52 protein-coding genes and 1 tRNA gene (1 of these 53 only partly in view) are annotated in these 55,594 nt (G+C 68.5%); 24 read left to right on the top strand and 29 right to left on the bottom strand.

Annotated elements, in window-relative coordinates:
* The 4 genes in view from FGL91_RS02005 to cydC are tightly spaced (at most 14 nt apart) and all read left to right on the top strand, a layout consistent with a single transcriptional unit that may run on beyond the window.
* Window positions 1-1,222, top strand: partial view of a cytochrome ubiquinol oxidase subunit I gene (locus FGL91_RS02005; protein WP_134352258.1) — the 3' portion only. The gene continues 194 nt to the left of window position 1, outside the view; only the last 1,222 of its 1,416 coding nucleotides appear in the window; its start codon lies off the left edge, out of view; its stop codon occupies window positions 1,220-1,222.
* A 14-nt stretch (window positions 1,223-1,236) separates the two neighbouring features.
* The gene (gene cydB / locus FGL91_RS02000; RefSeq protein ID WP_047520250.1) at window positions 1,237-2,265 is read left to right on the top strand and encodes a cytochrome d ubiquinol oxidase subunit II; all 1,029 of its coding nucleotides are present in this window, start codon (window positions 1,237-1,239) and stop codon (window positions 2,263-2,265) included.
* On the top strand, window positions 2,262-3,920 hold the full coding sequence (gene cydD, locus FGL91_RS01995) for a thiol reductant ABC exporter subunit CydD (RefSeq protein WP_153242923.1): 1,659 nt from the start codon (window positions 2,262-2,264) through the stop codon (window positions 3,918-3,920). Before cydB ends, cydD begins: the two co-directional genes overlap by 4 nt.
* Window positions 3,917-5,584: a thiol reductant ABC exporter subunit CydC gene (gene cydC, locus FGL91_RS01990; RefSeq protein ID WP_153242922.1), complete on the top strand. Its 1,668-nt coding sequence runs from the start codon at window positions 3,917-3,919 to the stop codon at window positions 5,582-5,584. Before cydD ends, cydC begins: the two co-directional genes overlap by 4 nt.
* A gap of 18 nt (window positions 5,585-5,602) precedes the next feature.
* Here the strand turns inward: cydC and FGL91_RS01985 are convergent, their stop codons facing one another.
* Window positions 5,603-6,379 carry a hypothetical protein gene (locus FGL91_RS01985; RefSeq protein WP_131492242.1) on the bottom strand — a complete coding sequence of 259 codons (777 nt, stop codon included), beginning with the start codon at window positions 6,377-6,379 and terminating at the stop codon, window positions 5,603-5,605.
* A gap of 132 nt (window positions 6,380-6,511) precedes the next feature.
* Between FGL91_RS01985 and FGL91_RS01980 the strand changes: the two genes are divergently transcribed.
* From FGL91_RS01980 to FGL91_RS01970, 3 genes are all read left to right on the top strand, one after another.
* The gene (locus FGL91_RS01980) at window positions 6,512-7,558 is read left to right on the top strand and encodes a hypothetical protein (RefSeq protein WP_153242921.1); all 1,047 of its coding nucleotides are present in this window, start codon (window positions 6,512-6,514) and stop codon (window positions 7,556-7,558) included.
* Window positions 7,559-7,612: 54 nt separating this feature from the next.
* Window positions 7,613-7,703: transfer RNA gene (locus tag FGL91_RS01975), tRNA-Ser, on the top strand.
* Window positions 7,704-8,104: 401 nt separating this feature from the next.
* The gene (locus FGL91_RS01970; RefSeq protein WP_227991807.1) at window positions 8,105-9,205 is read left to right on the top strand and encodes a Fic family protein; all 1,101 of its coding nucleotides are present in this window, start codon (window positions 8,105-8,107) and stop codon (window positions 9,203-9,205) included.
* A 143-nt stretch (window positions 9,206-9,348) separates the two neighbouring features.
* Here FGL91_RS01970 and FGL91_RS01960 read toward each other — a convergent pair whose 3' ends face one another.
* Window positions 9,349-10,437 carry a zinc-binding dehydrogenase gene (locus FGL91_RS01960; protein ID WP_153242919.1) on the bottom strand — a complete coding sequence of 363 codons (1,089 nt, stop codon included), beginning with the start codon at window positions 10,435-10,437 and terminating at the stop codon, window positions 9,349-9,351.
* Window positions 10,434-11,105, bottom strand: a complete 672-nt coding sequence (locus tag FGL91_RS01955) for a TetR/AcrR family transcriptional regulator (RefSeq protein ID WP_194239290.1) — start codon at window positions 11,103-11,105, stop codon at window positions 10,434-10,436. The genes FGL91_RS01960 and FGL91_RS01955 overlap by 4 nt, the downstream gene beginning before the upstream one ends.
* A gap of 338 nt (window positions 11,106-11,443) precedes the next feature.
* Between FGL91_RS01955 and FGL91_RS01950 the strand changes: the two genes are divergently transcribed.
* Window positions 11,444-11,908 carry a hypothetical protein gene (locus FGL91_RS01950; protein ID WP_153242917.1) on the top strand — a complete coding sequence of 155 codons (465 nt, stop codon included), beginning with the start codon at window positions 11,444-11,446 and terminating at the stop codon, window positions 11,906-11,908.
* A gap of 135 nt (window positions 11,909-12,043) precedes the next feature.
* On the opposite strand, the gene FGL91_RS01945 is transcribed toward FGL91_RS01950, so the two are convergent.
* Window positions 12,044-13,240: a 4-hydroxybenzoate 3-monooxygenase gene (locus FGL91_RS01945; protein ID WP_047520229.1), complete on the bottom strand. Its 1,197-nt coding sequence runs from the start codon at window positions 13,238-13,240 to the stop codon at window positions 12,044-12,046.
* A gap of 87 nt (window positions 13,241-13,327) precedes the next feature.
* The gene (locus FGL91_RS01940) at window positions 13,328-14,080 is read right to left on the bottom strand and encodes an IclR family transcriptional regulator (RefSeq protein WP_153242916.1); all 753 of its coding nucleotides are present in this window, start codon (window positions 14,078-14,080) and stop codon (window positions 13,328-13,330) included.
* A gap of 117 nt (window positions 14,081-14,197) precedes the next feature.
* On the opposite strand from FGL91_RS01940, the gene pcaH reads away from it, so the two are divergent.
* The 8 genes from pcaH to FGL91_RS01900 are packed head-to-tail and all read left to right on the top strand — an operon-like array spanning window position 14,198 to window position 20,635.
* A complete protein-coding gene (pcaH, locus tag FGL91_RS01935) occupies window positions 14,198-15,019 on the top strand; it encodes a protocatechuate 3,4-dioxygenase subunit beta (protein ID WP_194239289.1) in 822 nt (273 codons plus the stop codon).
* Window positions 15,016-15,576 (top strand): protocatechuate 3,4-dioxygenase subunit alpha, encoded by a 561-nt coding sequence (gene pcaG / locus FGL91_RS01930; RefSeq protein WP_153242915.1) that lies wholly within the window; start codon window positions 15,016-15,018, stop codon window positions 15,574-15,576. Before pcaH ends, pcaG begins: the two co-directional genes overlap by 4 nt.
* A 36-nt stretch (window positions 15,577-15,612) precedes the next feature.
* Window positions 15,613-16,896 carry a lyase family protein gene (locus FGL91_RS01925; protein ID WP_153242914.1) on the top strand — a complete coding sequence of 428 codons (1,284 nt, stop codon included), beginning with the start codon at window positions 15,613-15,615 and terminating at the stop codon, window positions 16,894-16,896.
* Window positions 16,893-17,681 (top strand): alpha/beta fold hydrolase, encoded by a 789-nt coding sequence (locus tag FGL91_RS01920; protein ID WP_153242913.1) that lies wholly within the window; start codon window positions 16,893-16,895, stop codon window positions 17,679-17,681. The genes FGL91_RS01925 and FGL91_RS01920 overlap by 4 nt, the downstream gene beginning before the upstream one ends.
* Window positions 17,678-18,091: a 4-carboxymuconolactone decarboxylase gene (pcaC, locus tag FGL91_RS01915; protein WP_153242912.1), complete on the top strand. Its 414-nt coding sequence runs from the start codon at window positions 17,678-17,680 to the stop codon at window positions 18,089-18,091. Before FGL91_RS01920 ends, pcaC begins: the two co-directional genes overlap by 4 nt.
* Window positions 18,088-18,837: a 3-oxoacid CoA-transferase subunit A gene (locus FGL91_RS01910; RefSeq protein ID WP_153242911.1), complete on the top strand. Its 750-nt coding sequence runs from the start codon at window positions 18,088-18,090 to the stop codon at window positions 18,835-18,837. The genes pcaC and FGL91_RS01910 overlap by 4 nt, the downstream gene beginning before the upstream one ends.
* Complete coding sequence (locus FGL91_RS01905) at window positions 18,834-19,469, top strand: 3-oxoacid CoA-transferase subunit B (RefSeq protein ID WP_047520218.1); 636 nt, start codon at window positions 18,834-18,836, stop codon at window positions 19,467-19,469. Before FGL91_RS01910 ends, FGL91_RS01905 begins: the two co-directional genes overlap by 4 nt.
* Entirely contained in the window at window positions 19,466-20,635 is a 1,170-nt protein-coding gene (locus FGL91_RS01900; protein ID WP_153242910.1) for a thiolase family protein, read from the top strand. Before FGL91_RS01905 ends, FGL91_RS01900 begins: the two co-directional genes overlap by 4 nt.
* 47 nt (window positions 20,636-20,682) lie before the next feature.
* Here the strand turns inward: FGL91_RS01900 and FGL91_RS01895 are convergent, their stop codons facing one another.
* Entirely contained in the window at window positions 20,683-21,327 is a 645-nt protein-coding gene (locus FGL91_RS01895) for a TetR family transcriptional regulator (RefSeq protein WP_134352212.1), read from the bottom strand.
* A 101-nt stretch (window positions 21,328-21,428) separates the two neighbouring features.
* Here FGL91_RS01895 and FGL91_RS01890 point away from each other — a divergent pair, with 101 nt between their 5' ends.
* Window positions 21,429-22,247 (top strand): SDR family oxidoreductase, encoded by an 819-nt coding sequence (locus FGL91_RS01890; protein ID WP_153242909.1) that lies wholly within the window; start codon window positions 21,429-21,431, stop codon window positions 22,245-22,247.
* Window positions 22,248-22,313: 66 nt separating this feature from the next.
* Here the strand turns inward: FGL91_RS01890 and FGL91_RS01885 are convergent, their stop codons facing one another.
* From FGL91_RS01885 to aztB, 8 genes are all read right to left on the bottom strand, one after another.
* Window positions 22,314-22,766, bottom strand: a complete 453-nt coding sequence (locus FGL91_RS01885) for a DUF805 domain-containing protein (protein WP_153242908.1) — start codon at window positions 22,764-22,766, stop codon at window positions 22,314-22,316.
* A 10-nt stretch (window positions 22,767-22,776) separates the two neighbouring features.
* Window positions 22,777-23,604, bottom strand: coding sequence for a CPBP family intramembrane glutamic endopeptidase (locus tag FGL91_RS01880; RefSeq protein ID WP_153242907.1), 828 nt, complete (start codon window positions 23,602-23,604; stop codon window positions 22,777-22,779).
* A 4-nt stretch (window positions 23,605-23,608) separates the two neighbouring features.
* Window positions 23,609-24,385: a CPBP family intramembrane glutamic endopeptidase gene (locus tag FGL91_RS01875; RefSeq protein ID WP_153242906.1), complete on the bottom strand. Its 777-nt coding sequence runs from the start codon at window positions 24,383-24,385 to the stop codon at window positions 23,609-23,611.
* A 123-nt stretch (window positions 24,386-24,508) separates the two neighbouring features.
* Window positions 24,509-25,414 carry an N-acetyltransferase gene (locus tag FGL91_RS01870; protein WP_153242905.1) on the bottom strand — a complete coding sequence of 302 codons (906 nt, stop codon included), beginning with the start codon at window positions 25,412-25,414 and terminating at the stop codon, window positions 24,509-24,511.
* Window positions 25,415-25,554: 140 nt separating this feature from the next.
* Window positions 25,555-26,751 (bottom strand): zinc metallochaperone AztD, encoded by a 1,197-nt coding sequence (gene aztD, locus FGL91_RS01865; RefSeq protein WP_131492273.1) that lies wholly within the window; start codon window positions 26,749-26,751, stop codon window positions 25,555-25,557.
* A gap of 50 nt (window positions 26,752-26,801) precedes the next feature.
* Window positions 26,802-27,722, bottom strand: coding sequence for a zinc ABC transporter substrate-binding protein AztC (gene aztC, locus FGL91_RS01860; RefSeq protein ID WP_131492274.1), 921 nt, complete (start codon window positions 27,720-27,722; stop codon window positions 26,802-26,804).
* Window positions 27,719-28,918: an ABC transporter gene (locus tag FGL91_RS01855; protein ID WP_131492275.1), complete on the bottom strand. Its 1,200-nt coding sequence runs from the start codon at window positions 28,916-28,918 to the stop codon at window positions 27,719-27,721. The genes aztC and FGL91_RS01855 overlap by 4 nt, the downstream gene beginning before the upstream one ends.
* Window positions 28,915-29,829, bottom strand: coding sequence for a zinc ABC transporter permease AztB (gene aztB / locus FGL91_RS01850; protein ID WP_131492276.1), 915 nt, complete (start codon window positions 29,827-29,829; stop codon window positions 28,915-28,917). Before aztB ends, FGL91_RS01855 begins: the two co-directional genes overlap by 4 nt.
* Before the next feature lie 54 nt (window positions 29,830-29,883).
* Between aztB and FGL91_RS01845 the strand changes: the two genes are divergently transcribed.
* Window positions 29,884-30,507, top strand: coding sequence for a metal ABC transporter ATP-binding protein (locus tag FGL91_RS01845; protein WP_131492277.1), 624 nt, complete (start codon window positions 29,884-29,886; stop codon window positions 30,505-30,507).
* A 5-nt stretch (window positions 30,508-30,512) separates the two neighbouring features.
* Here the strand turns inward: FGL91_RS01845 and FGL91_RS01840 are convergent, their stop codons facing one another.
* Window positions 30,513-31,220, bottom strand: coding sequence for an HAD-IA family hydrolase (locus tag FGL91_RS01840; protein ID WP_131492278.1), 708 nt, complete (start codon window positions 31,218-31,220; stop codon window positions 30,513-30,515).
* On the opposite strand from FGL91_RS01840, the gene FGL91_RS01835 reads away from it, so the two are divergent.
* Window positions 31,219-31,512, top strand: coding sequence for a hypothetical protein (locus FGL91_RS01835; protein ID WP_131492279.1), 294 nt, complete (start codon window positions 31,219-31,221; stop codon window positions 31,510-31,512). The genes FGL91_RS01840 and FGL91_RS01835 overlap by 2 nt on opposite strands.
* Window positions 31,513-31,596: 84 nt before the next feature.
* On the opposite strand, the gene FGL91_RS01830 is transcribed toward FGL91_RS01835, so the two are convergent.
* The 3 genes from FGL91_RS01830 to FGL91_RS01820 all read right to left on the bottom strand — a co-directional run bounded on the left by FGL91_RS01830 (window position 31,597) and on the right by FGL91_RS01820 (window position 36,314).
* Window positions 31,597-33,720, bottom strand: coding sequence for a heavy metal translocating P-type ATPase (locus FGL91_RS01830; protein WP_153242904.1), 2,124 nt, complete (start codon window positions 33,718-33,720; stop codon window positions 31,597-31,599).
* Complete coding sequence (locus tag FGL91_RS01825) at window positions 33,717-36,035, bottom strand: heavy metal translocating P-type ATPase (RefSeq protein ID WP_153242903.1); 2,319 nt, start codon at window positions 36,033-36,035, stop codon at window positions 33,717-33,719. The genes FGL91_RS01830 and FGL91_RS01825 overlap by 4 nt, the downstream gene beginning before the upstream one ends.
* Before the next feature lie 66 nt (window positions 36,036-36,101).
* Window positions 36,102-36,314 carry a heavy-metal-associated domain-containing protein gene (locus FGL91_RS01820; protein WP_134352197.1) on the bottom strand — a complete coding sequence of 71 codons (213 nt, stop codon included), beginning with the start codon at window positions 36,312-36,314 and terminating at the stop codon, window positions 36,102-36,104.
* 206 nt (window positions 36,315-36,520) lie between these two features.
* Here FGL91_RS01820 and FGL91_RS01815 point away from each other — a divergent pair, with 206 nt between their 5' ends.
* Genes FGL91_RS01815 through FGL91_RS01805 form a run of 3 tightly spaced genes read left to right on the top strand, consistent with a single transcriptional unit; the run spans window position 36,521 to window position 40,138 of the window.
* Entirely contained in the window at window positions 36,521-37,363 is an 843-nt protein-coding gene (locus FGL91_RS01815; protein ID WP_416202661.1) for a pyruvate, water dikinase regulatory protein, read from the top strand.
* A gap of 48 nt (window positions 37,364-37,411) precedes the next feature.
* Window positions 37,412-39,796, top strand: coding sequence for a phosphoenolpyruvate synthase (ppsA, locus tag FGL91_RS01810; RefSeq protein WP_153242902.1), 2,385 nt, complete (start codon window positions 37,412-37,414; stop codon window positions 39,794-39,796).
* 45 nt (window positions 39,797-39,841) lie between these two features.
* The gene (locus tag FGL91_RS01805) at window positions 39,842-40,138 is read left to right on the top strand and encodes a hypothetical protein (protein WP_047524272.1); all 297 of its coding nucleotides are present in this window, start codon (window positions 39,842-39,844) and stop codon (window positions 40,136-40,138) included.
* Here FGL91_RS01805 and FGL91_RS01800 read toward each other — a convergent pair.
* Window positions 40,135-40,836 (bottom strand): ArsR/SmtB family transcription factor, encoded by a 702-nt coding sequence (locus FGL91_RS01800; protein ID WP_153242901.1) that lies wholly within the window; start codon window positions 40,834-40,836, stop codon window positions 40,135-40,137. The two genes, FGL91_RS01805 and FGL91_RS01800, sit on opposite strands and share 4 nt — an antisense overlap.
* Window positions 40,837-40,902: 66 nt before the next feature.
* On the opposite strand from FGL91_RS01800, the gene FGL91_RS01795 reads away from it, so the two are divergent.
* Complete coding sequence (locus tag FGL91_RS01795; RefSeq protein ID WP_131492284.1) at window positions 40,903-41,508, top strand: flavin reductase family protein; 606 nt, start codon at window positions 40,903-40,905, stop codon at window positions 41,506-41,508.
* Between the two features lie 33 nt (window positions 41,509-41,541).
* On the opposite strand, the gene FGL91_RS01790 is transcribed toward FGL91_RS01795, so the two are convergent.
* The 5 genes from FGL91_RS01790 to FGL91_RS01770 form a co-directional block, all read right to left on the bottom strand.
* A complete protein-coding gene (locus FGL91_RS01790; protein ID WP_131492285.1) occupies window positions 41,542-42,942 on the bottom strand; it encodes a threonine/serine ThrE exporter family protein in 1,401 nt (466 codons plus the stop codon).
* Window positions 42,943-43,006: 64 nt separating this feature from the next.
* Window positions 43,007-45,334, bottom strand: a complete 2,328-nt coding sequence (locus tag FGL91_RS01785; protein ID WP_153244643.1) for a beta-glucosidase family protein — start codon at window positions 45,332-45,334, stop codon at window positions 43,007-43,009.
* A 29-nt stretch (window positions 45,335-45,363) separates the two neighbouring features.
* Window positions 45,364-46,236, bottom strand: coding sequence for a carbohydrate ABC transporter permease (locus tag FGL91_RS01780; protein WP_047524276.1), 873 nt, complete (start codon window positions 46,234-46,236; stop codon window positions 45,364-45,366).
* On the bottom strand, window positions 46,233-47,171 hold the full coding sequence (locus FGL91_RS01775; RefSeq protein ID WP_052193815.1) for a carbohydrate ABC transporter permease: 939 nt from the start codon (window positions 47,169-47,171) through the stop codon (window positions 46,233-46,235). Before FGL91_RS01775 ends, FGL91_RS01780 begins: the two co-directional genes overlap by 4 nt.
* Complete coding sequence (locus FGL91_RS01770; RefSeq protein ID WP_047524294.1) at window positions 47,152-48,441, bottom strand: extracellular solute-binding protein; 1,290 nt, start codon at window positions 48,439-48,441, stop codon at window positions 47,152-47,154. The genes FGL91_RS01775 and FGL91_RS01770 overlap by 20 nt, the downstream gene beginning before the upstream one ends.
* 166 nt (window positions 48,442-48,607) lie before the next feature.
* On the opposite strand from FGL91_RS01770, the gene FGL91_RS01765 reads away from it, so the two are divergent.
* A complete protein-coding gene (locus tag FGL91_RS01765; protein WP_047524277.1) occupies window positions 48,608-49,612 on the top strand; it encodes a LacI family DNA-binding transcriptional regulator in 1,005 nt (334 codons plus the stop codon).
* A gap of 7 nt (window positions 49,613-49,619) precedes the next feature.
* On the opposite strand, the gene FGL91_RS01760 is transcribed toward FGL91_RS01765, so the two are convergent.
* From FGL91_RS01760 to FGL91_RS01740, 5 genes are all read right to left on the bottom strand, one after another.
* Entirely contained in the window at window positions 49,620-51,155 is a 1,536-nt protein-coding gene (locus FGL91_RS01760) for an alpha-N-arabinofuranosidase (protein WP_131492286.1), read from the bottom strand.
* A gap of 51 nt (window positions 51,156-51,206) precedes the next feature.
* Window positions 51,207-52,133: a carbohydrate ABC transporter permease gene (locus FGL91_RS01755; protein ID WP_131492287.1), complete on the bottom strand. Its 927-nt coding sequence runs from the start codon at window positions 52,131-52,133 to the stop codon at window positions 51,207-51,209.
* The gene (locus FGL91_RS01750; protein ID WP_047524280.1) at window positions 52,133-53,080 is read right to left on the bottom strand and encodes a carbohydrate ABC transporter permease; all 948 of its coding nucleotides are present in this window, start codon (window positions 53,078-53,080) and stop codon (window positions 52,133-52,135) included. Before FGL91_RS01750 ends, FGL91_RS01755 begins: the two co-directional genes overlap by 1 nt.
* Window positions 53,077-54,414, bottom strand: a complete 1,338-nt coding sequence (locus tag FGL91_RS01745) for an extracellular solute-binding protein (RefSeq protein WP_153242900.1) — start codon at window positions 54,412-54,414, stop codon at window positions 53,077-53,079. Before FGL91_RS01745 ends, FGL91_RS01750 begins: the two co-directional genes overlap by 4 nt.
* A gap of 95 nt (window positions 54,415-54,509) precedes the next feature.
* Window positions 54,510-55,556 (bottom strand): LacI family DNA-binding transcriptional regulator, encoded by a 1,047-nt coding sequence (locus FGL91_RS01740; protein ID WP_047524282.1) that lies wholly within the window; start codon window positions 55,554-55,556, stop codon window positions 54,510-54,512.
* Window positions 55,557-55,594 lie beyond the last annotated feature (38 nt).

Raw genomic sequence — 55,594 nt, 5'->3', positions numbered from 1 at the left:
CGCGATGGGCGTCGTCACCGGCATCGTGCAGGAGTTCCAGTTCGGCATGAACTGGTCGGACTACTCCCGCTTCGTCGGCGACGTGTTCGGTGCTCCGCTCGCCTTCGAGGGCCTGCTGGCGTTCTTCTTCGAGGCGACCTTCATCGGTCTCTGGATCTTCGGCTGGGACAAGCTCCCGCAGAAGCTGCACCTGGCCACCATCTGGTGCGTGTCGATCGGCAGCATCCTGTCGGCGTACTTCATCATCGCGGCCAACGCGTTCATGCAGAACCCGGTCGGCTACACGTTCAACCCCGAGACCAACCGAGCCGAGCTCACCGACTTCTGGGCGCTGCTGACCAACCCGGTCGCGCTGGCCGCGTTCCCGCACACGATCTTCGGCGCGCTGATGTTCGCGGCCGGTGTCGTGATCTCTGTCTCCGCCTGGCACCTCGCTCGCGGACAGCACTTCGACACCATGCGGATCTCGCTGAAGTTCGGACTGTGGGCGATGATCGTCTCGACCGCGGGTGTCGTGCTCACGGGTGACCAGCTCGGCCTGGCGATGTACGCCGCGCAACCCATGAAGATGGCAGCGGCTGAAGCGACCTTCAACACGGTGTGCGGACCGGACGCGTCCTTCAGCCTGTTCACCCTCGGCACCCCGGACGGCAGTTCCGAACTGTTCTCGATCCGCGTCCCCTACCTGCTGTCCCTGCTGTCGACGCACACGCTCGACGCGTGCGTGCACGGCATCAACGACCTGAACGCCGAGTACGCCCAGACCTACGCCGCCACCGGTCTGACGGACTTCGCCCCGATCCTGTGGGTCACCTACTGGGCGTTCCGCTGGATGATCGGCCTGGGCATGGCCGCCGCGCTCGTGGCCGTCGCCGGCCTGTGGCTCACCCGCAAGGGCGCCAAGAAGCCCCCGGCGCCGTGGATGTGGAAGCTCGCGATCTGGTCGTTCCCGCTCGCGCTCGTCGCCAACATCATGGGATGGGTCTTCACGGAGATGGGCCGACAGCCCTGGATCGTGTTCGGGCTGATGACCACGCAGGACGGCGTCTCGCCGGGCGTCAGCGGACTCGAGGTGCTGATATCGCTCATCGCCTTCACCGCGATCTATGCGGCCCTCGCCGTGGTCGAGGTCCGACTCATCGTCAAGGCCGCGCAGAAGGGCCCGGACACCGAAGAACAACCGCATGACGAGACGGCTCAGCTGCCGTCGGTCGTCTACTGAGGGGGAGGAGCATCATGGATCTCGCAACACTCTGGTTCTTCATCGTCGCGTTCTTCTTCGTGGGCTACTTCGTGCTCGACGGGTTCGACTTCGGCGTCGGCATGTCGCTGCCGTTCCTCGGCAAGAACGATGTCTCGCGCCGTCAGGTCATCAACACGATCGGTCCGGTCTGGGACCTCAACGAGACCTGGGTCATCGTCGCCGGTGCCGTGCTGTTCGCGTCGTTCCCCGAGTGGTACGCCACCCTGTTCAGCGGTTTCTACCTGCCGCTGCTGCTGATCCTGCTCGCGCTGATCCTGCGCGGGGTGTCCTTCGAGTACCGGCACCAGCGCGACAGCGTGAAGTGGAAGGCCGGATTCGACCGGATGATCGTGATCGGGTCGGCCGTTCCCGCTCTGCTCTGGGGCGTCGCCTTCGGCAACATCGTGCAGGGGGTGGCGATCGATGAGAACCACATCTACGTCGGCGGCTTCTTCTCGCTGCTGAACCCGTACGCGCTGCTGGTCGGCGTCACGACCTTGCTGCTGTTCTTCCTGCACGGTGTGCTGTTCGTCGCTCTCAAGACCGATGGCCAGGTGCACGAGGATGCGCAGAAGCTGGCGAAGAAGGCTGCTCTGCCGACGATCCTCGTCGCGGCCGGAACGGTGATCTGGACGGTGGCGATCGCGATGGGCCGCGAGGCTCCGCTGCTCTGGCTCGTCATCGGCACCGGGGTGCTCGCGGCGGTCAGTCTGATCGCGGCCGTCGGGTTCTCGCTCGTCCGACGTGACGGGTGGGCCTTCTTCTCCGGGATGCTCACGGTGATGTTCGCTGTGGTCATGCTCTTCTCGGCGCTGTTCCCGTTCGTGATGCCCTCGACGATCGATCCGGCGTACAGCCTGACGATCGCGAACGCATCCAGCACCCCGTACACGCTGCAGATCATGAGCTGGACGGCCCTGATCGCGATGCCGCTCGTGCTCGCGTACCAGGCCTGGACGTACTGGGTCTTCCGCAAGCGCGTCACCCGGAAGTCCATCGAGGGGGCACCGGCGCACGCGTGAAACCCGTCGATCCGAGACTGCTGCGCTACGCGGGTGCCGCGAGGGGATTCCTCGCGGCATCCGCGTTGATCGGCGTGGTCCAGACCGCGGTCGTGATGGTGTTCGCCTGGCTGCTGACGGATGCGGTGACCGGGGCGATCGCCGGGCGCGACGTGACGGCTTCCCTGCTCTGGCTGCTGGTCACGGCACTGCTTCGCGGTGTGCTCATCGCCGCGTCCGATGCGGCGGGCACCCGTGCTGCGGCGAAGACCGGCATGCAGCTGCGATCCGCGTTGATCGCGGCGGTGGGGCGACTCGGGCCGGGGTGGCTGGCGCAGCGGAACCAGACCGAACTCGCGGTGACCGCCGGCCATGGTCTGGAAGCGCTGGACGCCTACTTCGCGCGCTACATCCCTCAGCTCGTGCTGACCGTCATCGCGACGCCCGTGCTGGTCGCGGTGATGTGGTGGCAGGACTGGCCGAGCGGTCTCACCGCTCTCATCACGCTGCCGCTGATCCCGCTGTTCCTCATCCTGATCGGGATGGCGACGCGCACGGTGCAGAAGCGGCAGTGGCAGACGTTGCAGCGGCTCGCGGCCCGGTTCGCCGACACGGTGCAGGGACTCTCGACGCTGCGGCTCTTCGGGCGCGACCAGCGCGCGGCGGACCGCATCGAGGTCACGGCAGACGAGTACCGGCGCGAGACCATGAAGGTGCTGCGGTTCTCGTTCCTGTCCGGGTTCGCGATGGAGCTGCTGGCCTCGATCGCGGTCGCCCTGATCGCCGTGTCGGTCGGGTTCCGGCTGTTGTCGGGGGACCTCACGCTCGAGGTGGGGCTGTTCGTGCTGCTGCTCGCGCCCGAGGCGTTCCTGCCGATCCGACAGGTGGGGGTGCAGTTCCACGCCGCGGCCGAGGGCGTCGCCGCGACCGAGGACGTGTTCGAGGTGCTCGATGCAGCGCGGACCGGTGCACGGATGCAGGAGCTTCCGACGGATGCCGGACGAATCGCCGTCGAAGCTTCCGACATCCGTCCATCCGTCCTGCAGGTGGACCGACTGGAAGGCGCGGCGCTCGTGGTCGAGGGGCTGTGCGTGCGCGATCTGCCCCCGGTGTCCTTCACCGCGACGCCGGGGACGATCACGCTGATCGAGGGGCCCAGTGGCTCGGGCAAGTCGTCGCTTCTCGCGGCGCTGCGGGGCGCTGCCGACTATGGGGGGACGGCCGTGTTCGCCGGGCAGAGTCTTCGCGGGCTCGCTCCGGCCGGGTGGCTGGCCTGGGCAGGGCAAGCACCGGGGCTGATGCGCGGCACGGTCGCAGACAACGTCGCCCTCGGAGACCCGGCACCGGATGCCGGCCGCGTCCGTGCAGCGCTGGATGAGGCACGTGCCGAGAGCATCGACGCGGCACTCGAACTCGGTGTGCAGGGGAGTGGGCTCTCGGGCGGTCAGGCGCAGCGGGTGGCCGTGGCGCGCGCGCTGTACCGGCAGCAGACCGATCCCGGACGCGTGCTCGCCTTGGACGAGCCCTCGAGCGCGCTGGACCCGGAGACCGAGGAGCGGTTGTGGCAGTCGTTGCGCGCGCGGGCGGATGCCGGAGCGACGATCCTGCTCGTGTCGCACCGGCGGTCGGCGCGCCGCATCGCGGATCAGGTCGTGGCGCTGGGGGTGGACGCATGACCGGACTGACGCGCGGACAGCGGGTCCGCAGCATCCTCCGGCTCGCGCAGCCGTCGGTCGGACGCTTCGTGCCCGGTCTCATCTGGGGTGTGCTGTCCGCGGCGGCCGCCGTGAGCCTGCTCGCGGTCAGTGGCTGGCTGATCGTGAGCGCCTCGATCGTCGACTCGCTGGTTCCGCTGTCGATCGCCGTGGTCGGCGTCCGGTTCTTCGCTGTGTCGCGCGCCGTCACCCGCTACCTCGAACGTCTGAGCGGGCATGATGCGGCACTGCGTCAGCTCGCCTCCACACGCGCCGACATGGTGCGTCGACTGATCCCGCTCTCGCCGGCCGGGCTCGGCTCGACCGACCGCGGTCAAGTGCTCACGGCCCTCGTCGACGACGTCGAGAACCTGCAGAACCTCCCGCTGCGGGTGGTACAGCCGCTGGGGGTCGCTGCGCTCGTCGCGGTGGGTGCCGTCGGTTTCATCGCATTCGTCTCGCCGCCCGCCGCCCTCACCCTCGCCGTCTGCCTGCTGGTCGCCGCGGCCGTGGCGATCGGACTCGGCTGGGTGTTCGGCTCCCGCGCCGAAGCACTCGTGTCCGCGCGTCGGGCTGAGCTCTCGGCGGCGCTGGTCGATTACTTCGCGAGCCTCGATGTCCTCCTCGCGTATGGGGCGGAGGAGCAGGCGCGGGCACGGATCACTGCCGCCGACGGGGAGTTGCGTCGGCTCGTCTCCCGCGCATCGCTGGCGCAGGCCGTCGCTGCCGGGGTGGTCTCCGCGGTCGCCGGAGCGGCGTCGGTGTGGGCGCTCGCCGCCGCGTCACCCGGCCTCGTCGACGGGGCGATCGACGGGCCGTGGTTGGCCGTGGCGGTGCTGGTGCCGATGGTGGTGTTCGAGATCTTCGGCGCCGTGCCGATCGCTGCGGCGTCGTGGCGGAGTGTCCGATCGAGCGCGGAGCGCATCGTCGACGTGCTGCCCGACCGGATGCCGCCGGAGCTGCGTTCCGACGCGGGCGAGGATGTCGAGGTCGACGGCACGCCGGTGGTGCGGATGCGCGACGTGCGCGCGTCCTGGCCGGGGGGAGCTCCGGCGCTCTCCGGCGTCGACCTGGATCTCCGACCCGGTGAGCGGGTGCTGGTGACGGGATCGAGCGGGGCCGGGAAGAGCTCGTTGGCCGCGGCCCTCGTCGGTTTCCTCCGCGTGGAGGGCGAGTACCGGATCGGGGACCGCGACGCGTCGGAGTTGTCCGGTCCGACGCTGCGCCGGGTCATCGGCCTGTGTGAGCAGAGCCCTCAGCTGTTCGACGAGGACATCCGTCAGAACCTGCTCTTCGCGCGCGACACCGCGGATGATGAGGAACTCTTCGCCGTGCTCGACCGGGTGGGGCTCGGGGAGTGGGCGCGGGGGCGCGGCGGTCTCGATGCGCGGGTCGGCGACCGTGGCGCACTCGTGTCCGGCGGGCAGGCGCAGCGGATCGCGCTCGCCCGGGCCCTGTTACGCGGTTTCCCGGTGCTGGTGCTCGACGAGCCGACGGCCGGGGTCGACCCCGAGGCGTCCGATGCGCTGCTGCGTGATCTGCTTGCGGCTGCGGGGTCGCAGTCCGTGCTGCTGATCTCGCACGTGCTGCCGCCTGCGGGCACCGTCGACCGCGTGGTGCGACTCGACGGCGGACGCACGCTCTGAGTGAGGACCCCTCGCGGGTCAGGCGTTCATGTCGACGGGCGGTTCCATCACGATGCCCTGCGCTTCGAAGGCACGGCGGCGCTCTTCGATGCGGCGGTGCAACTCGACCTGCGCCTCATCGACGAACTGCGGATCGAGGTCGACGGTGGGCGGATGCGGGTCGCCGTGGTTCGCCGCGATGTACGCGTCGAGTTCGGGGCCGCTGGTCCAGGAGGTGATGAGTGCGTAGCGGGGTGCGGTGCCGCGATGCCAGACCGCGTGCCAGAAGCGCTGGGTGTCGACGATGATGCGCGAGCCGGCGCGGAGCGGCAGCCGGACCTCGGTCGCCGGGTCGAAGCGGTCGGCGCGCAGGATCAGCATCGACTCGGTGTCGTCGGACAGATTGAAGAATCCGCGGACGACCCAGCCGGTGCCCTCTTCGTTGAGGCGGTTGTTGTCGTCCTGATGCAGGTTGTAGATCGCATCGGCGTACTCGTTCGGTTGCAGCTCGATCACGCGGCACCGTCCGATGCCCGCGCCGGGCTCCAGCGCGCGACGCTGCAGGGTGGGCGCGATCGCCACCTGGGAGTCGATCCACACGCCGTCCTTGTCGGTGCGCGGCGGCGTGTGGTTCCAGAAGCCGTTGCAGTCCACGTCGCCCGCGTAGCTGGCGAGCGGGGCGAAGCGCGTGACGCCGGAGGAGCGCCAGCGGACGTATTCCAGGTCGAGCCATTCGGCGGGGTCGCCCGGTGCGGAGTGATCGTCGAGGACCACGTAGCCGGTGTCGGCCAGCGCCTCCGAGGTGATGAAGCCCATACTGCGTACCCTTCCCGTCATCGCTGCCCCCACAGGCGGCGGGTTCTTAGGACATCCTAACTCTTCGGGCGTCCCGCCGCCCGGTGGCCGGCCGGAGAAAAGCGCGGAATCCCGCGCCGATATCCTGGGGTGATGACTCAGCCGCAGGGCGCCCTCCTCGTGGGCAGTGTGAACTTCGACGATGCCGAGACGACGATCCGCACAGCCGTGGATGTGCTCGGCGCCCGCCTCCGGCGCATCCCGGACGGCGAGGTCGGCAAACGATTCCACTGGATCATGTTCCAGCCCGATGTGATCGGCCAGGCCGAAGGGATCGAGCGCATCGGCGACGAGCCCATCCCGTTCCCGGCCGGGATCGACGCCCGTGGTCTGCGCATCGGCGAGGGCGTGGACGCAGCGGGCATCGAACTTCCCGCGCTCGGATACGCGGCGGCCGCGATCGAGTCGTACGCGGTGTTCACGCGCCTCCGTGCGGAGGGTCTCGTGCCGGCCGAGGTGCGGTTCCAGGTGTCGCTGCCGACACCGCTCGCCGTGATCTCCTCCTTCTTCCGTGGGGACGACCGGGCGGCGATCGAGCCCGTCTACACCGCCGCGATCCTGCGTGAGCTCGAGGAGATCCTCGAGGCGATCCCGCACGATGACCTTGCTGTGCAGTGGGATGTGGCCAGCGAGATGGGCATCATCGAGCGAGCAGCCGGTTACGGAGCGGTCATGGAGGCCTGGTGGCCCGGTGATCCGTTCGACGGCCTCGTCGCGCGGCTGGCCGAACTGATCGACGCCGTGCCGGCAGGCGTGGAGGTCGGCGTGCACCTCTGCTACGGCGACGCGGGGGAGAAGCACTTCATCGAGCCGACCGATTCCGCGAACCTGGTCCGCTACGCGAACGCGGTCCTGGCGGCGACGGCGCGTCCCCTCACCTGGTTGCACCTGCCGGTGCCGATCGAGCGCGACGACGAAGGCTACTTCGCCCCTCTCGCCGACCTCGCACCCGTCGAAGAGCTGTACCTCGGACTCGTCCACCGCGAAGACGGCGCGGAAGGGGCCGCGCGCCGTGTCGCCGCCGCCCGCCCGTTCGCGGAGCGGTTCGGGGTCGCCACCGAGTGCGGCATCGGTCGTGCACCGGCCGGATCGACCGAGGGCATCCTGCGCACGCACGCAGAGGTCGCCGCCGCCTGGTGAATGCTCTGGGCGCCCGATTCGCGCGCTCGCCCGCTCTCGCGTAAGCTATTCCGCGGTGACGTGTCCGAGCGGCCGAAGGTGCAACTCTCGAAAAGTTGTGTAGGGTAACCCCCTACCGTGGGTTCAAATCCCACCGTCACCGCCATGGAAACCCCCGAGAAATCGGGGGTTTTTCCGTATTCGGGATGGGGCGTGGTGCATCTGTGGTGCAGATCTCGTCGGTGTCCCGATGGCATGCTTTGCAAGGGCTCTCGGCGAGCCGCCCCGTGATGCGCGAGGTGCGATGTCGCGCGCCGCACGCGTCAGCAGTGTCGAGAACGGCCTGCCTGGACGCCACGCCTGCGATGCGCGTCCTTCCGACTTTTCCTGGAATAGCACTCTCGTTATTCAACTTTGGACCTAGCAAACTTGAGTAATACAGGAGAAAATCTCGGTATGGAATCTCCTGAGCTCGCTGGGACCCCGTGGCCTGCACACAATGTCGAAACGCTGCCTTGGCGTCAGCGGTTGCGCGGTGGAACCCGGGCTGATCGGATGCTCAGTTCCGTGGACGCGACTATCCCTCCGACGATCTCGAAGCTGGACTACCTGCCGCCTGTCAAGACGACGGTCACCTCGGAGGAGGCGCTGCTCGCCGTGGCGCAGGCGGATACCGATGCCGAGGGGCACTCGGTGGCGATGAGCCGCTTCATGATCCGCACCGAGTCCGTCGCCTCGTCGAAGATCGAGCGCATCACCGCTGATGCGGTCGACTACGCCAAGGCCCTGGCCGGAAACCGCTCGAACACCTCAGCGACGAGTATGGTGGCCGCGAGCACCGCGCTGCACAGCCTGGTCACGGTCGTCGGAGAGCGCGGGCGCTTCGAACTCGACGATCTGCTGGTGGCGCACCGCGCTCTGATGAAGGGCGATCCGATGGAGGCGGGCTACGCCGGGCGGCTGCGCGACATGCAGAACTGGATCGGCGGAAGCGACTATTCGCCCCGAGGCGCCCTGCATGTCCCACCGGATCCTGTGCGGGTGCCCGCGCTGGTCGACGACCTCATCACCTACCTCAACCGCGACGACGTGCCTGTGATGACGCAGGCTGCTATCGGTCATGCCCAATTCGAGTCGATCCACGCTTTCACCGACGGCAACGGCCGCATCGGTCGCGCCCTGGTGTCGGCCGTGTTCCGTCGGCGGGGTGTGACCCGCAACGCCGTCGTCCCCCTCGCAAGCGGTCTGCTTGCGAAGCGCGACGACTACTTCGCCGCGCTCGGCGAGTATCGCAAGGGCGAGCCATCACCGCTAATCGACCTCTTCGCACGATCGGCGCGGTCTGCCGCGATCTGCTCGCGCGACTCCATCGCTCGCATCAAGGCCCTCCCGGACGAGTGGATGGATGAGCTGAAGCCACGGAAGGGCTCTGCAGCTGCAGCGCTGATCCCCGCGTTCTACGACCACCCGGTCATGACCGCTGCGGAGATCGAGCGGCGATCCGGCGCATCTACGCCCGCAGCCTACCTGGCGATCGATCAGCTCGCCGCAGCCGGGTTCATCGAGGAGATCACCGGACGCAAGAGAGACCGCGTATGGGTTGCGTCCGAGCTTCTTGCCGAGCTCGATGATCTTGACCGGCGCATCCAAATCACGATGACGACCTGACTGGTGCCTACGGTCACAGTCCCGCCCGTCTGGCCTCGATCGCGGAGACCGCGTTCGCCCTGCTTTCCCGTCGTCGTCCCTGATGCGGGTCGACCGTGCGTGGGAGGACGCCTGATGGGCGTCCTCCCACGCACGAGGTCGGGTCAGAGCGACGTGATGACGACGCGCGTGACGCTCGGGTCCTTGAGAGCGTCGTAGCCCTCGTTGACCTCGTCGAGCGCGATCTCCTTCGACAGCAGCGAGTCGAGCTCGAACCGGCCCTCGAGGTAGAGCTTCGCGTACATCGGGATGTCTCGCTTGGCCGTGGTCGAGCCCATGTAGACGCCCTGGATGCGCTTCTGAGAACCGATCAGTCCGACCTGATGCACGTCGATGTGCGAGGTGGGATCGATGACACCGATGAGGTAGAGGCCACCACCGGGCGCGGCCATCTCCAGCCCCTGTTCCGCCACGGTCTTCGTGCCGACGAAGTCGAACACCGCATCCGCGCCGTTGCCGGTGATCTCGTGCACGGCGGCGACCGGGTCGACCTCCGTCGAGTTCACGGCGTGAGTGGCCCCGAACTCCTTCGCCTTCGCGAGCTTGTCGTCGGCGATGTCCACGGCGATGATCGTGGTCGCACCGGCGATGACCGCGCCGTTGATGGCGTTCAGACCCACCCCTCCGGCGCCGATGACGACGATGGCGTCGCCCGCCTGCACGTTCGCGGTGTTGAGGACGGAGCCTGCGCCGGTGACGACGCCGCAGCCGAGGAGTGCCGCCTGGGCGAACGGAACTTCGTCCGGCACCGTCACGAGCTGATTCTCGTGCACGAGAGCCTGCTGGGCGAACCCGCCCAGCCCGAAGGCCTGCCCCACGGGTGCGCCGTTCTCGCTGAGCCGCGGCGCCTCGTCCGGTGCGCGGAGGGTCTTCTCCGGGTGGAGGCACTGGAAGACCTTGCCGGACAGGCACTTCTCGCAGGCGCCGCAGTACTGCACGAGGCAGCCGACGACATGGTCGCCGATTGCGATGTCCGTCACGTCCGGACCGACCGCGGTGACGACGCCGGCGAGCTCGTGTCCGAAGACGCCGGGTAGAGGGTTGCCCATCTCGAAGCGGGACATGGTGAGGTCAGTGTGGCAGAGGCCGGATGCCTTCACGTCGACGAGCACTTCGCGACCGATGGGCTGGGCGATGTCGATGTCCGCACTGACGAATCCTGCGCCGATCTCGCGGACGAGTGTTGCCTTCATTGCTGGTTCTTCTTTCTTCTGGGGCCGTCGGTGTCTCCGGCGGACGTGGGCTGGCCGGAGATCATCCAGCGCGGCATGAGCTGCGTGAGGTGCTCCGCGATCTCGTCGGGTCGTGCCGTGAGGTCGTCGAGGACCCAGGACGCGATGAGCCCGGTCGCGGCGTGCGCGATGTAGGTGGCGGCGATGTCCGGATCGATCCCGGGCGGCGGCGAGGTGATTTCGCGTATGTGCGCGAGGATCTCGACCTTCATCAGCTCCGCGACGCGCGACTCCGCACCCCGAGGCACCGCGACGCTGAAAGCTGCCGCGTAGAGCGCACGGTACGTCGCGTAGTGCTCGATCAGCGCGCGCTGCGACCGCGCCATCGCGGAGTCGTCGGTTGAGGCCGAGATGCCGTGCGCTCGGGTCTCGGCCGCGATGTCGCGGAATGCCTGCTCCTGCAGATGGAGGGCGAGATCGTCGATGCCCGAGAAGTGGGTGTAGAACGTGGCACGACTCACTCGCGCCTCGGCGACGAGACTGCTCACCGTGATCGCCCGGCCCGCGAGCGCCAACGATCTCACAGCGTCGGAGAGCCGCGTCCGGGTCGCCGCGACCCTGGGGTCCGACGAGGCACGGATCGAGTCTCGGACGGTTGCGATGTCTGCCGTCACGGCGCCGCGCATCATGCATCCATCGTACATCTGTTTCTAGACAGACGTCTAGAAAACCGGCTAGCGCACCGCCTTCTCGACGGCGCACGCCGCCGCCTGAGCCGGCTCAGGTCACGCGGCAGGCGCGGGACCGCACGGTGTTCCCCTGTCGCTCAGGTGCTCCCAGCTCGACGACCACATCGCCGGTCCCGCAGCGGCATTCGCCGTACTGGCGATGCACAATCATCGGATCGCTCGTGCCGGACGCTCGGATGCGGCTTCGTAGGCTGCAACCATGGAAGAGATCGCAGCGGTGTATGAGCCCTCGATGTTCAACACTGAGAAGCGGACTCTGTGGGCGGTAGCCTCCGGGTGTGGGATTCTCGACCCTGGGCCTGATCATCAGCCTCGCTGTGCTCGCCCCCAACCTGCTGCTGGTGCTGTTCCCGCCACAGACCCCGCGGCCCGTCGCACATGTGCCACGCGCGCTCGGATGGATTGAACGCGCGGGTCAGGCCCTGTGCCTGGTGGTGCCCGCGATCACCCAGCAGGGCGAACTCGCCGGTTGGTGGGCGATCCCCACGTTCTGCGGCCTGGGCGGCTACTACGCACTATGGGCCCGCTACCTGCTCACGGGGCGGGAAGGGGCGACACTCTATCGGCCGTGGTGGGTGGTTCCCGTGCCGATGGCGACCCTCCCGGTCGTCGTGTTCCTCAGCGCCGCTGCCTGGCTGAGTAACCCGTGGATCGCCGCCGCTGCTGTCGTCCTCGCCGTCGGCCACATTCCCGCGTCCGTGTTCATCGCACGGGCGCTCGCGCCCGCCGACAACGACTCCTGATATCGCCAGACGGTGGTCGCCTTGCTGCCACGCTCCGTAGCGACTGCCGGTGCGCTCGCGAACAGCGTGTCCGGGGTGCGGTGCATCACTATGCCGCGCTGGGTGCGCGCAAGTATGTCCTCGCCGCGAAGCCGTTCACGAGCGCCCGGGCGAACCTTCGTGCGGCCAACCCGTGTACGCCTCGGCGAGGAACGTCTGCCCCGCCTCCGACTCGACGACCGATCGCAGCTCGCCGATCTGGCGCCGACGGTCGAAGTCGCTCGCATCGCGTGCGGTGTGCAGCATGCTCGTCATCCACCAGGAGAAGTGCTGCGCTTTCCAGATGCGCTGCAGTGCCGTCTCGGCGAAGGCGTCGATGAGGCGGGCGTCGTTCTCGAGAAGAAGCGCCTGCAGAGCGCGGTCGAGCAGCACGACGTCGGCGACCGCGAGGTTCATGCCCTTCGCCCCGGTCGGCGGAACCGTATGGGCCGCATCGCCGACGAGCACCGCGCGCCCGTGCCGCAGCTCGTGCGCCACGAAGCTGCGGAACCGGAGGACGTCGCGCTGGATGACGGGTCCGGTCGCGAGGGCGGTGCCCGGCACCCGCGCCTGCAAGGTCTCCCAGATCTCCTCGTCCGACAGGGCGCCCGGGGCGGCGTCCGGATCGCATTGGAAGTACATGCGCTGCACGGTCGCGCTGCGCTGACTGATGAGTGCGAAACCCTCGGCGGAGTTGCTGTAGATCAGTTCGTCCGCGCTCGGCGGGGCCTCGCACAGGATGCCGAACCACGCGAACGGGTACTCCCGGAAATAGCCGCCGGTCGACGAACCGGTGACCGCGGGGCGGACGACGCTGCGCGAGCCGTCGGCGCCGACCACGAAGTCGGCGTCGATCCGCACCGCGTCGCCGTCCGCAGTGGTCGCCGTCACCCACGGCCGATCGGTCTCGACGTCGCCGACACCGGTGACCTCGGTCTCGAATCGGAGGTCCTGGCCAGCCGCGAGCCGCGCGGCGATCAGGTCCTTGAGCACCTCGTGCTGCGGGTACAACCAGACGCTCCGCCCTGTCAGTGACGGGAAGTCGATGCGGTGTCCCTCGCCCTCGAAGCGCAGTTCGATACCGTCGTGGCGGGTGCCGACCGCGAGCACCCGCTCGCTCGCGCCGGACTCACTCAGCACCCGGACGGTCTCCTGTTCGAGGATGCCGGCGCGGATGGTCGACTCGATCTCCGCACGGCTCCGGCGGTCGAGCACGATCGATTCGATTCCGGCCTCGGCGAGGAGGTGTGACAGCAGAAGACCTGCGGGCCCTGCGCCGACGATCGCGACACGGGTGCGGACGGTGGTGGTCATGGCGTCTCCTTCGACGGATGTTCGCCAGTCAGTGTGGGCGACTCCGTGGAGCCGGACTCACGCTCTACCGTTGAATGGGATTCAGCGTCATCGGCGTCCGCCGAGTGCGCGCTCGATCTCCCGTGCGGCGGCGAAGAGCTCCCGGAGCGCGGGTTCGGTCGGCGCATCCCTTCGGAGCACGACTGAGAGCGCGGCCGCCACGTCACCGGTCTCGTCGTGGACGGGCACGGCCACGCCCGTGGATACCGCCTCGATGTAGCCGGGGGCGACGGCATGTCCGATCGTGCGCACCTCGGTGAGCTTGCGGCGGAGGAGCGACGGCTCCGTGATGGTCTCGCTCGTCACCGACATCAGCGGACCCGAGAGCACCCGCTCCTGCAGCGCGCGATCCGCGTAGGCGAGCAGCACGAGGCCGGAGGACGAGGCGTGCAGCGGAAGGCGCCCGGCGATGCGTGTCACGTTCGATCCGGACTCGGGACTGCTCAACCGCTCGAGGAACAGCGCCTCGTCCTGTTCGAGGATCGCGAGCTGTGTGTGCTCGCGCACCCGCGACTGCACACGCTCCATCGACGGCATCGCGGCCTGTCGCAGCCGCAGGGCGTGCGACGACCGGGTGGCGAGCTCCCACAGCCGCATGCCGATGCGGATGCGCCGGTCATCATCGCGTTCCAGCATCCCCGCGTCCACCAGCTCGCCGACGATGCGATGCGCGCTGGAGGCGGGGAGGCCGGCGCGCCTGCCGATATCGGCTGCGGTCTGCACCGTGCGCGCCGGGGTGAAGGTCTCGAGGACGCGGATCAGACGCTCCGTCACGGAATCGCCGGAGGGGGAGTTGGCCATGCCGAGATCATGCCACACCCGAAAGTATCGACTCCCATTCAGTGGGAATGTGCCACCGATTCTGAGCGGGAGGGAACAGGATGCTGTCATTGTCACCGCCGTGTCGAAGGAGACGCCATGACCTCTGCAGCCGGAACCGCCGTCGCGGCCCCCGAGACGCTGCTGGCCTCACCGGACCAGGTGACGCAGGCCAGCATCACACAAGAGATCGCCGACGTGCACGCCTCGCTCGCCGACCGCGCGGCGACGGGGGAGCGGCTTCCCGCCACGATCCGTGATTTCCGTCCGTACCGGTCGAGCATCCTGAGGCATCCGACCAAGAACCCCCAGCTCGTCGACCCGGAGACCATCGAGCTGCTCTCGCCCGCGTTCGGACAGCGCGATGTCGCGGCGATCGAATCGGACCTCACGATCCAGCACTCCGGTGAGCCCCTCGGCGAGCGGATGACGGTGCGCGGGCGACTGCTCGACTCGTGGGGGCGCCCGATCGCGAACCAGCTCATCGAGATCTGGCAGGCGAACTCGGCCGGTCGATACATCCATCAGCGCGATCAGCACCCTGCTCCGCTCGATCCGAACTTCACGGGCGCGGGAAGAGCGGTGACGAACGACCACGGCGAATACCTCTTCACCACCATCAAGCCGGGCCCGTACCCGTGGAAGAACCACGTGAACGCCTGGCGCCCCGCGCACATCCACTTCTCGGTGTTCGGCTCTTCTTTCACCCAGCGCCTCGTGACGCAGATGTACTTCCCCGGCGACCCGCTCTTCGCGCTCGATCCGATCTACAACACCATCTGGCGGCAGAAGGACCGCGACGCCCTCGTCGGGGTGTACGACCACGACCTGACATCGCCGGAGTGGTCGACGGGCTACCGCTTCGACATCGTCGTCGACGGTCCCGATGCGACCTGGTTCGAGCAGGAGGACGACGCATGACCGTGCCCGCGAGGACCCACCGGCCCACACCGGGCCAGACCGTCGGCCCGTTCTTCGCCTACGGCGTCGAGTATACGAAGATGCACGAGATCGCGTTCCCCCACGCGCCGGGAAGCATCCTGCTCGGCGGCACCGTGCGTGACGGAGCGGGGAACCCGATCCCCGATGCCTTCATCGAGATCTTCGGAGCGGACGCCGACGGCGCAGTGCCCCGTGTACGCGGAGCCTTCCGCCGCGACGACCACTCCTTCACCGGCTTCGGCCGGGCCTTCGCGAACGACGATGGTCACTACGAGTTCTGGACGAGGAACCCGGGTGCCTCCCCTGGGCGTGCCCCGTTCTTCGCCGCGATCATCTATGCGCGCGGTCTGCCCGACAAGCTGCACACCCGTATCTACCTGCCGGACGACGTCGCCGCGCTCGCCGCCGATCCGCTGCTCTCATCGCTGACCCCCGAAGAGCGGAACACCCTGGTCGCGATCCGCACCGACGAGGGAGGGTTGCAGCACGACATCCGCCTGCAGGGCGAGGGGGAGACGGTGTTCCTTGTCTATTGAACGCATGAGCCGCGCCGTGCGGGAGAGGGGACACGGATGACTTCCTTCGACCTCGGACTGCTCTCCCCGCTCACGGTCGGGCATGATCGCCTCGTCGGCGACAGGGCGGTGCTCGATGCGCTCCTCGCCGCCGAGCGGGCGCTGGTCGCGGCATACGCGGACATCGGGATGCTGGCGTCCGACGAGCACCCGATCATCGACGCGGTGTTCGACCACATGATCGACGCGGACGCGCTCGCGGCGGATGCCGTCGCGGGCGGCAACCCGGTGATCCCCCTGGTCGGTCAGCTCAGGGCCCTCGTCGCCGCCGATCAGCGGGTGTGGGTGCACCGCGGCGCCACCAGCCAGGACATCATCGACACCGCACTCATGATCGCCGCCCGCGCCGCCGTCGACCGGCTGCGGGAGTCGCTGAGCAGAGTCACGGCGAACCTGGACGACGTCGTCACGCGACACGGCGACACCGTGGTGGCGGCACGGACGCTCACGCAGCACGCCGTGCCGATGACCCTCGGCGCCCGCATCGCCACCTGGCGGCGCGGCATCGATCGCGCCCTCGTGCGCCTGGACGCGCTCACCCTCCCCGCCCAACTCGCCGGTGCCGCGGGGACCCGCGCCTCGTTCCTCGAGATCACGGGATCCGCGGTCGACGCCCGGGCTCTCGTCACCGCGTTCGCCGCGCGGGTCGGCCTCGACGACGCCCCGGAATCCTGGCAGGTCACCCGGTGGCCCGTCACCGAACTCGGCGATGCGCTCGTGCAGGCACTCGATGCGCTCGGCAAGATCGCCGGCGACGTCGCGACCCTCAGTCGCACCGAGATCGGAGAGCTCAGGGAAGGCACGCGTGGCGGATCGTCGGCCATGCCGCAGAAGCAGAATCCGGTCGCATCGACCCTCATCCGCTCGGCAGCGCTTCGTGCCCCGCAGCTCGGTGCCACGCTTCACCTCGCGGCCGCGCTCGCCGCGGACGAGCGCCCGGCCGGTTCCTGGCATGCGGAATGGCCGACCCTGCGCGAACTCCTGCGCCTGGCGCTCGGCGCTTCGGCCCATGCCGTCTCACTGTCCGAGAACCTCCGGGTGGACGCCTGCGCCGCGGCGCACAACCTCGCGCTCACCGGTGGCCTGCTGGTCAGCGAACGTCTGGCGCTCGTGCTCGTTCCGCTGATCGGGCGGGACCGCTTCGACGCGCTCATCCGAGAGGCGGACGCGGGGGCGGACCTCGGTTCGCTGCTGCGCGCGCTCCCCGAGGCCGCCGACCTCGACATCGCCGACCTGATCGACCCCGCTGCCTACACCGGCGAGCACGGAGACCGCTCATGACCACGATCGCCGTCACCGACCCGGTCGGCCCCGCCGATGCCCCGCTCCTCGTGCTCGGCCCCTCGCTCGGCACGTCGGCGATCCTCTGGGAGGGCGTCGTCCCCGCACTGGCACGGACTCACCGCGTGGTCCTCTGGGATCTGCCGGGGCACGGTGCGGCGCCCCCGGCGGATGCGCCGTTCTCCGTCGCGGATCTCGCCGATGCCGTCGCCGATGCCGTCGCCGATGTCGGGGCGGATCTCGGGGCTGACCGCATCCGCTACGCCGGGGTGTCCCTCGGCGGCGCTGTCGGTCTGGAGATCATGCTCCGGCATCCTGAACTCGTCGAGAGTGCCGCGATCCTCTGCTCCGGCGCCGCGATCGGAACGCCGGAGGGCTGGCATGACCGGGCGGCCCAGGTGCGCGCGCAGTCGACGTCGTCGCTGATCATCGGGTCCGCGCAGCGCTGGTTCGCGCCCGGCTCGGTCGCCGCGCACCCCGACGTGACCGGACGGCTGCTGCACGTGCTGCAGGACACCGACGACGAGAGCTATGCCCTGTGCTGTGAGGCGCTCGCCGAATTCGACGTCCGGGACCGCCTCGGCGAGATCCGGACGCCGGTGCTCGCGGTCTGGGGCGCAAATGACGCGGTGACGCCGGAGACCTCAGCCCGCGAGATCGCCGACGGCGTGCGCCACGGCCGGGCTCGCGGCATCCCGGAGGCTTCGCACCTCGCGCCGGTCGACGATCCCGTCGCGGTCGAGCAGCTGTTGACCGAGTTCTTCACGAAGGAAGGCCGATCATGACCGGACTCACCGATGACGAGCGCCGAGCGCAGGGGATGGCGGTGCGCCGCGAAGTGCTCTCCGATGCGCACGTCGACCGAGCGATCGCCGCGACCACGGACCTCACCGCGGACTTCCAGGACTTCATCACCCGGGTCGCCTGGGGAGATGTCTGGTCTCGTCCCGGACTCGACCGCCGGTCGCGATCGATCGCCGTGCTCTCCTCGCTCATCGCGCACGGGCACCACGAAGAGCTCGCGATGCATCTGCGCGCCGCACGGCGCAACGGTCTCACCATCGAGGAGATCCGCGAGGTGATCCTGCAGTCGGCCGTCTACTCCGGTGTCCCCGCCGCGAACACCGCGTTCCGGATCGCCGGCGAGGTCTTCTCGACACAGCCCGGTGACCACGACGGCGAGGGCCGCTCGTGATCGACAAGACGGTTCCGGATGCCGCGACGGCAGTGGCAGGGATCGCCGACGGCGCGACCGTGATGATCGGCGGTTTCGGCCGGGCAGGACAGCCCGTCGAGCTCATCGACGCGCTCATCGCCCAGGGAGCGCGGGACCTCACGATCGTCGCGAACAACGCGGGGAACGGGGACATCGGTCTGGCGGCTCTGCTCGCGGAACGCCGGGTGCGACGGATCGTCTGCTCCTTCCCGCGTCAGCACGACTCCTGGGTGTTCGACGGTCTGTACCGGGCGGGGGAGATCGAGCTCGAGATCGTCGCGCAGGGCAACCTGGCCGAGCGCATCCGCGCTGCGGGCGCGGGTATCGGGGCGTTCTTCTCTCCCACGGGCGTGGGCACGCAGCTCGCGGAGGGCAAGGAGGAGCGCACGATCGACGGCCGTCGCTTCGTGCTGGAGTACCCGATCTCCGCGGATGTCGCCCTCGTCAGCGCACGGGCCGCCGACCGCTGGGGCAACCTGGTCTATCGGGAGACCGCCCGCAACTTCGGACCCGTCATGGCCACCGCTGCGACCACGACGATCGTGCAGGTCGACGAGATCGTGCCCCTCGGGTCCCTCGACCCTGAAACCGTCGTGACGCCGGGGCTGTTCGTGGATCGGGTCGTCGCGGTCGGACGACGCGCCTGGCTCGATGGCGACGGCTTCACCGGAGGCGTCGACATCGAAGGGCGCCCGCTGGCCACCGGAGCGGAGAGTGGACGATGAGTACCCGGATCACCCGCGACGAGCTGGCGGCGCGCATCGCTGCCGACATCCCCGAGGGTGCGATCGTCAACCTCGGTATCGGCGCCCCCACGCTGGTCGCGAACTTCCTGCCGGACGACCTCGAGATCGTCCTGCACACCGAGAACGGGCTGCTCGGGATGGGACCGGCGCCGGCATCCGATCGCATCGATCCCGACCTCATCAACGCAGGGAAGCAACCGGTCACGGCCCTCGCCGGAGCCTCGTACTTCCACCACGCCGACTCCTTCGCGATGATGCGCGGCGGGCACCTCGACATCTGCGTGCTCGGAGCGTTCCAGGTGGCGCAGAACGGCGACCTGGCCAACTGGTCGACGGGGGCACCCGGAGCCATCCCGGCGGTCGGTGGAGCGATGGATCTGGCGATCGGTGCGAAGCAGGTGTTCGTGATGACCGATCTGCTCGCCAAGGACGGCTCATCCAAGCTCGTGGACGACTGCACGTACCCGCTCACGGGAGTGGGGTGCGTCACACGCGTCTACACCGATCACGCGATCTTCGACGTCACGCCGGCAGGGTTCTCGGTGCGAGAGACGTTCGGCGAGAACACCCTCGAGACGCTCCGCGCTCTGACCGGATTGGAACTCTCATGACCGCCTCCTTCGTCTACGACGCCGTCCGTACCCCGTTCGGGCGCGCGGGCGGGGCGCTCGCCGGGATCCGCCCCGACGACCTCGCCGCCGTGACGCTCCGCGCCGTCGTCGAGCGGACGGGCATCGACCCCGCACGCATCGACGACGTGCTCCTGGGCGATGCGAACCAGGCCGGTGAGGACAACCGCGACGTCGCCCGGTTCGCCGCGCTCCTCGCCGGCTTCCCGACGACGGTGCCGGGCGCGACGGTGAACCGGCTCTGCGGGTCGAGCCTCGAGGCGGTGATCCAGGGGTCGCGGGCGATCGAGTCGGGCGATGCCGAGATCGTGCTCGCCGGGGGCGTCGAGTCGATGAGTCGCGCGCCGTTCGTCGTCGAGAAGTCGGCGAAGCCGTGGCCGGCGGTCGGCAACCAGCAGATGTGGAACACGGCGATCGGCTGGCGGATGACGAACCCCGCTCTGCCGAAGGAGTGGACGATCTCCAACGGGGAGTCCGCCGAGAAGCTCGCGACGATGTTCGGGATCTCGAGGGACGAGCAGGATGCCTTCGCGTTGCGCAGCCACCAGCGTGCAGCGCAGGCCTGGAGCCGCGGTGTCTTCGCGGACGAGATCGTCGAGGTGCCCGGCGCTGCGCTCACCCGCGACGAGGGCATCCGCGAGGACTCGACCCTCGAGAAGCTCGGTGGGCTGCGTGCGCTGTTCGCGACCGACGGCACGGTCACCGCCGGCAACTCGTCACCCATCAGCGACGGTGCCTCCGCCGTGCTGCTCGGGAGCGAAGGGGCCGTCGGCACCGAGCCGCTCGCGCGCATCGCGGGTCGCGGCGTGTTCGGCAACGACCCCGACGTGTTCGGCATCGCACCGGTCGAGGCCGCGAATCGCGCGCTCACCCGTGCGGGGCGCACCTGGTCCGAGGTCGACCTGGTCGAGCTGAATGAGGCGTTCGCGTCCCAGTCGCTGGCGTGCCTCGCGGGATGGCCGGACGTCGATCCCGAGATCGTGAACGTGCACGGCGGTGCGATCGCGATCGGGCATCCGTTGGGTGCATCTGGCGGGCGTGTCCTCGCGCGTGCCGCCCACGAACTCCGCCGACGGGGGAGCGGCGTGGCCGTCGTGGCGTTGTGCATCGGCGTCGGTCAGGGCATCGCGCTGGTGCTCGAACGCTGATCGCGCGCTCTTCGATTCTGCTGCGGTTTCGTCGCCGGGGAGTCGACTCAGCCCGAGTGGGGGCCGGCGCCACGGTCGGTCGTCGTGCGGATCGTCTGGAAGGCGGCCATGGCCGTGTCGAGGTAGTCACCGAACGGAGCGCTCCGGTCCGAGGCGAACCAGGCACTGCGTGCGGCCTGCATGCAGGCGAAGGCGGCACCCACGAGTGCGGCGGCGGTGGGGTCTGCGGGGTCCGGATCCTGGCCGGTGAGCCTGGTGGCGACGCGCCCGATGAGGAGCTGCTGCACGCGCTGCATCCGCTCGAGATATCGAGCGTTCAGTTGCGGAGAGCTGCGCACGATCTCGTCCATCGCGTCGTTGCGCGCACGCTGCCGGTCGTCCTGGACGTAGTCGAGCGTGATGTCGAAGACGCGACGCAGCGACACCCAGACCGGCTCCTCGGCGGGGCGATCGTCCAGCGCTTCTGCCATGCGGTCGGCGAACAGGTCGTACTTGCCGATCACCAGGTCGTCCTTGGAAGGGAAGTAGCGGAAGAACGTGCGCTTGGACATCCCCGCCGCTGCGGCGATCTGATCGACGGTGGTCGCGTCGTACCCCTGGGCGACGAACAGATCCTGCGCCACCGACGTCAGCTCGGTCTGCACGAGCCTCCGTGTGCGAGCGCGCATCGGCAGGGGCGTGTCCTCGCTCATGTCTCCATACTAGCACCGAGGGCGTACTTGACACCCGGTGTCAAAACAGGCATATAGTTGCACATGGCGTCACAAGACGTCGAAGAACATCGAGGAGCATCATGAGCAAGGTCTGGTTCGTCACCGGTTCGTCGAAGGGCTTCGGCCGGGAGTTCGTCGTCGCGGCGCTGCAGAGAGGTGACAGGGTGGCCGCGACGGCGCGCAATACGGACACACTGCAGGACCTCGTGGAAGAGTACGGCGATGCCGTCCTTCCGCTTCAGCTGGATGTCACCGATCGGGACCAGGTCTTCGCCGCAGTCCGGGCCGCTCAGGAATCGTTCGGTCGGCTCGACGTCGTGATCAACAATGCAGGGTACGGGCTCTTCGGCACGGTCGAGGAGATCACCGCGCAGCAGCTGCGCGACCAGCTGGAGACGAACCTCTTCGGCGTCTTCCATGTCACGCAGGCCGTTCTCCCGCTTCTCCGCGAGCAGGGATCGGGACACATCATCCAGATCTCCACGATCGGCGGCGTCGCCGCGTTCCCGTCTCTCGGCGGCTACCACGCATCGAAATGGGCGCTCGAAGGTCTCACGGAGTCCCTCGCCCAAGAGGTCGCCGGCTTCGGAATCAAGGTCACCCTCGTCGAGCCCGGTGGGTTCGCCACGGATTGGGCAGGATCCTCCGCTGTGTCTGCCGACGCGCTTCCTGCGTACGCACCGCTCCACGAGGCGATGGCGGCGCGGATGGCCGGGACCGTGAGCCCCGAGCCCGTCGGATTCGGATCGGCGATCCTCAGGGTGGTCGATGCCGAGAAGGCGCCGCTGCGTGTGTTCTTCGGTGAACAGCCCACCCAGATCGCTCCGCACATCTATCAGCAGCGCCTCGACGAGTGGGCCGAGTGGGCCCCGGTCTCGCGCGAGGCCGAAGGCAAATAGCGGTCGGTCGCGCGGTCGTCAGCGAGTCCGCCAAGTTCGTGCGACGACGTGCTCGATCCTCGCGCCCTACCGGTCGAACCGGGCACCGGCGGGGCGCGCGCTCAACACGGTGAAGACGAACAAAACGATGGCGCCGATGATCGGGACGAAGACGATGAAGAACCACGCACCGCTGCGATCCGTGTCGTGAAGTCGCCGCCAGGTGAGCGCGAGGGCGGGAATGAGGATCGCCGTCGCATAGATGAGGAACGCCACGCCGACGGGGCTCGCCAACGGAAAGGAACCTCCCGCTGCGAACGGTGACAGCAGGTTGACGGGTCGAGAGTCCCACTGTGGGTCGGTCACGGGTCCGAGGGCATTGAACGCCACGGCGACAAGCGTGTTCGCCAGCACCCACCACCAATACTCGCTTCGGCTGGCCCTCCCGCTGAACGTCGCGTACTTGCGAAAGAAGCGCGAGACCGCCTGCGGGAACGAGGCGCCGTAGAGGGGCGCGCTGAGGGTGGTCTGCGTCGTCACACCGAGAACCTTATCGAACGGCGTGCGGGTGAACTCTGCGACGACCGGACCGCTTTTGACGAATGCGCTTCTCAGGGTCGGGTGCGAAGCGCAGCGTGGCGAAATCGCCCTCGGGCCAGCGCTTCTTCACAGAGAGCAGCACCAGGGCGATGATGAGAACGCGGGCGAGCATGCCCGGAATGCCCGCCTCCGGACCGTAGTCGCCACCGCTGAGAAGCGGGTTCCCCGAGGGGGACGTGGTGAACCATCCGGCGACGAGCGTCTCGCCGCTGATGGGGAGCCCCCAGAGGCCCTGGGAGAGGTTCCAACTCACGTGCAGGGCGAATGGCAGCCAGACGCTGCGGGTGGCGAGGAACGCGACCGCGTAGATGACGCCGCCCAGTCCCGTGCCGAATGCCGTGATCGCGGACGCCCCGGGGTTGCTGAGATGGATGGCGCCGAAGAGGATCGCGGTTGCGGCCACGGCGATCCAGCGACCGTACCGCAGTCGCGAGAGGAGGATGGCCACTCCGCTGAGAAGCATGACGCGGAAGAGGAATTCCTCGAGCGCGGCACCGAAGAGCAACAGGCCGAGCCCGTTCATGAACTCCGTCAGCGTCAGCGTTGCGGGAGTCACGGTGATGGCGCCGAGAAGGAGTTCTGCGACGAACGCGAGGCTGATCGCCACGAACGGGATGACGAGACCGATCCCGAGGTCGACGGGGAGCCATCGGTTGAGTGTGATCCCCATGCTGCGCATGACGGGCTTGCGTTTCACCGCGAACCAGATGATCGCGAAGATCCCCAGCGCCAGGGCCAGGGCATAGGTCGAGTAGTTGAGGAGAGTGGCGGTGCTCATCAGCTCAGACGGTTGCGTCTGCGTCAGCGGTGCGGGTGCTGCGGAACGTGAACCAGACGACGGCGATGGCGAGGATTCCGATCGTCATCTGCAGCACGCCGAGCGCATTCGCCAGAGGTCCGGGGTTGCCGTGGCCCACGGCGAAGACGGAGAAGTCCCACACGGCGTGCAGCACCATCGCCCAGATGAGGGTCCCGGTCGTGCGACGCAGGATGTAGAACACGGTCCCGATGGCGAAGGCGCTGCCGACCTGGATGAGGGTGGGGACCAGATCCTGACCGAGGAAGAAGTTCATGAAGTGCATCAGGCCGAAGGCCGCGGAGCTGAGGAACCACACCCATACCTCGGAGAGGCGGCTCCGCAGAGCGACGATCATGAGACCGCGGGAGGTCATCTCCTCGGTGAAGCCGACGAGCAGCAGCACGAGTGACGCCGCGAAGAATGCGCCGTCGTAGGACGCCCAGTCGGTGACGGCGAGGGTGAGGATCGCGGTGAGCGCGAGGAGGATGGGCACGAAGACGGGCCACCGGTGATGGCTCCGGGCATCCTCGAACAGCGCCGGTCGCCACCATCCGAGCACCGATGTCGTGATGGCGAGGAGGATGGTGGCGACGATCAGAGAGAGACCGCCTCCGAGGAACAGATTGCTCCCGCTGTCACCCCACTCGTCATAAGGGATCCCGCTCGCGACCTGCACGCCGAAGACGACGAGGACGTAGGCGATCCAGATCGCGAAACCGATCCAGACGCGGGGACGGACGCGAAGCACGGGGGAGCTCATGTGGTGATTATGGCAGACGCGATATTTCGGAATTGCGTCGTGGTGACCGAGGCTCTCGTCGATCCGCGCAGACCGCTCTTCCGGCCGGGCCGCATGCTCACCCGGCCGGAGCCGCTGGCTCAATCAGAGTCGATCTCGACGCCAGCCGCGCGAGGTCGACGTGACCTCGACGAATCCGAGCTTCGTCAATGTCGCCCGCTCTTCTGCGTCATCGGAGTCAATCGCGGCGATCACTCGATCGACGTCACTCAGTGTGAGCCACTCGCGAAGTTCGCTGACCAGCAGACCCAGCGCCTCTGAGTCGGCTGCCTCCCAATCGGAGAGCTCAGCGAGCCGCGCTCCGGCCGAGTGTCGCTCTGCGCGATTCACGGTCAGATCCACTTCAACGTGGCCGACCTTCTCCGAACCCTGCGTTGCAACGAAGCGCAGACCCTGCGAGCCGAGTTCCCGCACGAGTGTCAACTCCGGCGAGACGGGACTCGTCACTCCGGGAGCGAGCCCGGCTGTGGTCGCCATGAGTACAGACTCCGTTGCCCCGCCGGGCGAGAACCCTCCCCGCTCGAGCGCCTCACGCACGTGCGGCCACGTGGCCGGAATCCCGTAGACCCCGGGGAAGGGGAGCTGTCCGTCGGCATATGCCGCCAGCACGGTCCACGCCCGCAATTGTGCGAGGCAGGCCTGCATCAGGACGTCGGCTCCCCGCTCGTCAGCGTCTTGCTGTGGCAGGGACAGAAACCACTGCACCAGCCCGGTGCCTCGGTAGTCGTGACCCACACGAGGATAGTCGGCGAACCGGTGCAGATGCGCAGCGGCGACGAGACGATCGTCCTGCTCCACGACGATCGTCGTCCTCTCCACCACCCAGGGGTCCACGACGTACTCGTCGGGCTGGCGTTCCAAACTGCTCAGGACGGCGTTCACCGAGACGCGAGCTCCCGGGATCACCGCCGAAAGGTGGGCGTTCACCAGATCGGTGAGTTGATCGCGGTCATCACGCCGGAAGAGTCGGGCGCGGAAAGTGGCATTCATGATCGGCCTCCGAATATCAAAGGGAAAGGCCGCCACCGGATGCGGTACGCCAGTTAACGTAGCACGATGAATGCGCTCGACGAGGCGGGCAGGGCGTCCGATGAGGACGCCCTGCCCGCCGGTGCGCGCGAACGCGGGGGTCAGCCGATGGCCACCGCGATCTCGTTCGGGGTGTGGTCGAGCTCGACCGAGGCGATGATCTCCCCGGTGGTGAGGTCCACGGCGTGCACACTGTTCGCGGCGGGCTCGGTGATGTACGCGATGTCGCCGTCGACCTTGATCGCCGGGTGTGCGTCCTGCCACTGGGCCGGACCCTCCCACGCCTCGATCACGGGGTAGGACTCCGTGAGCTCGCCCGTCTCGGGGTCGAGGACGTGGATCTGCCCGTCGGTCGACAGGATGTAGGCGAGGTCGCCGGGGCCGCGTGCGATGTCGCGGAAGGTGTACTGCACCTCGGCAGGCAGCTCGACGACATCGAGCGTCTCGGCGGCGGTGTCGATCAGCGTGACGGCATTCAGCAGGTAGCCCTCCGCGTCCGGGTCGTTCTTGTAGTCGCCGACGACGATCGGGCTGGTCTCCGAGACGAAGGCGTTGCCCATGCGGCCGTACGCGTCCGGTGCCGCGAGCTTCGTGAAGGCCTCGTCTTTGAACAGCAGTGCACCGTTCTCGCAACCGAAGATCACGGCTTCCTCGGCCGCGGTGCCTTCCCCGTGGATGCCGGGGCACTCGGCGTTGACGGCGGCCTCGTCCCAGTGGTCGTCGTGTGCGTGCAAGGCCTTGGCCCCGGTGCGCGACGTCTCGTCGCCGACCGTGGTGAGCAGCGAACCGTCCTCGAGCACGATCGAGACACCGTGGTGCGGGGCATCGGCGGTGTACGTCGTGGTCTCGGGGAGAGCGTCGTAGCCGTCGGCGAAGCCGTCGGTCGGCACGATCGTGGTCGTTCCGGTGCCGTCGTCGAAGAGCACGGTGTCCTCGCCGTGGATGACGACGTGCCCGGCCGCGGTCGCCTCGAACAGTGCGTCGGTCAGGGCGGGCTCGGCGGTGTCGAGCATCTGGAACCCTGCGGAGGTGGTGACGGCGATGGTGCGGCCGTCGCCGAACGGGTTCAGGCGGGTGAACTCCTCGGTCTCGAACTCGTCGACGACCTCGAGCGTCTCGGGGTCGAGCACCGCGATCCCTCCGGGGTACGAGATCGCGACGCGTCCCGTCTCGCCCGCGGTGGTGCCTGACTTCTCGTCCGTGGGCGCGGTGTCGCCTGCTCCGCCCGCACCGCCGGCGCAGGCGGTGGCGAGCAGCGAGACGCCTGCCAGCGCCGCGACAGCGGCACTCATCCTCATGTGTCGCTTCATTGTGTTTCCTCTCGTATCGGGCCCCGGTCGGGGTCCATTCATGGGGTCAGTCCGTCGGCGATGCGGTCCGTGTTGGCGCGCATCATCGTCAGGTAGGTGTCGGCGCCCTCGCCGGGCTCGGTGAGGGACTCGGTGAACAGCTCGATGACCTCGACCTGGACGTCGGCCTCGGAGGCCAGCACCTGGATGAGTCGGTCCGGCTGCGAGGATTCGGCGAAGATCGTGCGGACTCCTGCCTCGTCGATCGCGTCGGTGAGATCGCGCAGGTCGGCAGCGCTCGGCGCGGCGAGGGTCGTGCCCCCGGGGATCACGGCACCGATGAGGCGGAAGTCGAAGCGGTCCGCGAGGTAGCCGAAGACGTGGTGGTTCGTCACGAGTGCTCGTCGTTCCACGGGGATCGCGGCGAAGGCGGCCGACATCTCCTCGTCGAGCTCGGCGAGTTCGCCGCGATACGTCTCGGCATTGCTGCGGACCTGCGCGACGTCGATCCCGTCCACTTCGGCCAGCGCTTCCTCCACCGCGTCCACGACATCGACCATGCGCGCCGGATCGGTCCAGAAATGCGGATCGTCCGCCCCGTTCGCGTCTTCGGAGCTGTAGGGCAGCACGTCGATCACGTCGCCGGCCACGACCGTCGGGACTCCCGCGGCTGCGGTGCGATCGATGTGCTGCTGGAGCCCCTCCTCGAGGCCCAGTCCGTTCGTCACGAGCAGGTCGGTGCCATCCATCCGTGCGGCCTCCTGGGCGGAGATCTCGAACGAGTGCGGGTCCGCGTTCGGTTTCATCAGGATGGTGACCTCGGCCGCATCGCCGGTGAGGTTCTCGACGACGTCGCCGAGGATGTTCGTGGTGACCACGATCTGCGGTCGATCCGATGCCGCCGTGCCGGTGCACCCCGCGAGGCCGGCAAGGACCACGGTCGTCGCGATCAGCAGGGAGGACGCACGCAGCGGCCTCATCGCCCGACCTCCGCGACGAATGCGGGAGCCGTGGGCGTCTCGAGGGAACGAGCGACGCGGGCGGCATCGGCGTAGTCGACCTCGTGTACGACGCCGGCGGCCGGGTCGCTGACGTAGGCCCGCTGCTCGTCGACGGTGAGCGAGGAAGCGGCGCCGCCGTCGGCGAGCAGAGGATCAGTGGCGCCGACGAGCGCACCGCCGTCGGCGAGATGCACGACGATCCGCCCGTCGATGTCGATGGCGACCACATGCCCCTCGGCGTCGTCCACGGCGACGACGTGCGTCAGCGGACGTTCGGTGGGCACCAGGGTCCAGGTGCGCTCCCGGGAATCGAGCAGCCAGAAGCCGGTCGTGCCCGCGACGGCGGCGACCGTCGGACGACCCTTCCGGCCGTCGAACGACAGGGCGCGCTCGACGGCGCCTGACGGGTAGGGGATGCGCTCGACGGTGAGGCCCGCGTCCTGCCAGGCCGCCAGGACCGCACCGTCTGCGCAGCCGACGACGAGTCCGACGCGGGTGGTGATCGCTCCCGAGGGGTCGGCGCAGTCGACCGGGGACTCCGCGGGCTCGCCGTCGCTGTCGTGATAGATGAGCGTGTCGTCGACGGCCACGAGTGCGCCCTCTCCGATCGGGGCGACCAGGCCGGTGTCCGCGTTCATCTCGATGCGGAACAGCTCATCGAGCCGTCCTTCGGAGAGTGCCTTGTTGTCGAGCAGCACCGCCTCGCGGCTGCCGCCGAAGAACACGCCGGTGGCCCCGGCCGTCGACAGCGGGCCCGTCACGACGGTGGCGACGCCCTCGCCGGCGACCGTGCCCAGAAGCGCGAGCTCGGCGAGGTAGTAGTGGAAGTGGTCGCCGTGATCCCAGCTCCATCGGCCCGAGTCGAGCACCTCCACGCCCTCTTCCGTGGTCACGAACCCGTAGCGTCCATCGCTCGCGAGCGCCGACGGAGCTGCCGTGCGGTCGAGGGTGATCGCTTCCTCGGTCCGCAGGTCGAGCACGGCGGCGTTCCCCGCGGCATCGATGGACAGCAGGCCGAGAGGCGGCTCGGCGACCTCCTCAGCGCCGGCGATCGCGCCGTGGCCGTCTCCGGACGCCGGGGTCGCAGGCGCTGAGCTCTCCGGAGCAGAGGCGCACGCACTGAGCGCGACGATCGTCAGGGCGGCGGGGAGGAGCCGGAGGGGGCGGGGAATCATCGGGTCCTTTCGGGGAGCGCGACGGCAGGAGCATCGGGCGATGCGGGTCGCGGGGATGCGGATTCGGGGTGCTCGACGGGATGGTGCCGACGAACGGCGCGGGTCAGAAGCGAACGTGCCGTTGCGGAGAGAGCGGCCAGCAGCACGGCCGCGGTGGCGATCGAGGCCCCCGCCGCCACCGCGAAGTGCCAGGAGGCGAACAGCCCGATCAGGACGGCTGCGGCGCCCACGAGGGAGGCCCCGAGCATGGTCGTGGGGATCCGCGTCGTCCACGCCCGGGCGGCGACGGCGGGGGCGAGGAGCAGACCGACGACGAGGAGCGTGCCCACGGCCTGGAATGACGCGACGACGGCGAGCGTCACGAGGGCGACGAGCACCACGTGCGCGAGCTGGGGGCGCAACCCGAGCGTGCGGGCGATGCGCGGATCGAAGGCCGTCGCCACGAAGGAGCGATGGAATGCGGACGCGACGCCGACCGTGACGACGGCGGCGACGAGGAGCATCGCGATGTCGTCGGGGCGGATGGCGAGGATGTCGCCGAACAGCAGAGCGGTCGCGTCCGTGGCGAAGCTGCGGGAGTGGGAGACGATGATCACGCCGAGCGAGAGCATGGCGACGAACAGCAGACCGATGCTCGTGTCGTACGAGAGCCGGCCCCGTCGCTGAAGGAGGCCGATCGCAGCGCTCATGGCGGCAGCACTCAGAGCCGCGCCGAGCAGGACCGGGGCGCCGACCACGGTGGCGAGCGCGACGCCGGGCAGCATTCCGTGGCCGATCGCCTCGCCGAGGAAAGCCATGCCGCGGATCACGACCCACGTGCCCACGACCCCGCAGATCACGGCCACGAGCATTCCGCCGCACAGGGCACGGACGAAGAACTCCACGGCGAACGGTTCGAGCAGGAAGGGCACGGGAGGAGACTCTATATGAGAATGAGAATGATTATCAATTGCTAGGCTGAGACTATGGATGAGAGCTCTGCGCTGTCCGCGCGTGACGTGTGCTTCGGGTACTCCGACGATGACGTGCTGCACTCCGTCACGGTCGATGTCCGGTCCGGGGAGGTCGTCGCTCTGGCCGGGCACAACGGGTCGGGCAAGTCGACACTGATCGAGATCCTCGCCGGTGTGAAGGTCCCTCGGCGGGGTGCGGTGCGCCGCCGGGGGACCCTCGCGCTCGTCGTGCAGCGTCCTGCCGTGCCGGATGCGTTGCCCGTGTCAGCGGCGGATGTGGTGCGCATCGGGACGTGGAAGCGAGGGCGACGCCTCTCCCGCGCCACCGCGCGTCGAGCGGTGGAGCAGGCTCTCGATCGTGTCGGGATGTCGGAGTTCGCGGGCCGCCCGTTGGCGGAGCTGTCCGGCGGGCAGCGGCAGCGGGTGTTCCTCGCGCAGGGGATCGTGTGTGAGCCCGACGTCCTGCTGCTGGACGAAGCGGCTGCCGGTCTCGATCGCGAGAGTGCTGCCCGGATGCAGGAGATCCTTCGGGAAGAGGCCGCTCGCGGCGTCGCGGTGTGCACCGTCACCCACGACGACGCTGCCGTGCTCGCCGCCGACCGTGTCATCCGGCTGGAGCGCGGGCGAGTGGTCTGAGCGACCTACTCCGTCTCCGCCCGCAGGCGCCTCTCGAGGTCCGCGAGGCTGGTGGCGTGGATGTCGAACCGCTCGCCCGGGGAAGGGGGTTCGGCGTCGGGCCGAGGCACGTAGGCCGTGCGCAGGCCCGCATCCCGCGCCGCTCTGAGGTCCCACGCATGGGCCGCGACCATGAACGGGGGACGACCGCTCGCCGGGACGCTCGCCATCGCCAACTCGTACATCTCCGCGGCCGGCTTGTAGGTGCCGGCGTCCTCCGCCGAGAGCACCTGGTGCCAGCGGAAACCTGCATGGACGCTCAAGCCGGTCAGTACCCGACGACTCGCGTTCGACAATCCCACGACGGTGGCGACCTCGGCGAGGGAGCGCAGACCCGCGGCGGAGTCCTCCCAGGGCGGGCTGAAAGCGGAGGCGCCGACGAGCGCGGGGACGGCTGTGACGGGAAGGACGCTTCGGGAGGCGAGCCGCTCCAGCACTTCGGCGTCGAGCTGGTCGCTGGTCGCAAAAACGCGTTCACCACGGACGATGGCCTGCTCCTGTTCGGCCACTCCGCTCAGCCACTCGTCGACGATCGCGGTCGTCTCTTCGCGGTCGAGGCCTGTCGTCGCCTCCACTCGGCGTCGGAGACCTTCCGCCTGATTCACCAGAGTGCCCAACACGTCGAACACGGCCACGACGCGCTCCGGCGCCACTTCACGGGATCCGTCGGTCATGCAGAAGAGAACACGTTCGGGGCGCGGACTGTTCCGCCGCGCTCCAGCGGAGCTGCGCCGAGACATGGAGGGGTTGCTTCCCGCATGGGAGCATCCCGCCGAGCAGGATGTCCTCGATATCCAGCAGGCACTGTGGAAGAGGGGGCTCGTGCGCGCCGCAGCAGTGTTCGACTGTCTCATCGCCGCGTACGCCGTCGCCAACGACGCCGTCATCCTCAACTCCGACCATGACTTCGGATACATCGAGCTGGCGACCGAAGGCAGAGTCCGCCAGGAGTACGTGGAGGGCTGACCCCGCGGCGAACGCCGGGGCGGGGTGCATGATCCGCCCGCGGGTTGCCTTCGTCAGACGCTTCGTGGCGTCCCCTCGGACGGATCAGCGGTCGCCGACGGACCGGGTGTGCGCGTCGGGGGCGAGGTCGATCCGACGCAGCAGCTGGGCGTTCAGCGCGACGACGACCGTCGACAACGACATCAGGATCGCTCCGACCGACATCGGCAGGACGAATCCGATCGGCGCCAGGACTCCGGCGGCGAGGGGCACCGACACGAGGTTGTAGCCCGCCGCCCACCACAGGTTCTGCTTCATCTTGCGGTACGTGGCGCGCGACAGCTCGATCACGGAGATCACCGAGCGGGGGTCGGAGCTCGCGAGGATCACGCCGGCCGAGGCGATGGCGACGTCGGTCCCCGCCCCGATCGCGATGCCCACGTCGGCCTGCGAAAGTGCGGGCGCATCGTTCACGCCGTCGCCGACCATCGCCACCTTCTTGCCCTCGCGTTGCAGCTCCGCGACTTTGGCGGACTTGTCCTCGGGGCGCACCCCGGCGAAGACCCGGTCGATGCCGAGCTCGGCAGCCACCGATTCGGCCACAGCCTGCGCATCCCCGGTGATCATGACGACCTCGACGCCCCGACGGTGGAGGGCGTCCACGGCCTCGCGGGATTCGGGGCGGATCTCGTCGGCGAGTCGCAGTCCGCCGACCACGCGGCCGTCGAGCACGACATGGAGGATGATGGCTCCCTCTTCGCGCCACACGTCCGCGGCGGCGATCTCCTGCGCGCCGATCTCATCGAGGAGCTTCGGGCCGCCGACACGCACCTCTGCACCGTCGACGGACGCCGTGACACCCACCGCCGGGGACGAGGTGAATCCGGATGCAGGAGCGAGCGTGAGGCTCTTCTCCTCGGCTGCCCGTACGATCGCCCGGGCCAGGGGGTGCTCGCTGTCCGCTTCGGCGGAGGCGGCGAGGACGAGCAGCCGATCGGCGTCCACCTCACCGGTCGGCTCGATCGCCGTGACCGTCGGAGCGCCCTTGGTCAGAGTGCCCGTTTTGTCGAACAGGACGGCGTCGACCGTGCGCATGCTCTCCAACGCGAGTCGGTCCTTGATCAGCACGCCGCCACGTGCGGCCCGCTCGGTGGCGATCGACACCACCAGCGGGATCGCGAGCCCGAGGGCGTGGGGGCAGGCGATGACCAGCACGGTGATGCTGCGGACCACGGCCGCGTCCGGATTTCCCACCACCGTCCACACCACGGCGGTGAGCGCGGCGGACAGCAGCGCGAACCAGAACAGCAGCGCGGCGGCGCGGTCGGCGATGCGCTGCGCACGGGACGAGGAGTTCTGTGCCTCCGTCACCAGCCGTTGGATGCCGGCGAGGGCGGTGTCGTCGCCCGTGGCGGTGATCTCCACCCGAAGGCCCGAGTCGGTGGCGACGGTGCCCGCGGTGACGGTGTCGCCGGTGGACCGCGTGACGGGACGTGATTCGCCGGTCACCATCGACTCGTCCATCGCGGCGGTCCCGTCGATGATGCGGCCGTCGGCCGGGACGCTCCCGCCGGGACGGACGACGACGACATCGCCGACGGCGAGCTCCGCGGGGGAGACCGTGACGGTCGTGTCCCCTTCGACCCGCTCGGCCTCGTCGGGCAGCAGGGCGGCGAGCGAGTCGAGGGCCGACGTCGTCTGCGCGAGCGACCGCATCTCGATCCAGTGTCCGAGGAGCATGATGACGATCAGGAGCGCCAGCTCCCACCAGAACTCGAGCTCGTGGTGGAGCAGTCCAAGCGTCGCGCCCCAGGATGCGAAGAAGGCCACGGTGATGGCGAGTCCGATGAGCAGCATCATGCCCGGCGTGCGGGTCCGGAGCTCGCTGACGGCGCCGGTCAGGAACGGCCAGCCGCCCCAGACGTACATGACGGTGCCCAGCACCGGAGCGACGAACTGCGCCCAGCCTGGGACGTCGTACCCGAAGAGCATCGCGAACATCGGAGAGAACGCCACCACGGGCACCGCGATGACGAGGTTGATCCAGAACAGGCGCCGGAACTGCCCGACGTGATCACCGTGCCCTGCGTGACCACCGTGACCCGCGTGACCGCCGTGTCCTCCGTGTCCGCCGTGCCCTCCGTGTCCCTCGGGGGCCTCGTGCCCCGTGTGCCCGGAGTCGACAGCGGTGGGGGCCTGTGCGTCCTGGTGCGCGTGCGGCTCGTTCATGCGTGATCCTTCCTCAGAGCGGGGCGGGTGGCTCGACGGGAGCGTCCTCGTCGCGTGACGCTCGTGAACCCGCGCAGGCGCAGGCTGTTGCCGACCACGAACACGCTCGACAGTGCCATCGCTGCACCGGCGAGCATGGGGTTGAGCATGCCGAGCGCCGCGACCGGGATGGCGGCGACGTTGTAGGCGAAGGCCCAGAACAGGTTGGTCTTGATCGTTCCGAGCGTCTTGCGCGACAGGCGGATCGCGTCGACCGCGCTGCGGAGGTCACCGCGGACGAGCGTGATGTCCGATGCCTCGATCGCCACGTCCGCGCCGGTGCCCATCGCGAGTCCGAGGTCGGCCTGGGCGAGGGCGGGGGCGTCGTTGACACCGTCGCCGATCATCGCCACCGTCTTGCCCTCGCGCTGGAGCCGGACGACCACGTCGACCTTGTCCTTCGGGAGGACTTCCGCGATCACCTCCGTGATCCCCACTTCCGCCGCGATCTGCCGTGCCACGGTCTCGTTGTCCCCGGTGAGCAGGATGGGGGTCAGCCCCATCGCCTGGAAGTGGTCGATCGCCTCGGCGCTGCTCGGCTTGATCGTGTCCGCAACGACGAGGATGCCGCGTGCGTGTCCGTCCCAGCCGACCGCGACGACGGTCTTGCCCTCGCCCTCGGCCTTGACCTTCGCCGAGGAGAGGCCCGGACTCAGTGTCTGCGACCACTCGGCGAGGAGCGACTCGCGTCCCACGAGCACGGCATGGCCTTCGACGACGCCCTGCACGCCCCTTCCCTCGAGGTTCGTGAACTCCTCCGGCGTGGGCAGTGCGCCGACCTCCCTGGTGGCACTCGCGGCGATCGCCTGCGCGATCGGATGCTCCGAGGCATCCTCCACCGCCCCGGCCAGCCGCAGCAGCGTCGCGTGGTCGGTGCCGGGCTCCACGATGACATCGACCAGGGTCATCCTGCCGGTGGTGACCGTTCCCGTCTTGTCGAGCACCACGGTGTCGACCCGGCGGGTGGATTCCAGGACTTCCGGGCCCTTGATGAGCACGCCCATCTGCGCCCCTCGACCGGTCCCGACCAGCAGGGCCGTGGGCGTGGCGAGCCCGAGCGCGCACGGGCACGCGATCACGAGGACGGCCACCGCCGCCGTGAATGCCGCGGCGACGGGGAACCCCGCGACGAGCCAGCCACCGAGCGTCACGAGGGCGATCACGATCACGATCGGGACGAACACCCCGGAGATCCTGTCGGCGAGACGCTGCACCTCCGCCTTCCCGGTCTGCGCGTCCTCGACGAGTCTGGCCATCTGTGCCAACTGGGTGTCCGCGCCGATCCGGGTCGCGCGGACCACGAGCCGCCCCCCGACGTTCGTGGTCGCGCCGGTGACGCTGTCGCCCGGGGCCACCTCGACCGGCACGGATTCACCGGTCAGCATCGAGGCGTCGACGGCCGACGTCCCGGAGACCACGAGGCCGTCGGTCGCGATCTTCTCGCCCGGTCGCACGACGAACTCGTCGCCCACCTGGAGGTCTTCGACCGGGATCCTCGTCTCTGCACCGCCGCGCAGCACGGCGACCTCTTTCGCGCCGAGTTCGAGGAGCGCGCGCAGAGCCGCGCCGGCCTGCTTCTTCGACCGCTTCTCGAAGTAGCGCCCCGCGAGGACGAACATCGTCACGCCGGCACCCACCTCGAGGTAGATGTTCGCCGCCCCATCGGAGGGAGCCAGTGCGAACTCGAACGGATGCGTCATCCCCGGCATGCCTGCGGTGCCGAAGAAGAGCGCGTACAGCGACCAGAGGAAGGCGGCCGAGGTTCCCATCGAGATGAGCGTGTCCATCGTGGCCGTTCCGTGGCGCAGGTTCGTCCACGCGGCCTTGTGGAACGGCCAGCCCGCCCACGTGATCACCGGGGCGGCCAGCGCGAGCGAGGCCCACTGCCAGTACGTGAACTGCAGCGCGGGGATCATGGCCATCGCGATCACGGGCACCGTCAGCACGATCGCGCCGATCAGTCGGTTGCGCAGCGAGAGCAGCTCAGGATCGGTGTCGTCGGTGTCGCCGCCTGTGGCCGCGTCCTTCCTCTTCCCCCGTGGGGCAGCGACGACTGCGGAATACCCGGTCTTCTCCACCTCGGCGATCAGGAGCGCTGCGTCGTAGTCGTCCGGGACCGAGACGGTCGCCTTCTCCGTCGCGTAGTTGACGGTCGCCACGACGCCGTCGAGCTTGTTCAGCTTCTTCTCGATGCGCATGGCGCAAGAGGCGCAGGTCATCCCGCCGATCTCGAGCTCGACGCCCGATCCCATGCTCGGAAGTGCTGATGTGCTCATGGTCCTATCCTTCTCCTGATCGTCGTCGGTGGGCTCAGCGAGAGGCTGTGCCCGTGGTGTCGGCCTTCACGCCGTGCGCACAGCCGCGTACCCCGCCTCCGTCACAGCGGCGAGGATCTGAGCGTCGTCCACGCCGTCGGTGCTCGTGACGACGAGCTTGCCCGTCTGTGCGCTGACCTGGATCGCGTCGACCCCGGGAACCTCGGCGACTTCTTCGCGGACCGACATCTCGCAGTGCCCACACGTCATCCCGGTGACCTGGTACTCGTTGGTCGTCATTGCCTCTCCCATTCTCTGGCGTACCCCTATGGGGTATTGGATCACCATAACCATATACCCATCCGGGGTATTCCGCATCCCTGGATCCGGCTTGCCCTCCGAGTAAATTCGCTCATTCTTTCTCGGGAAGAACTCATGATGAAGGTGGTTACTTTCCTAGGCTCAGGAACGTGTCCGACCCTTCGACCAGCCAGCCCTCATCGCCCGTGCTTCCGGCCGGCGTGCTCGGAGATGACACCGGTGCCGAGGTCCGGGACGCGTACTTCGTCTCGGACAGCACCGGTATCACCGCCGAGACCCTGGGGAACGCCCTTCTGGCGAACTTCCCCGGTGCGCGCTTCCGCCGCCACACCGTGCCCTTCGTCGACTCGGTGGACGGCGCCCGCGCCGTGATCGGCGATCTCCGGGTCCGCCCGGCGGGCGCTGCTCCGATCGTCTTCACGACCGTCAAGTCCGCGCAGATCCTCGCGGAGTTCCATGCGTCGGGCGCGGTCGTGATCGACCTCCTCGGCGGGCATCTGCGGGAGCTCGAAGCCTCCCTCGGCAGTGCGGCCTCCGAACAACTGGGCCAGTATCACGGCGTCGGCGACATGGAGCGCTACTTCGCCCGGATGCGGGCGGTCGAGTACGCGATCGAGCACGACGACGGCCAGAGCATGCGGGCGCTCGACATCGCCGACGTGATCATCATCGCGCCCTCCCGGTGCGGGAAGACCCCGACGACCATGTACCTGGCCCTGCAGTACGGACTGCTGGTGGCGAACTACCCGCTCACCGACGACGACTTCCCGTCCGACGGGCTGCCCGCGACGGTCGAACGGTTCGCGAGCAAGTGCTTCGGGCTGACGACGACCCCGCTCCGGCTGAGTCAGGTGCGTCACGAGCGGCGGCCGGACACGGTGTACTCCAGCCTCGCTCAATGCACGCTCGAGATCCGCCGCGCGGAAGACCTCTATCGGCGCAACCGCGTCCCCTTCCTCAACTCCTCCACGAAATCCGTGGAGGAGATGTCCGCCGTGATCATGCAGTCCATGCGCCTGCGCAGCTGATCGCGGTCTCCACCCCTCGCACACGACGCCCCACTCTCTGGAGATCACATGACGAACATCCTCTGGTTCACGCAGATCGGCATGGCCGACGTCGCCCAGGTCGGAGGCAAGAACGCCTCCCTCGGCGAGATGGTCTCGAACCTCTCCGGAGCCGGGGTGAGCGTGCCCGGCGGCTTCGCGACCACGGCCGACGCCTACCGGGACTTCCTCGCCGAGGGAGGACTCTACGAACGCATCCGATCCACCGTGGAAGCGCTCGACGTCACGGATGTCGCCGAACTCGCGCGGGTCGGCGCCACCGTCCGCGAGTGGATCGAGCAGCAGCCGCTCCCGGCCGCCTTCGAGCAGGACATCCGTGCGGCCTACGCCACGCTCGTCGACTCCGATCCCGAGCCCGCGTCGGTCTCCTGGGCCGTGCGATCCAGTGCCACCGCGGAGGACCTGCCGGATGCCTCCTTCGCCGGCCAGCAGGAGACGTTCCTCAACATCAGCGGCATCGACAACATCCTCGCCGCGATCCGCAGCGTGTTCGCGTCGCTCTACAACGACCGGGCGATCGCCTACCGGGTGCATCACGGATTCGACCACCACGACGTGGCGCTGTCGGCGGGGATCCAGCGCATGGTCCGCTCCGATGTCGGGGCCTCCGGCGTGCTCTTCACGGTCGACACCGAATCCGGATTCGATCGTGCGGTGTTCATCACCAGCTCCTACGGTCTGGGCGAGGCAGTCGTGCAGGGGGCGGTGAACCCCGATGAGTTCTACGCGTACAAGCCCGCCCTGCGAGAGGGACGGCCGGCGATCCTCAAGCGTTCGGTCGGCGAGAAGGCCGTGAAGATGGTCTACGCCGACGGCACGCACGCGGGCGGCAGCACCGTCTTCACCGATGTCCCCGCCGCCGAGCGCGTCCGCTTCAGCATCACCGATGCCGAGGTGGAAGAACTCGGACGGCAGGCCCTGGTCATCGAGGAGCACTACGGGCGCCCGATGGACATCGAGTGGGGCAAGGACGGCATCGACGGACGGCTGTACATCCTCCAGGCCCGCCCGGAGACGGTGGTCTCCCGCGCCGACGGCAAGGAGATGCGGCGGTTCGTGCTCGAGGAGTCGGGCACGGTGATCACCGTCGGTCGCGCGATCGGGCAGAAGATCGGAGCCGGACCGGTGCGGGTCATGACCTCGCTCGCGCAGATGGACGCTTTTCAGCCCGGGGACGTGCTGGTCGCCGACATGACGGATCCCGACTGGGAGCCGATCATGAAGCTCGCCTCCGCCATCGTCACGAACCGCGGTGGTCGTACCTGTCACGCCGCGATCATCGCGCGCGAGCTGGGCATCCCCGCCGTCGTGGGCACGGGTGACGCGACCACCGTTCTGAGCGACGGGCAGCGGGTCACGGTGTCGTGCGCCGAGGGGGACAACGGCTTCGTCTACGAGGGCATGCTCGGGTTCGAGGAGATCATCACGCGTCTCGACGCGATGCCCGAGAGCCCGACGAAGATCATGCTCAACGTCGGCACTCCCGATCAGGCGTTCGCCTTCGCGAAACTGCCCAACCGCGGCGTCGGGCTCGCGCGACTCGAGTTCGTCATCAACCGGCAGATCGGCATCCACCCGCGCGCGCTCCTGGACCATGAATCGCTGCCGACGTCCCTGCGTGCCGACATCTCCGAGCGCATCGCGGCCTACGCGTCTCCTCGGGAGTACTTCGTGCGTCGCGTCGCGGAAGGGGTGTCGATGATCGCCGCGGCATTCGCGCCGGAACCCGTCATCGTGCGGCTGAGCGACTTCAAGTCCAACGAGTACGCCAACCTCATCGGCGGGGAGCTCTACGAGCCGCAGGAGGAGAATCCGATGCTCGGCTACCGCGGCGCCTCCCGCTACATCTCTCCGGACTTCCGAGCGTGCTTCGACATGGAGTGCGAGGCGCTGCGGTTCGTGCGGGACGAGATGGGTCTCACCAACGTCGAGATCATGGTCCCGTTCGTGCGCACCCTCGGTGAAGCGGCGGCCGTGACGGAACTGCTGAGCGAGAACGGCCTGCGACGGGGCGAGAACGGACTGCGCGTGATCATGATGTGCGAGCTCCCCTCGAACGCCGTGCTCGCCGAGGAGTTCCTCGAGTACTTCGACGGCTTCTCGATCGGCTCGAACGACATGACCCAGCTCACGCTCGGACTCGACCGCGACTCCGGATTGGTGGCCTCGACCTTCGATGAACGCGACCCGGCCGTGCTGCGGATGCTCTCGATGGCCATCAAGGCGTGCCGCCGTGCGGAGAAGTACGTCGGAATCTGCGGTCAGGGCCCGAGTGACCATCCCGATCTCGCCGAGTGGCTGGTCTCGCAGGGGATCGAGTCGATGTCGCTCAACCCCGACACCGTCGTGGAGACCTGGCTGCGGCTCGCCGCGCAGACCGTGCCGGTTCCCTGACCGCGCCGGGGCGTCCGTGTCGGTCGACACGAGTAGTCTCAGGTCATGGGAACCCTCGAGTACAACAGCTCTCGTCCTCCGATCGAGGTCGATGACGAGACGCTGGCGCATCTGAAGATCGTCATCGGGACGAAGCTTCGCCGTCATGAGAGCTTCATGATGACCTGGTTGCCGGAGGAGAAGAACCCGGCCGGCCGGCTCACGATCTGGATGCACCCCAGCATCCCTCTGAGCCTCGCGTTCGACCACGCGGAGATGCCGGCGATCGACTCGAAGCGGATCGAACGCATGATGGAGAACCTGAACGCCCGGGGCGAGCTCGTCCTCGATCAGCTCGGCTAGGGAACGCGGCGGAAGGGGGCTCCCGGAAGCAGGTCTGCGAGACCTTCGCTCCCCGCTGCGGTGAGACGCACGGCGCGGGGGTTGGAGGGAACGCGCTCGATCCAGGCGTTCTCCGTGAACGTCGCGAGCAGCATGTCCGCGGCCAGCCCCGCGAGGTGCTCGCGTCGTTCCGTCCAATCGAGGCACGGGCGGGTGAGAGCGCGCCTCGGATTCGTCGGCAGTTCGATCCCGAGGGACGCCACCCAGGTCCGTCCGGCCGGGGTGAGTGAGAAATCGGACTCGATGTAGCCTGTCGCGCGCATGCCGTCAGCGAGTGCGACACCGAGCTTGCCCGCGAGATGGCGGTAGCAGGTACGAGCCTCCTTGATGGCGCGGTCACGGTGCTGGGCGTCGAGCGACGGCGTGGCGGGCCGGACACGACCGGAGAATGCGGCGAGTGCCTCGACCAGGTCAGCGGCTCGGGTGTCGGCGAGTCTGAGGTAGCGGTGTCGTCCCTGGCGCACTTCTTCGACGAGACCGGCATCGAGCAGTCTGTCGGCATGCTCGCTCGCGGATGACCGAGCGATGTCGGCGGCCCTGGACAGTTCCGTGAGCGTCCATGCTCTTCCATCGAGCAGGAGCAACAGCATCGACGCGCGAGCCTCGTTGGCGAAGACGGCGGCCGTCGCCGCCAACTCCGGGCTGCTCGTCCCCTCCATGTCGAGGATTTTATCGCCCGCACCGTTCGGTCCAGCCCGAACGTTTCGAGCCACAGACTTGCCCTCATGAACTCGACTCTGGCGATCGAACCCTCCGTGTTCTACTTCGGCACCCCTGTGGCCCTGCTCACCACGGCGAAGGCCGGCGACGAAACCGCGAACATCACGCCCATCTCGTCCGCATGGGCATTGGGCGACACTTACGTCCTGGGACTGAGCAACGGGGGCAAGGCGATGCGCAATCTCCGCGACAACGGCGAACTCGTGATCAACCTTCCCGACGCTCGGTTGTGCGAGTCGGTCGAGAGGATCGCCGACACCACGGGGGTTGCGGACGTCCCGGCACCCAAGCGGGACAAATACCGATTCGAGCCGGACAAGTGGACGCTCGGCGGGTTCACTCCACGGCCGAGTGGGATCGTCGGGCCGCCGCGGATCGCCGAGTGCCCCGTGCAGATGGAGGCTCGTGTCACGAACCTGACGCCGCTGGATGAGGAAGGCGACGCCACCATCGTCCATGCGAAAGTCCTGCGCACACACGTGCATCAGGCGCTGGCGGTGCCGGGGACCTCCTACGTCGACGTCGATGCCTGGAAGCCGATGTACTACACGTTCCGGCACTACTTCGCGCAGGGCGAGCGGGTCGGGGTCAACTTCCGCGCGGAGCGGTGAGCCGTTCGGCTCGGGTTCCCAGACGGGTGGGGATCAGCGGCGGACGCGGGCGCGCGTCTTCGCGACGCTGGCGAGGGTCGCGCGCAACGGAGTGCCCAGGTACAACCCGAGGGAGGCTCCGGAGGCGAGACCGATGCCGATCACCGCAGCATCGATGAGCGAACCTCCGGCGTACAGCATCCCGGTCGAGGTACCGGCCGCGTGCACCATCTCGAGCAGACCCTGGAACACGGCCACACCGGGGACGAGGGGAACGATCGCCGCGGTCGTCACCGCGACGGACGGCACGTGCAGGTTGCGGGCGATCAGCATGCCGAGGAAACTCGCCAGCAGTGCGCCGACCGCGCTCGCCGCCGCGGGATGCAGGTTCAGGGCGATGGATGCCGAATACCCCGCGAGCGTGACGGCACTGAGCAGTGCGCTCACCAGGATGATCCGGATCCCGGCGCCGTTGAACACGGCGACCGCGATGGCGACGATGATCGCACCGGCGAACTGGTTCAGCAGCGGGCCGAACGGCGCGGGGTCGTCGGGGAGGTCCATCGTGAAGCCCAGGACACTGCCCAGCTCGAGGCCCACGAGGATCCCGATCACGACCCCGAGCGTCTGCATCGTGAGGTCGAGGATGCGTCCGCCGGCGGTGAGCGCGAACCCGTCGATCGCGTCCTGCGCCGCCCCGACCACGGTGAGTCCGGCGAGCATCAGCACGATACCCGAGGCCACGATGATGGACGGGCGGATGCCGACGAAGGGTTCGACCCCCGCGGCGCCGAGAGCCGACACGACGACCGCCACCCCGGTCGTCACGAAGCCACCGGCGATCTGGCTGAAGAACAACGGGACCCGGATCCTGGCGAGAGCCGCCTGGGTCAGCGCCGCGCAGAGCGCCGCGACGAAGGTGAGGGCGACGATGATCGGGGAGGCGCCGAGCATGATGCTCACCCCGACGGCGAGCAGAGCCCGCGCGACGATGACCACCGGCTGCTGATAGCGGAAGGGCACCCGTCGGATCGCCCGGAAGGTCGCGCGCGCGGATTCGAGGTCGAGTCCGTCGTCGATGTCCGCCACCAGGGCCTGCACCCGCTGGAGCTTCGCATGGTCCGGAGCCGTCACCCGCACCACGCGGACCAGCGTCTCCGGCCAGACCTCGCCGCTCAGGTGGAACGACACCGTGATCGAGTTGTAGGTGACGTCGACCTGGACGCCCTTCATCCCATAGGCGTCGCACACGCGGATGATCGCGAGCGTCACCTCGTGCGCGGAGGCCCCGACCGCGAACATCGACTCGCCGATACGGGTCGCAAGGTCCAGCACCCGCGGTACCGTGCGTTCGTCGATGACGGGCATCGCCTCGGTGGCCGCGACGGCCGAGGGATCGGTGTGCAGCAGGCGGCGCACCGACGTGAGCAGCGGCCGGCGGGATCTCGCGGACATGTCTCCATTCTCCCGTCCGGGAGGCGATCCGTCACGGGCGCGCCGCGATCGGACCGCCCGCCCGTCAGGGAGCAGGGGTGATGTCGATCGTGGCGGAGGTCTCGACGTCGTCGCAGGCCGACCCCACCCAGAGTCGGATGCTCCCCGGCTCCACGCGGCGCACGCCGTCCAGGCCGGTGAAGGCGAGGCGCTCGGTGGGGACCGCGAACTCGATGACCTGTTCCGCACCCGGTGCCAGGGACACCCGGCGGAAGTCGACCAGCTGCGCGACGGGGCGGGCCACGCTTGCGACCTCGTCGTGCGCGTAGAGCTGCACGACGTCGGTGCCCTCGCGGGAGCCCACGTTGCGCACGCGCACGGTGACCTGGAACGTCTGCCCCGCGGTCACGGTCTCGTCCGCCGTCAGCTCCCGGTGCTCGAACGTCGTGTAGGCGAGCCCGAATCCGAAGGGACGCACGGGCGTCGGATCGACGCTCGTCACATCGGTGCGTCCTCCGAGGGCAGCGTGCAGGTAAGAGTACGGCTGCGCGCCGGCGGATCTCGGGAGGGACACCGGCAGGCGACCGGACGGGGACACGCGTCCGCTCAGCACGGCGGCGATCGCCGCGCCTCCTTCCTCCCCGGGGAAGAACCCGTGCAGGACGGCGGCCGGCAGGGGAGGCTGCTCCGTCGGCGATGTCCGGCCGGCCGGCGCGGGGGAATTGACCGACCCGAGACCCGCGTTCGTCCCGGCAGCGGTCGCCCGTGGCGGGAGCGCCCAGCCCAGGGCATAGGGGCGGCCGGTGAGAGCGACGACCACCACCGGGGTGCCGGTGGAGACGATCGACTCGACGAGCGCGCGCTGCACGCCGGGGAGGTCGAGGGAGTCGACGTCGTTGCCCTCGCCGACCGTGCCGCGTCCGAACAGCCCGGCACGGTCGCCGATCACGACGATCGCGACGTCGGCCTCGGTGGCCTGCGCGATCGCCGAGGGGAAACCGCTGCGGTCCTCGCCGTCGACCACGCAGCCGACGGTGTGGGTGATCGTCGCCGAGGGGAGCTCCGCCCGGAGCGCGTCGAGCACGCTCGGCAGCGCGATGCCGGCGGGTACGTCGGGGTGGTGGGCGAGCACGTGGTTGACGAAGGAGTAGCACCCCATCAACGCCTCGGCGCTGTCGGCATTCGGTCCGATGACCGCGATACGCGGCGACGCGGACGGGTCGAGCGGGAGGATGTCGTCATTGCTCAGGAGGACGAGCGACTCCTCGGCCAGACGGCGGGCGAGTCCACGATGCTCGGGCGAATCCAGGTCGACCTCGCGCGGCGGATCGGTGAAGTCCGCGTCCAGCAAGCCCAGCTCCTCCTTCTGCGTGAGCACGCGCCCGACGGCCCGATCCAGGATGCTCTCCGGCAGAGACCCGTCGCGCACCTGTGCGGCGAGCGTCGTGTACGCGTCGGGGGAAGGCAGCTCCACATCGATTCCCGCGGTGAGCGCGAGCGCGGCCGCCTGGGCGGAGTCGGCGGCGACATGATGCATGGTGCGCAGGAAATCGACGGCGAAGTAGTCGGACACCACGACTCCGTCGAACCCCCAGCGTTCGCGCAGCACCTCATCGAGGTAGTACGGATCCGCGGCGACCGGCACGCCGTCGATATCGCTGTAGGAGTTCATGACGCTGCGCACACCGCCTTCCCGTACCGCCATCTCGAACGGCGGAAGGAGCACGTCCTCCACCTCGCGACGACCGGCGGACACCGGAGCGTGGTTGCGGCCGGCGCGAGAGGCGGAGTACCCCACGAAGTGCTTGAGCGTGGCGTGCACACCTTCCGCCTGCATGCCGCGCACATAGGCGGTTCCGACGGTTCCGACCAGCAGCGGGTCCTCGGCGATGCACTCGTCGACGCGTCCCCACCGCGGGTCGCGGATCACATCCAGCACCGGCGCGAGACCCTGATGGATCCCGAGGGTACGCATCGACGATCCGATCGCTCGCCCGACCTGTTCGACCAGATCCGGGTCGAAGGACGCTCCCCACGCGAGCGGCGTCGGGAAGGTCGCGGCCTTCCACGCGGCGAGCCCGGTCAGGCACTCCTCGTGCACGAGAGCGGGGATCCCCAGCCGGGTCTCCCGCTGCAGCCGCGCCTGCTCGCCCCACAACCAGCTCGCGCGCTCGATAGGCTCGACGGGGCGCGTGCCGTAGACGCGGGTCAGGTGACCGATCCCGTGAGCCGTCGCCTCCTCGTAGCGGGTGGACGTCCGCTTCTCGCCGGCCATCGGGGCGACGAGTTCGTTGCCCTGGTCGACCCAGAAGCCGACGAGTTGTGCCTGCTTCTCCTCCAGCGTCATCTGGTCCAGGAGGCTCGCCACGCGTGCGGAGAGCTGAGGGCGGGGGGTGGGGGAGAGCACATCCATCTCTTTCTGTGGAACTTCGGTCGACATCGTCAACCCTTGACGGCGCCGGTCAGTCCGCCCACGATCCGGCGCTCGAACAAGCTGAAGAAGATCAGGGCGGGGATCATCGACAGCGAGGTGAATGCCAGCACCTTCGCGGTGTCGACGGAGTACTGGGAGGCGAACGACTGCACGCCGAGGGGGAGCGTGAACGAGGCCGCATCGTTGAGGATGAACAACGGGAGGAGGTACCCGTTCCAGCTGCCGATGAACGCGAGGATGCCGGTGGTGATCACGCCGGGGATCGACAGCGGCAGCACCATGCGCCAGAAGAAGCCGATCCTGCTGCATCCGTCGATGAACGCGGCTTCCTGGATCTCGTCGGGGATCGCCCGGAGGAACGGCACCAGGATGATGATCGTCGTCGGCAGGGCGAAGGCGATCTGCGGCAGGATGACCCCACCGAGGGAGTTCATCAGGCCGAGGTTCCGCACCACGATGTACAGCGGCGTGATGGCCACGGTCAGCGGGAACATGAGGCCGGCGGCGAAGAACGCGTAGAGCACTCCGCGTCCGGCGAACCGATAGCGGGCGAGCACGTAGGCCGCCATCAGCCCCAGGGCGACCACGCCGATGGTGGTGGCGAGGGCGACGATGGTCGAGTTGAGCACCTGGCGCCAGAAGATGCCGCCCGTGATCACGTCGAGGTAGTTCTGGATGAGCCACGGACTCGGCAGCCCTGACGGGTCGGTCGTGATCTGGGCGTTCGTGCGGAAACCGCCGATGATGATGTACGCGATCGGAGCGAGCATCAATCCGACGACGATCAGTGCGACGAAGTAGACGGTCGGGTTGGCCCACGGCAGCCGCGCGCGCGGGGCGCGCCCCGGCCGCTGGGTGACGAGTAGCGAGGTGGCGGTCATCGCGTCGTCCTCTTCTTCCGTGCAGGGGCGCCGGTCAGGGCGCCGTCGGTGTCGCGTCGTAGCACCGCGCGCTGGTAGACGAGCGCCACGACGAGCGAGATCAGGAACAGCACGACCGCGACGGCGTTGCCGTACCCGAAGTTGCCGGCGTTGCGTCCTTCGGAGACCATGTAGGTCGCCATCGTCGAGGTCCCGGCGGTGGAGGCGATGTACTGCCCCCAGATGATGTAGACCAGGTCGAACAGCTGCAGCGAGCCGATGATCGACAGGAATGCCCAGATGCGCAGCGTCGGAGCCAGCAGGGGCAGCGTGATGCGCCACTGGATCTGCCAGTACGAGGCGCCGTCGATCGCGGCGGCTTCGTGCAGCTCCTCGGGAATGCCCTGGAGCCCGGCGAGGAACAGGATCACCGCGAATCCGACGTACTTCCAGGTGATGATCACCATCAGCGTCCAGATCGCGATGTCCGGATTCGAGAGCCAGTCGTTCGCGAGGAATCCGAGGCCCATCTTCTCCAGCAGGTCGTTGAACGCACCGCTGGTCTGCAGCATCAGGCTCCATCCCGTTCCCACGACGACCTCGGAGATCACGTAGGGGATGAAGATGAGGACGCGGATCAGCGACTGACCGCGCATCCGCCGGTTGAGCAGGAGGGCGAGCAGGATCGCCGCCGGCCCCTGGAAGACGAGCGAGAAGACCAGGATGAACCCGTTGTGCGCGAGCGCGTCGTGGAACAGCGGATCCTGCAGGATCGTGAGGTAGTTCTTGAGCCCGACGAAGTCGGTCGGAGGGCCGTAGCCCTGCCAGCTGAAGAACCCGTAGTAGCCCGCCATCAGCACCGGGAAGATGACGAAGGCGAGGAAGACGAGGAGGGCCGGCCCGGCCAGAAGGATCACTTCCAGCCGGGCGGAGACCCTATGCCTTTGCTGCGGCATCCTGGACGGCCTTGACGATGTCCTCCGGGGTTCCCTGACCGGCGAGCATGTTGACGACGGCGACGTTGAGGGCGTTGCCGACGTTCTGTCCGTAGACGGTATCCAGCCACTGCGTGGCGTACGGTGCGGCGTTGTAGGCCTCGAGGATGGCCTGCAGGTACGGCTCGGTCACGGCCTCCTGCGCGACGGTGTTCACCGGCGGAGCGTTGAACGCCTTGTAGTAGGCGGTCTGCACCTCGGAGGTGCCCAGGTAGTTGAGGAAGTCGACGCAGGCATCCGGCGCATCGACCGAGCACGAGTACCCGTCGACGCCACCCATCATCGAGCCCGGCTCGCCTTCGCCGCCCTCCACCTCGGGGAAGGGGAACCACGAGAGGTCGGGAAGCGGCTTCTGGTCGGGCGTCAGGGAGCCGATCACGCCCGGGTTCCAAGCGCCCATGAGCTCCATGGCCGCCTTGTGGTTGGCGATCAGTCCGGCCGAGCTGGCGGCGCCCTGCTGCGCGGTCGTGGTCAGGAAGCCGGAGTTGAACGGTTCGGTGGCTGCGAAGGCCTGCAGGTCTTCACCGGCGCGCACCCAGCAGTCGTCGTCGAAGTTCATCTCATCGGCAGCCTGGGCGAGCGTGTCCGAGCTGCATTCGCGCAGGGCCAGCCAGTAGTACCAGTGCGCTGCGGGCCAGGCATCCTTCGCGCCGAGGGCGACGGGATCGATCCCCGCACTCTTGAGCTTCTCGGTCGCGGCCTCGAGCTCGTCGAGCGTGGTCGGGTTCTCGGCGATGCCCGCCTCGTCGAACAGGTCCTGGCTGTAGAAGAGTCCTCCGGGGAGGACGGCCACGGGAAGGGCGTAGATCTTGCCGTCGAGGCTGCTCGCCGAGTAGGCGGCATCGGAGATCTCCTCCGCAGCGGCACCCGTGATCGAGTCGGTCAGGTCCTTGAGCTGTCCTGCTTTGACCATCGCGGCCATCTTGCCGCCGCCGCGCTGCAGGAAGATGTCGGGGGCATCGCCGGAGTTCAGAGCGGTCTGGAGCTTGCCGTCGAGATCCTCGTTCTGGATCGACTGGATGTCGATGGTGACGCCGGGATTCGCCTCTTCAAAGTCGGCGACGGTCTGCTCCCAGAATTCCACCCCCGGTCCCGTCGTGGAGTTGTGCCAGAGGGTCATCGCCGAGTCTCCGCCGTCGTCGGTCGAGCCGGCCGTGCACCCGCTGAGCGCGAGAGCTCCGACCGTGGCGATCGTGGCGAGGGACACGAGGGAGCGCCGTGTGCTGTTCATGTGATCGTTCTCCTCATCGAGAGTTGCGCCGCGCGTCTCTGCGGGCGCCGCGGTGGCAGGAGGTGCGACCGCGTCGCGTTGCAGTCTGCTGTCGTCGAGAACTTTCGTCAAACGTTTTCGAAAACAGTTTCCATGGCGGGCGCGCAGCCGGATACGCTGGGCGATCATGAGCGGGAGAACGACGATCCACGATGTCGCGAAGGCGGCGGGCGTCTCGGTGTCGACGGTGTCGAAAGCCGTCAACGGACGCTACGGGATCGCGGATGAGACGGTCCGACGTGTGCTCGACGTCGTGCAGGAGCTCGGCTACGAATCGAGCCTGGTGGCCAGCAGCATGCGCGCCAGACGCACCGGCGTGATCGGGGTGCTCCTCGCCGACTTCGAGCCGTTCAGTGCCGAGATCCTCAAGGGCGTCGGCGCAGCGGTGCACGGCACCGGTTTCGATCTGCTCGCGTACAGCGGGTCGCGGCACGGACAGGGCGAGGGGTGGGAGCGCCGATCACTCAGCCGCCTCTCCGGAACGCTCATCGATGCCGCGATCATGGTCACGCCCACCGTCGTGGGGGCCTCGGCCGAGATTCCCGTGGTCGCGATCGACCCGCACACGGGCCGGGCCGACCTGCCGACGGTCGAGTCGGACAGCTTCGGCGGGGCTCTCACCGCGACCCGCCACCTCCTCGAGCTCGGCCATCGCCGGATCAGCTTCCTGGGCGGTCGTCCCGACCTCCGCTCCGCGGGACTGCGTGACGCCGGCTATCGGCGTGCGCTCGCCGACGCCGGCATCCCGGTGGATCCCGACCTGATCCGCGCGGGGCGCTACGAGCTGGAGACGACGCGGGATTCGGCGAGGATCCTCCTGGCGGGTCCGGAGAGGCCGACGGCTGTGTTCGCCGCGAACGACCTCTCCGCCATCGCCGTGATCGAGGTCGCGCACGAGCTCGGGCTCCGGGTGCCGCAGGACCTCTCGGTGGTCGGGTTCGACGATGTGCCGGAGGCCACCCGACGAGCCCTGCCGCTCACCACCATCCAGCAGCCGATGCGTCGCCTCGGGGCGGTGGCCGCGGAGATGGTCTTCGCGCTGCTCGCCGGCGAGCCCATCGAGGAGATGAACGTGACCCTGCCGACGAGGCTGGTCGTGCGGGCGACCACGGCGGCGATCGCCCGCACGTAGGCCGGGGTCAGGCGCGAGCGACCTCGAGCTGGATGACCGACCAGGACAGCGGGGGCAGGGTCGCGCGCACCGCACCGTCCACGACCTCGACCGCACCCAGCGGCACCATGTGGACGCTGTCGGGAGCCGTCTCGAGGTTCGACGTGTGGCGGTCGCCGCCCTCGGGGATCGTGAGGGTCTCGGCCTCCACCACGCGCAGGTCGCCGAGCCCGTGCAGGTCGATCGTCAGGTCGCTGGATTCGTCCAGCGAGCGGTTCGCGACGAACACGGCCACCCGACCGGTCGCCTCGTCCCATGTGGCGGCGGCGTCCACCGCGTCGACGCCGCCGTAGCGCTTCGTCTCGATCTGCGCCGCCGAGACGGCGAGTCGGAGGATGCGGCCCTTCGCGAGACGCGCCATGCGCTCGAAAGGCCAGAAGCTCGTCTGGCGCCAGGCCGCTCCGCCCTCTTCAGATCGGATCGGTGCGATCACGTTCACGAGCTGCGCCTGGTTGGCGATCTTCACACGGTCGCCGTGCCGCAGCAGGCTGTTGAGCAGCGTCCCGACGACGACGGCATCCGTCACGTTGTAGGTGTCCTCGATCAGCCGAGGGTGCTGCCTCCACCCGGCCTTCTCGATCTCCTTCGCCTCGACGTCGTTGTACTTCACCTGATCCCACACGTTCCACTCGTCGAACGAGATGTCGATCTGCTTCGTGTGCTTGCCCGCGGCCTTCACCGCGTCCACCGTCGCGATGACGCCCTCGATGAAGGCGTCCATGTCGGTGGATTCGGCGAGGAACGACTCGGCGTCTCCGTCGTGCTCCTGGTAGTAGGCGTGCATCGAGACGAAGTCGACCTCGTCGTAGGCGTGCGAGAGCACCGTGTGCTCCCAGGTGCCGAACGTCGGCATCGAGCGGCCGGACGACCCGACCGCGACGAGCTCGATGGAAGGATCGACCAGTCGCATCGCCTTGGCGGACTCCTGCGCGAGCCGCCCGTATTCGGCCGCGGTCTTGCCTCCGATCTGCCAGGGGCCGTCGAGCTCGTTGCCGAGGCACCACAGCCTGATGTCGAACGGCTGCTCGGCCCCGTTCCTGCGACGCAGATCCGACCAGTACGTGCCGCCGGGGTGGTTCGCGTACTCGACGAGGGCGCGGGCCTCCTCGACACCGCGGGTGCCGAGGTTCACGGCCTCCATGACCTCGACGTCGGCCTCTTTCGCCCAGGCCATGAACTCGTGCAGGCCGAACGCGTTCGTCTCGACGGTGTGCCAGGCGCCGTCGAGACGCACCGGCCGGTCCTCTGCGGGGCCGACACCGTCTTCCCAGCGGTATCCGGACACGAAGTTGCCGCCGGGGTAGCGGACCACGGTCGGTCCCATCTCCTTCACCAGAGCCAGGACGTCGCGGCGGAAGCCGCGCTCATCGGCCTGAGGATGACCGGGCTCGTAGATGCCGGTGTAGACGCAGCGACCCATGTGCTCGACGAACGAACCGAAGAGTCTCCGGGGGACGTCGGCGATCGTGAAGTCGCGGTCGATGGTGATGCGGGCCTGAGACATTGTTCTCCTCGGGTCTGGCTCTGCGGGTGGGGTGGTGCGGGAGGGCAGGGATCACTGACCGCCGAAGCCGCTGGTCGCGACTCCCTTGACGATCTGCTTCTGGAAGATGATGAAGACCACGATCAGGGGCAGCGCCGCGAGCACGGCTTGCGCCATGGCCTGTGCGTACTGCACGCCGTAGGCGCTGATCACGGTCTGCAGGCCGACCGGCAGCGTCATGAGCGTCGTGTCGTTGATGACCAGGAACGGCCAGAGGAAGTTGTTCCAGGCGCTGATGAACACGAAGATCGCCACCGACGCCATGATCGGACGGGACAGGGGGAGCACGATCGACCAGAAGATCCGGAACCGTCCGGCGCCGTCGACCCGTGCCGCATCTTCCAGCTCGATCGGGATGGCATCGAAGAACCGCTTCAGGATGAATACCATCGCGGGGGCCACGACCTGCGGCAGGATCAGCCCCGCGTAGGTGTCGACCAGGTTGAACGCGAGCATCTCGTAGAACAGCGGGATGATCAGCACCTGGGGCGGGACGACGATGGAGGCGATGATCGCCACGAACAACCACCTGCGGCCGGTGAAGTCCAGGCGGGAGAAGGCATAGGCCGCGAGTGCGGAGATGGCCAGCGTGATCACCGTGATCGCGACGGACGTGAGCAGGCTGTTGAGAGCCCACACGTAGACGTTGCCCTGCGAGAGGATCGCCGTGAACGCCTCGATCGTGGGTCCGCTGGCGCCGATCCAGCCCGGATCGCCGGAGGCGGCATCCGTCTCGGTCTTGAACGCGGTCGCGACCGCCCAGAGGAAGGGCAGCAGCCAGCCGACCGCGAGGAGCAGCAGCACGACGAAAGCGGCGATGCGGAGTGGGCCGAAGGGGTTCTGGCCGGGAAGACGCGGCCGCCGAGGACGACGGGACGATGCCGTCGTGATCGTCTCGGTGGCAGTGGGGACGACGGGGGATGCGGTGGCGGTGGACATCAGAGCTGCTCCTTCCGGCGGCGCGTGATCAGGGCCTGCGCGACGCCGAGGATGACGATGAGGGCGAAGAACACATAGGAGATGGCGGCCGAGTAGCCGAACCGGTAGCTGACGAAACCGGCCTCGTAGATGTACTGCACGATGGAGCGGGTGGTGTCGCTCGCGACCCCGCCGAGCATCTGATACGCCTGGTCGAACAGCTTGAGCGAGGCGAGGATCTGCAGGATCAGGATGAGGACGGTCGCCGGGCCGAGCTGGGGGAGTGTGATCGACCAGAACTGTCGCCAGGCACCGGCGCCGTCGAGGGAAGCGGCCTCGTACTGCTGCGGCGGGATGTTCTGCATCGCGGCGAGGTACAGCAGGAAGTTGAAGCCCACCGTCCACCACACGGTGGCGATCACGATCGACAGCATGTTCGTGTCGGGATTCTGCAGCCAGGCGAGCGGTTCGAGACCGAAGAACTCGAGGATGTTGTTGGCCGCGCCCACCTGGGGGTTGAAGATCCAGACCCAGATCTGCGAGATCACGGTCGAGGCGAGCAGGAACGGCATGAAGAACGAGAGGCGCCACAGCCATTGTCCCGGGATGCCGCGGTCGACGAGAGCCGCCATCGCGAGGGCGACCACGACGAGAGGCACCGTGGAGAGCAGCGTGAACCAGACGGTGTTGCCCATCGACTGCCACATCTTCGGGTCGCCGAACGCCTCCGCGTAGTTGGCGAAGCCGATGAACGCGCCGCCGGCCCCGGTGAGGGATTGGTCGGTGAAGCTGAGGATGATGCCGTGGATGATGGGCCAGACGAGGAACAGGACGAAGGCCACGAGGAACGGCGCGAGGAAGGCCCAGCTGATGAGCTGCTCGCGGTTGCGCGAGCCGGCGCGGCGACCCCGCGGGGTGGTGCGGGACCCGGTGACGATGGTGCGCGTGGAATCGGTGAGCGCGGTCATGATTCGAACGTCCCCTCGGGGTCTGCCGGGTTCGGCTGTCGGAGCAGGGTGTTGACCCGCGCCTCGAAGCGGTCGATCGCGGTCGCCGGGTCGTCGCCCGAGAGCAGTACACCCTGGACGGCCGCGCCGAACTCGGACTGGAAGTTCGAACCGGACCCGGTGAACCATGCGGTCGGGTCGTACACGACGTGCTGGGCCGCGTCGGCGTAGTTCGCCTGGGGGATCAGGTCCGCGTACTCCGGGGATTCGGTCACGGGGAGGAATGCGGGGATGTGCCCGGCCTCGGCCCACCCGAAGGAGTTCTTGAGCATGTCGGCCACGAACTCGTAGGTGAGATCGCGTCGGACCGGATCGGCGTGGGACTGATGCGGGAGCACGAACGAGTGGGAGTCGGCGTAGACCGCCGGTGTGCCGAACAGCGTGGGGATCATCGTCGCGTCGAACGGGATCCCGGCGGCCTGCATGGTGCGGAGTTCCCAGACCCCGGTGAACAGCATGCCGCTCTTGCCGGTGGCGAACTCGGCGATGGCGCTGCCGTAGTCGGCCTGTGCCAGGGCGATCTCCCCGTCGAGCAGGGTGCGCATCAGAGACAGTGATTCGACGGCGACGTCTTTGTCGATCGTCGCGGGCCCGCCCGGAGGGAGTTCCATGGCCGCGCCGTGCTGCGAGTAGAAGGTGTAGAACAGGCGCCACATCTGGGCGCCGTCGCCGAGGTAGCCGTAGGACAGCGCATGCCCCTCGGCAGAGCCCCCGATTGCGCGCAACTGGTCGAGGAACTCCTCGGGAGAAGACGTCTCTGCCAATGCCCCGTCGCTGTCCAGGACGCCTGCGGCATCACAGATGTCGGTGTTGAACATCATCACGAAGGGGTGGGCGTCGAGGGCGACGCTGTACATGTCCCTGCCCACGAAGCCCTTCTCCCAGATCGGAGCGGGGAAGGTCGAGCTGTCGACGCCGAGCTCGGCGAGGCGGTCGAGGTCCCAGGGGTCGAGGAGACCACCCGGGGCCCAGCCGACGGTGCGGGTCGCATGCATGATGGCGACATCGGGGGCGCGACCACCGGCACCCGCCATCGCGAGTTTCGTGTAGTACGGAGTGCCCCACGCGAGCACGGTCGGGCGGATGCGGAAGGCGCTCTGTGCACCGTTCACCTCATCCAACAGCTGCGACATGGTGACACCGTCGCCTCCGCTGAGCAGGTGCCAGAACTGCAGGGTCTGCGGGCCGGTGGCGGATGCCGCACCGGGAGCGCACCCGCTGAGCAGGGCCGCGCCGGCGGCGAGGGAGGTGGCAGCGAGGAACTGCCTTCTGGACAGATCGAGCGGGGGCGTCATCGTCACTCCTTCGTGACAGGGCGGGTGGACGACTCATCATTACATCGATGTAATCGGATGTGCAAGCATCGATCGCGCTCCGATGCCGGCGGAGGTCAGGGGCGGTAGCCGGCCGGGCGGCCCTCCGTGCTCGCGCGTTCCAGGAGGTGGTGCGAGAGGGTGAGTGCCCGCGGCGGAGCCGTGCGGTCGTCCATGCGGGACTCCAGAAGGCCGAGTGCCGCGATCGCGAACGCCTGTCGATCGAACGCTATCGAGGTCAGTGCCGGGGAGGTGAACCGCGAGAACTCGACATCGTCGAAGCCGGTCACGATGACGTCGTGCGGCACTCGGATGCCGTTGTCGTGCAGGGTATGCAGAGCCCCGAGCGCGAGCGAATCCGTGAATGCCACGATCGCGTCGAAGGGCACGCGGCGATCAAGCAGGACACGCACCGCCTCCGCGCCACCGGCCATCGACCAGGGCAGACGATTGATCTCGAGGGCAGTATCCCGGGCGATGCCCGCTTCGCGGAGCGCATCGTGCACGCCCTCGAGGCGCAGCCGGCTCGTGGCCGTCGCGATCGACGGATCGTCGTCGGCGCCGACCACCGCGACCCGTGTCGCGCCGCGGGCCAGCACATGCCGCGTCGCGTCGGCGGCAGCCTGTCGGCTGTCGATGCGCACATGGTCGGCACGGTTCTGCTCCACCTCGCCGATCACCACCAGCGGCGGAAGGCGGTCGGCGTACTTCAGCACGCTGTCCTCGAGGCGGATGGGGTTGAGGATGAGGCCGTCGACCAGGTGCGCGCGGGCGCGGGAGACCAACTCCTTCTCACGCTCGGGCTCTGATGCCGTCTCCTCGATCTGCACGGCGAGGCCTTTGCCGTGCGCAGCCTCGACGATGCGATGCACGAGCTCTGCCGAGAATGCGGTCGCGAGATCGGGGAGGGCGACGGCGATGATCCCGGAGCGCCCCTTGCGCAGTCCCCGCGCGCTGAGGTTGGGAACGAAGTCCAGCTGCGCCATCGCGGACTCGACCTTGGCCCGAGTGCTCTCATTGACGGGAACCGTGCCGGTCACGACGTTCGACACCGTCTTGGGGGAGACCCCGGCGAGGGCTGCGACGTCCTTCATGGTGGCGCGGGGCGGCGGCAGCGCTGTCATCCGGTCAGCCTAGCGCCGAGCCCGGCGGATGCGGAGTA

Origin of the sequence: Microbacterium sp. CBA3102 (assembly GCF_007954505.1) — a bacterium.
GTDB classification, from domain to species: Bacteria; Actinomycetota; Actinomycetes; order Actinomycetales; family Microbacteriaceae; genus Microbacterium; species Microbacterium aurugineum.
The sequence above is the reverse complement of the archived record's forward strand: the minus strand, read 5'-3'. Positions and strand labels throughout refer to the sequence as shown.

What these genes read in the sequence shown, in the direction of transcription:
- FGL91_RS01760 (WP_131492286.1), bottom strand. Translation starts at nt 51,155, where the DNA reads ATGTCTCAGGCCCGCATCACCATCGACCGCGACTTCACGATCGCCGAC.
- FGL91_RS01755 (WP_131492287.1), bottom strand. Translation starts at nt 52,133, where the DNA reads ATGTCCACCGCCACCGCATCCCCCGTCGTCCCCACTGCCACCGAGACG.
- pcaH (WP_194239289.1), top strand. Translation starts at nt 14,198, where the DNA reads ATGACCTCTGCAGCCGGAACCGCCGTCGCGGCCCCCGAGACGCTGCTG.
- FGL91_RS01870 (WP_153242905.1), bottom strand. Translation starts at nt 25,414, where the DNA reads ATGAATGCCACTTTCCGCGCCCGACTCTTCCGGCGTGATGACCGCGAT.
- aztD (WP_131492273.1), bottom strand. Translation starts at nt 26,751, where the DNA reads ATGAGGATGAGTGCCGCTGTCGCGGCGCTGGCAGGCGTCTCGCTGCTC.
- FGL91_RS01905 (WP_047520218.1), top strand. Translation starts at nt 18,834, where the DNA reads ATGAGTACCCGGATCACCCGCGACGAGCTGGCGGCGCGCATCGCTGCC.
- FGL91_RS01770 (WP_047524294.1), bottom strand. Translation starts at nt 48,441, where the DNA reads ATGAACAGCACACGGCGCTCCCTCGTGTCCCTCGCCACGATCGCCACG.
- FGL91_RS01855 (WP_131492275.1), bottom strand. Translation starts at nt 28,918, where the DNA reads ATGATTCCCCGCCCCCTCCGGCTCCTCCCCGCCGCCCTGACGATCGTC.
- FGL91_RS01840 (WP_131492278.1), bottom strand. Translation starts at nt 31,220, where the DNA reads ATGACCGACGGATCCCGTGAAGTGGCGCCGGAGCGCGTCGTGGCCGTG.
- FGL91_RS01835 (WP_131492279.1), top strand. Translation starts at nt 31,219, where the DNA reads ATGCAGAAGAGAACACGTTCGGGGCGCGGACTGTTCCGCCGCGCTCCA.
- FGL91_RS01795 (WP_131492284.1), top strand. Translation starts at nt 40,903, where the DNA reads ATGAACTCGACTCTGGCGATCGAACCCTCCGTGTTCTACTTCGGCACC.
- cydB (WP_047520250.1), top strand. Translation starts at nt 1,237, where the DNA reads ATGGATCTCGCAACACTCTGGTTCTTCATCGTCGCGTTCTTCTTCGTG.
- FGL91_RS01845 (WP_131492277.1), top strand. Translation starts at nt 29,884, where the DNA reads ATGGATGAGAGCTCTGCGCTGTCCGCGCGTGACGTGTGCTTCGGGTAC.
- FGL91_RS01875 (WP_153242906.1), bottom strand. Translation starts at nt 24,385, where the DNA reads ATGAGCTCCCCCGTGCTTCGCGTCCGTCCCCGCGTCTGGATCGGTTTC.
- FGL91_RS01825 (WP_153242903.1), bottom strand. Translation starts at nt 36,035, where the DNA reads ATGAGCACATCAGCACTTCCGAGCATGGGATCGGGCGTCGAGCTCGAG.
- cydC (WP_153242922.1), top strand. Translation starts at nt 3,917, where the DNA reads ATGACCGGACTGACGCGCGGACAGCGGGTCCGCAGCATCCTCCGGCTC.
- pcaC (WP_153242912.1), top strand. Translation starts at nt 17,678, where the DNA reads ATGACCGGACTCACCGATGACGAGCGCCGAGCGCAGGGGATGGCGGTG.
- FGL91_RS01890 (WP_153242909.1), top strand. Translation starts at nt 21,429, where the DNA reads ATGAGCAAGGTCTGGTTCGTCACCGGTTCGTCGAAGGGCTTCGGCCGG.
- pcaG (WP_153242915.1), top strand. Translation starts at nt 15,016, where the DNA reads ATGACCGTGCCCGCGAGGACCCACCGGCCCACACCGGGCCAGACCGTC.
- FGL91_RS01945 (WP_047520229.1), bottom strand. Translation starts at nt 13,240, where the DNA reads ATGACCACCACCGTCCGCACCCGTGTCGCGATCGTCGGCGCAGGGCCC.
- ppsA (WP_153242902.1), top strand. Translation starts at nt 37,412, where the DNA reads ATGACGAACATCCTCTGGTTCACGCAGATCGGCATGGCCGACGTCGCC.
- aztC (WP_131492274.1), bottom strand. Translation starts at nt 27,722, where the DNA reads ATGAGGCCGCTGCGTGCGTCCTCCCTGCTGATCGCGACGACCGTGGTC.
- FGL91_RS01805 (WP_047524272.1), top strand. Translation starts at nt 39,842, where the DNA reads ATGGGAACCCTCGAGTACAACAGCTCTCGTCCTCCGATCGAGGTCGAT.
- FGL91_RS01785 (WP_153244643.1), bottom strand. Translation starts at nt 45,334, where the DNA reads ATGGATGTGCTCTCCCCCACCCCCCGCCCTCAGCTCTCCGCACGCGTG.
- FGL91_RS01960 (WP_153242919.1), bottom strand. Translation starts at nt 10,437, where the DNA reads ATGAAGGCAACACTCGTCCGCGAGATCGGCGCAGGATTCGTCAGTGCG.
- FGL91_RS01790 (WP_131492285.1), bottom strand. Translation starts at nt 42,942, where the DNA reads ATGTCCGCGAGATCCCGCCGGCCGCTGCTCACGTCGGTGCGCCGCCTG.
- FGL91_RS01745 (WP_153242900.1), bottom strand. Translation starts at nt 54,414, where the DNA reads ATGACGCCCCCGCTCGATCTGTCCAGAAGGCAGTTCCTCGCTGCCACC.
- FGL91_RS01880 (WP_153242907.1), bottom strand. Translation starts at nt 23,604, where the DNA reads ATGAGCACCGCCACTCTCCTCAACTACTCGACCTATGCCCTGGCCCTG.
- FGL91_RS01830 (WP_153242904.1), bottom strand. Translation starts at nt 33,720, where the DNA reads ATGAACGAGCCGCACGCGCACCAGGACGCACAGGCCCCCACCGCTGTC.
- FGL91_RS01820 (WP_134352197.1), bottom strand. Translation starts at nt 36,314, where the DNA reads ATGACGACCAACGAGTACCAGGTCACCGGGATGACGTGTGGGCACTGC.
- FGL91_RS01955 (WP_194239290.1), bottom strand. Translation starts at nt 11,105, where the DNA reads ATGATGCGCGGCGCCGTGACGGCAGACATCGCAACCGTCCGAGACTCG.
- FGL91_RS01940 (WP_153242916.1), bottom strand. Translation starts at nt 14,080, where the DNA reads ATGGCCAACTCCCCCTCCGGCGATTCCGTGACGGAGCGTCTGATCCGC.
- FGL91_RS01920 (WP_153242913.1), top strand. Translation starts at nt 16,893, where the DNA reads ATGACCACGATCGCCGTCACCGACCCGGTCGGCCCCGCCGATGCCCCG.
- FGL91_RS01925 (WP_153242914.1), top strand. Translation starts at nt 15,613, where the DNA reads ATGACTTCCTTCGACCTCGGACTGCTCTCCCCGCTCACGGTCGGGCAT.
- FGL91_RS01740 (WP_047524282.1), bottom strand. Translation starts at nt 55,556, where the DNA reads ATGACAGCGCTGCCGCCGCCCCGCGCCACCATGAAGGACGTCGCAGCC.
- FGL91_RS01895 (WP_134352212.1), bottom strand. Translation starts at nt 21,327, where the DNA reads ATGAGCGAGGACACGCCCCTGCCGATGCGCGCTCGCACACGGAGGCTC.
- FGL91_RS01765 (WP_047524277.1), top strand. Translation starts at nt 48,608, where the DNA reads ATGAGCGGGAGAACGACGATCCACGATGTCGCGAAGGCGGCGGGCGTC.
- FGL91_RS01775 (WP_052193815.1), bottom strand. Translation starts at nt 47,171, where the DNA reads ATGCCGCAGCAAAGGCATAGGGTCTCCGCCCGGCTGGAAGTGATCCTT.
- FGL91_RS01750 (WP_047524280.1), bottom strand. Translation starts at nt 53,080, where the DNA reads ATGACCGCGCTCACCGATTCCACGCGCACCATCGTCACCGGGTCCCGC.
- FGL91_RS01980 (WP_153242921.1), top strand. Translation starts at nt 6,512, where the DNA reads ATGACTCAGCCGCAGGGCGCCCTCCTCGTGGGCAGTGTGAACTTCGAC.
- FGL91_RS01780 (WP_047524276.1), bottom strand. Translation starts at nt 46,236, where the DNA reads ATGACCGCCACCTCGCTACTCGTCACCCAGCGGCCGGGGCGCGCCCCG.
- FGL91_RS01900 (WP_153242910.1), top strand. Translation starts at nt 19,466, where the DNA reads ATGACCGCCTCCTTCGTCTACGACGCCGTCCGTACCCCGTTCGGGCGC.
- FGL91_RS01985 (WP_131492242.1), bottom strand. Translation starts at nt 6,379, where the DNA reads ATGGGCTTCATCACCTCGGAGGCGCTGGCCGACACCGGCTACGTGGTC.
- FGL91_RS01800 (WP_153242901.1), bottom strand. Translation starts at nt 40,836, where the DNA reads ATGGAGGGGACGAGCAGCCCGGAGTTGGCGGCGACGGCCGCCGTCTTC.